We start from the raw sequence: 53,048 nt of genomic DNA on the forward strand, positions 1-53,048 counted from the left end.
AAGCAAGCTTGCAGGCCACCCGTCGGATTACCTGACAGCCCTCTACACTGCGCTTATGGCGCTGGATCAAGACACTACACTCAAGGCTGCACAGCAAACCACACAACCTGACAGCCGCTGGTTATGTGTGGCTACCGGCCCTGTAACTGAAACGTTTTATCCAGGAAGAAGCTGATAATTACCAACCCTGCAAAGGGCTTTCTTCGACATTGGGCGTTCAAAAAGCGTCAAATTTAGTAACATAGCCACCTAAGCTTTTGAACATCTCCTTCGGGAGCTGGACTAATCAAGAGACACTACTCACCCACCCGCTGAAGGAGTCATGTTATGGCTTGGACTAAACCTGCTTACACCGACCTGCGTATTGGCTTTGAAGTCACCATGTACTTCGCTAGCCGTTGATCTGCTTCTTCACTGAGCAGAGCAACCCAACGCCTCGGTTCGCCGGGGCGTTTTTATTTCCAGATTTGCAAGAGAACACGCCATGTTTGTCCAGATTCTAGGTTCCGCCGCTGGCGGTGGTTTCCCGCAGTGGAACTGCAACTGCGTCAACTGCGCGGGTTTTCGTGATGGTTCGTTAAACGCCAAGGCACGTACCCAATCGTCGATTGCGATCTCCGACGACGGCGTGAACTGGGTGCTGTGCAATACCTCGCCCGACATTCGCGCGCAACTCCAGGACTTCGCCCCGATGCAACCGGGCCGTGCCCTGCGTGATACCGGGATCAGCGCCATCATTCTGATGGACAGCCAGATCGACCACACCACCGGCCTGCTGAGCCTGCGCGAAGGCTGCCCCCACGAAGTCTGGTGCACTGACATGGTCCACGAAGACCTGAGCACCGGTTTCCCGCTGTTCACCATGCTCAAGCACTGGAATGGTGGCCTGAACTGGAACCGCATCGAGCTGGAAGGTTCGTTCACCATCCCGGCCTGCCCCAACCTGCGTTTCAGCCCGCTGCCCCTGCGCAGTGCCGCGCCGCCGTATTCGCCGCATCGCTTCGACCCGCACCCGGGCGACAATATCGGCCTGATCGTTGAAGACCTGCGCACGGGCGGTAAATTGTTCTATGCCCCAGGCCTGGGCAAGGTTGACGCGCCGTTGCTGGAAATCATGGCGGGCAGTGACTGCCTGCTGGTGGATGGCACCATGTGGGACGACGACGAAATGCAGCGCCGCGGCGTAGGCACCCGTACCGGCCGCGAAATGGGCCATCTGGCGCAAAACGGCCCCGGTGGCATGCTCGAAGTGCTTGAGCAACTGCCCGAGCAGCGCAAAGTGCTTATCCACATCAACAACACCAACCCGATTCTCGACGAAGACTCCGCCGAGCGTGCCGAACTGGTACGCCGGGGGGTTGAAGTGGCCTTTGATGGCATGAGCATCGAATTGTAAAAGCTGAATCTGTAGCAGCTGCCGAACGCAGCCTTCGGCAGCTGCTACAAAGGCATCACATTTTTTTGGAGGCACCAGATGACCCAAGCCCCACTCTCTACCGCCGAATTCGAGGCCGCCCTGCGGGCCAAAGGCGCGTATTACCACATCTACCACCCCTATCAGGTGGCAATGTACGAAGGCCGCGCGACTCGCGAGCAGATCCAGGGCTGGGTCGCCAACCGTTACTACTACCAGGTTAATATCCCGCTTAAGGATGCCGCGATCCTGGCCAACTGCCCTGACCGTGAAGTGCGCCGCGAGTGGATTCAACGCATGATCGACCACGACGGCGCGCCCGGTGAAGACGGCGGCATCGAAGCCTGGCTGCGCCTCGGTCAAGCGGTTGGCCTGGACCCGGATCAACTGCGCTCTCAAGAGCTGGTCCTGCCCGGCGTTCGTTTTGCCGTGGATGCCTACGTCAACTTCGCCCGCCGCGCTACATGGGAAGAAGCCGCCAGCAGCTCGCTGACCGAAATGTTTGCGCCGCAAATCCACCAGTCGCGCCTCGACAGCTGGCCCCAGCATTACCCGTGGATCGACCCCGCCGGCTACGAATACTTCCGCACCCGGTTGGGCCAGGCCCGACGCGACGTGGAGCACGGGCTGGCAATCACCCTGCAGCACTACACTACTTATGAAGGCCAGCAGCGCATGCTGGAAATCCTGCAGTTCAAACTCGATATCCTGTGGAGCATGCTCGATGCCATGACCATGGCCTACGAGCTGGACCGCCCGCCCTATCACAGCGTGACCAGCCAACGTGTCTGGCACAAAGGAATCACCCTATGAGCTTTGATCGCAGCAAAATTCCGACCTGGCGCACCGGCTATCGTTACCAGTACGAGCCCGCGCAAAAAGGCCATGTGTTGCTGTACCCCGAAGGCATGATCAAGCTCAATGACAGCGCGGCCCTGATCGGCGGCCTGATCGACGGCCAGCGCGACGTCGCGGCCATTATTGGCGAACTGGACAAACAGTTCCCCGGCGTACCCGAGCTCGGCGCAGATATCGAGCAATTTATGGAGGTCGCTCGTGCAGAGCACTGGATCGAACTTGCCTGACAGCCGTATCCCGCCCAAGCCTGAAGTCGGCCTGCCGCTGTGGCTGCTGGCTGAATTGACCTACCGCTGCCCGTTACAATGTCCGTATTGCTCCAACCCGCTGGACTTCGCCCAGCAGGGCAAAGAACTGAGCACCGAACAGTGGATCAAGGTGTTTCGCGAGGCGCGGGAGATGGGTGCAGCGCAACTGGGGTTCTCCGGTGGCGAGCCACTGGTGCGCCAGGATCTGGCCGAGTTGATTGGCGAAGCGCGCAAGCTGGGTTTCTATACCAACTTGATCACCTCGGGCATCGGCCTGACCGAGCAAAAGATCAGCGACTTCAAAAAAGCCGGGCTGGACCATATCCAGATCAGCTTCCAGGCCAGCGACGAGCAGGTCAACAACCTGCTGGCCGGCTCGAAAAAAGCCTTCGCGCAAAAGCTCGAAATGGCTAGGGCCGTCAAGGCCCACGGCTATCCGATGGTGCTGAACTTCGTCACCCATCGGCACAACATCGACAAAATCGACCGCATCATCGAGCTGTGCATCGCCCTTGAAGCCGACTTTGTTGAGCTGGCCACCTGTCAGTTCTACGGCTGGGCCCAGCTCAACCGTGTCGGCCTGCTGCCGACCAAGGAGCAACTGGTACGGGCTGAGCGCATCACCAACGAATACCGGGCCAAACTGGAAGCAGAGGGTCACCCCTGCAAGCTGATCTTCGTTACCCCGGACTATTACGAAGAACGCCCAAAAGCCTGCATGAACGGCTGGGGCAGCATCTTTTTGACCGTCACACCTGACGGCACGGCCCTGCCGTGTCATGGTGCCCGACAAATGCCGGTCGAGTTCCCCAATGTGCGTGACCACAGCATGCAGCACATCTGGTACGACTCGTTTGGCTTCAACCGTTTTCGCGGTTATGACTGGATGCCCGAGCCCTGCCGCTCGTGCGACGAGAAAGAAAAGGACTTCGGCGGCTGCCGTTGCCAGGCCTTTATGCTCACCGGGGACGCCAGCAATGCGGACCCGGTGTGCAGCAAATCGCCCCAACACAACCTGATTCTCAAGGCGCGCGAAGAAGCCGAGCACGCCACCCAGACCATCGAACAATTGGCCTTCCGAAATGAACGAAACTCACGTCTTATCGCCAAAAGCTGAGCCCTTCAGCGCCGCACTCGCCGTAGCCGCCGGGGTTGATTTCGCAGAATTGCGAGTCGGCCCGCAAGGCCTGTTCTGGAACGAATATCGTCCACAGGATGCGGCCTCGCGCATCTGGCACTGGCGCGATGGCCAGGCCCACTGCCTGACGCCCGCCGGTTTCAGCGCACGCAGCCGGGTCTATGAGTACGGCGGTGGCGGGTTTTGCCTGAGCGATAACGCCGTGGTGTTCGTCAACGAAACCGATCAGCAGCTGTATCTGCAACCACTGGAAGGTAGCGCCCCGCAGGCACTGACCCAAGGTGAATGCCGCTACGGCGGCGTGCAGTTTGCCGGCGGGCAGGTGCTGGCAATCGAAGAAACCGGCGACCAACACCGACTGGTCAGCATCGACCTGGACACCCTTGAACGTCAGATCCTGGCTGAAGGTGCCGACTTCTACGGCGCACCGGCGCTGAGCCCTGACGGCCAGCGCCTGGCCTGGGTTGAATGGAGCCGTCCACACCAGCCGTGGACCTCTACCCGTCTGATGCTGGCCGAAGGCCAAACCGCCGGGCGCTGGAACACCGCGCAATGCCTGGCCGGTGATCTTGATGAGGAATCGCTGCAACAGCCGCGTTTCGACGAACATAACCGGCTCCATTGCCTGACCGACCGCGCAGGTTTCTGGCAGCCCTGGGCCGAATCTGGCGAAGGCCTGGTACCCGCGCCCAGCGCGCGCGCCGATCACGCCCCGGCCCCTTGGCAACTGGGCACCAGCACCTTTGTGCCACTGGGAGAGCAGGCCTATCTGGCCAGTTGGACCGAGGACGGCTTCGGGCGACTGGGCATCCGCACAGCTTACGGCAACCTCGAAGACTTCACCGGTGACTACAGCCATTTTCGCAGCCTGGCATTGGATGAGGCATTTATCTACTGCATCGCAGCATCGCCGATACGCCCTTCAGCCGTGATCCGTATCTGCCGTGCCGAGCATAAGGTCGAGGTACTGGCAGGTGGCATTGCACCGCTGCCCCCCGAACGTATCAGCCGCCCGAGAACTCTGCGTTATCCCTCTGGAACGGGCCATGCCCACGGTTTTTTCTACCCGGCTATGAACGGCGAAAAAAAACCGCCGCTGCTGGTATTTATCCACGGCGGTCCGACTTCGGCCTGTTACCCGATGCTCGACCCGCGCATTCAATACTGGACCCAGCGCGGCTTTGCCGTGGCTGACCTCAACTATCGCGGCAGCACCGGCTATGGCCGTGAGTATCGTCAAGCCTTGCATTTGAATTGGGGCGTGGTGGATGTCGAAGATGCCTGCGCGGTGGTCAGTTATCTCACCGAACAAGATCTGATTGCTCCCCGCCGTGCGTTTATTCGTGGCGGCAGCGCGGGGGGTTACACCACCTTGTGCGCGCTGGCATTCCATAAAGTGTTCCGGGCGGGTGCCAGCCTGTACGGGGTCAGCGACCCGATTGCGCTGACGCGGTCCACCCACAAGTTTGAAGGTGACTACCTTGACTGGCTGATTGGCGATCCGGAGCGCGACGCTGAACGCTATGCAGCGCGCACTCCGTTGCTGTACGCCAACCAGATCAGCGTGCCGGTTATTTTCTTCCAGGGTGAGCTGGACGCTGTAGTGGTGCCGCAACAAACCCGCGACATGCTCCAGGCCCTGCAATACAACGGCATCCCGGCCCAGGCTCATTACTACCCGGACGAACGCCACGGCTTTCGCAAGGCCAGTAACCAGGCCCATGCACTGGAACAGGAATGGTTGTTTTATAGCCAGGTGATGCAGGCCGATACATAACTGTAGTCGCTGCCTGTTTACCGCTTGGCGATAATCCACACCGCATGCACGATGCCCGGGATATAGCCGCACAGGGTCAGCAGAATATTCAGCCAGAACGCACCGGCAAAACCCACCTGCATAAACACACCCAGCGGTGGAAGCAGAATGGCAAAGATGATTTTAATAAGATCCATATGCGCAGCTCCCTGATAGTGGCGGGCCAGAAATGGCCCTGCTTCTAATCGACTCCAGGCGCAAGCCAAAGGTTCAGACTGAACTTATCCACAGACAAAAAAAAACGCCCCGTACCGAAGAAATCAGGCACGGGGCGATGCGTTATACCGCGAGACGGTTCTTTAAATTCTGTGTAACGGCTGCAATCAGACGGCAACCCCGCGACGGCACTGCAATTGCGCCGTTCGAACCCGGGAAAACGCCCGGGCCAGACGCAGCAGCATTTCATCGATATTGCCCTTGCTCACACACAGGGCCGGGGTAAAACGCAGGCAGTCGGGCTGCGGGGCGCTGATCAGCAAGCCCTCATACAACGCCGCCTTGACCACAGCGTCTGCCGAGTTATCCGACAAGGTCAGACCCCAAAGCAGACCCTGGCCGCGCAATTCGCCCTGTGCATAACTATTTGCCAACCTGCCCAGCCCCTCGCGCAGATGTTGCCCCGCGTCGCGAACCTGCTGCAGAAAGCCCTTGTCCAGCACCGTGTCCAGCACCGCCAACCCCGCTGCGCTCATCAAGGCATTGCCATGATGGGTACCGCCCAGCTCGCCGGGCTCCAGGCAACAGGCCTTACCCCGAGCCAGCAATGCAGCCACTGGTACACCGCCACCCAGGCCCTTGCCTAACGTGATGATGTCGGCGCGAATACCGTAATTCTGTTCTGCCAGCAAGGTGCCGCAACGCCCCACGCCGGTCTGCACTTCATCCAGGATCAGCAAAATGCCCAGCTCGCGACACAAGCGTTCAACACCCTTGAGGTAGTGCTCAGTCGCCGGAATCACCCCGGCTTCGCTTTGTACCGGCTCCAGCATGATGGCCACGGTCTGCGCATCGACTGCCGCATGCAGCGCCGGCAAATCGTTGAACGGTACATTGATAAAGCCCGGCAACTGTGGCTCGAAGCGGTTATCCACAGAAGCGCCGCCCGAAGCCGACATCGCGCCAAAGCTGCGACCGTGGCAGCTGCGGCTGGCCGTGATGATCCGATGGGCGCCACCGCGATGCAGCTGGCCCCATTTGCGTGCCAGCTTGATCGCACCTTCATTGGCCTCAGCGCCGGTGTTGAGCAAATGCACCTGATCACTACCGGTGCTTTCACACAAGCGCTGCGCCAGGTTCAACATCCCGCGGTTTAAAAAACCTGCACCCGGGTTTAGCAATGATTGCGCCTGCTCGGTCATTGCCTTGACCAGCACCGCCGGGCTGTGGCCCAGGCTGTTGGCCGCACTGCCCTGGGTAAAATCCAGATACGCACGGCTGTCGCTGTCCCACATCCATGAGCCCTGGCCGCGCACAAACACTTGGGCTTCACGCTCAACGCAGGGCATCAGGCAGTCTCGGGACGGGTGGTTGCCAGCTTTGGATGGCGCAGAGTGGGCGGCCATTTCTTCGAGGCTGGGGGAATGGCGACGCAGGTTAAACAGGTTCATGCACGCGGACCTTGTGACCATAAACAGATTCGATTTGCAACCGCCGACGCTTCATGGGAAAGGTAAACCTCTGCTCGGGTTTATTGTCCTGCCTATGTAAAACGCCGTTGCCTATCAGCATCTCTGGCTCGATGAGCCTTGTGGAATGGGCGTAGACTAGGCGCCGGCAGGCCGTTGAGCCATTTCGTTTTTTAAGCATTTTCGATAAGTATTACTTATGGATTTCAAGCAACTGCGTTATTTCGTCGCGGTCTATGAAGAAGGCCATGTGGGCCGTGCCGCCGAGCGGCTTTGCATCTCGCAGCCAGCCCTCTCCCAGCAGATCCGTCAGCTCGAACACAACCTTGATGTGAGCCTGTTCGAGCGCAGCAGCAAGCGCCTGCTGCCTACTTTGGCAGCACACACGCTGTACAACCACGCGCTGCCCTTGCTCGACGGATTGCAGCGGGCCAAAGAGGCTCTGCACAACTTTCAGGGCCAGGCCCTGCGCACCATTGCCATCGGTGTATTGCAAACTGTGCATACCAGCCTGGTGCCGCAGATGCTGGAGCGTGTACGTCAGGCCCAACCCCATTTGGTGGTACAGATCTACGAGCTCACGGGCATAGAGATCGAACGGCGCCTGCTGAATGGTTCACTCGACATTGGCATCAGTTACCTGCCGCCACGCCAGCCTGGGCTGCACGCCATGATGCTTTACGAAGACGAACTGCAACTGGTGATCCCGGCCGATCATCCGTTGCGCGAATTCAAGAAAGTGTCCTTGAGCCAGGCGGCAGAGCTGCCGATGTTGCTGCTGGGGGAGGAGTTTCAGGTGCGCCAGATCTGGCAAGCCCAGCTGGCCAATCTGGGCCGTCGCCCGCAGGTGCAGGCCGAGCTCAACACCATGGCGGGGATCCTCGACAGCCTGCCCCATAGCAAGCTGGCCACTGTCTTGCCAGGGCGCTCGCGTCATCAACACGACGACAAGGCGCTGCTGTGGAAGCCGCTGAGCGAGCCACGGGTACCGCTGCAAGTGGGGCTGGTGTGTCGCGATGTGCAACGCCAGCAAGCCACTTTGGGACTGCTGCGCACGTTGCTTGAAGATGTGATGCAGGGCGATGAAGGGGCGCTGTAGCTGACCACCTTGTGGGAGCGGGCTTGCTCGCGACTCAGGCGACTCGGTGCTCCAGGAAGACCGTGGTGATGCGGTCGCGAGCGAGCCCGCTCCCACAGGAACTGGGAAATCGAGAAAATTCTGACGCACAAAAAAGAAAACCCCGCCGAGGCGGGGTTTTGCAGACTGTTTCCCTGACATCCTTTTCACTCCGCCATCCTGGCAGAATCCTACGTGTCCGTGTTGTTGCTTTGAGCTTCCTGCTCTACGTCCATGGAAAGTAGATTACCCCTGGATCCAATCTGCCGATATGGGAGATTGTCAGCATGTAATGTAAGCAAATGCTTACAAAACACTAAACAGGTTAAAAGTGTGCTTCGTCCAGCAGGTAAAGCGACTCGCTACCCGCCTTGACCGACGCGCTCAGCGAGTGGATACGCGGCAGCAAACGGGCGAAATAGAAGCGTGCCGTGCCCAGCTTGCTGGCATAGAAGGCTTCATCGGCCTCTTTACCCAACGCGGCCCTGGCCATCAACGCCCACATGTACGCATACGTTGTGTAACCAAAAACCTGCAGATACTCAACGGAGGCTGCGCCGATCTCGTTCGGGTTGTTTTGCGAACGGTCCAGTACCCAGGCTGTCAACTGGTCAAGTGTGTCCAAAGCCGCCGCCAGTGGCTGGGTAAACTCGTTCAGGTCGCTGTTGGCGGTGGCGATGAACTGACGGATTTCATCAGCAAACTGGCGGTAGTAAGCCCCGTGGTTGCCAACGATCTTGCGCCCCACCAGATCCAGCGCCTGGATACCGTTGGTGCCTTCGTAGATTTGCGTGATGCGCACATCACGCACCAACTGCTCCTGGCCCCACTCGCGAATATAGCCGTGGCCGCCGAACACCTGTTGGCCATGCACGGTGGTTTCCAGGCCCAGATCAGTCAGGAAGGCCTTGGCCACCGGGGTCAGCAAAGCCACCAGGCCATCGGCGCGCTCACGGGCTGCCGGGTCTTCACTGAACTTGGCGATATCCAGCTGGTTGGCAACATAAGTAGAGAAGGCCCGACCGCCTTCGTTCGAGGCCTTCATGGTCAGCAGCATGCGTCGGACGTCGGCGTGAACGATGATCGGGTCCGCCACTTTATCCTTGGCCACTGCGCCTGTTGCAGCGCGTCCCTGCAAGCGATCGCGGGCATATTCCACGGCGTTCTGATACGAACGCTCACCCGAAGCCAGGCCCTGGATGCCAACGCCCAGACGCTCATAGTTCATCATGGTGAACATGGCGGCCAAGCCACGGTTGGGCTCTCCCACCAGGTAGCCGACAGCTTCATCGAAGTTCATCACACAGGTGGCCGAAGCCTGAATACCCATCTTGTGCTCGATAGAGCCGCAGGTCACCGGGTTGCGCTCACCCAGGCTGCCATCGGCATTGACCATGAACTTGGGCACCAGAAACAGCGAGATGCCTTTAGGCCCCGCAGGCGCGTCCGGCAATTTGGCCAGTACCAGATGGATAATGTTTTCGGTCAGGTCGTGCTCACCACCGGTGATGAAAATCTTGGTGCCGCTGACTTTGTAGGAACCATCCACCTGAGGCTCGGCTTTTGTCCGAATAATCCCCAGATCAGTACCCGCATGGGGCTCGGTCAAACACATGGAACCCGCCCACACACCCGAGTACATATTCGGCAAATAGGTCGTTTTCAATGCTTCGCTGGCGTGCGCGTTGATCGACACACAGGCGCCGGCGGTCAACATCGGGTACAGGCCGAACGACAGGCTGGAGGAGTTGATCATCTCTTCGACCTGGGCCGACACAGCCTTGGGCATGCCCATGCCGCCGAACTGCGGGTCGCCGCCCACTCCCACCCAACCGCCTTCGGCGTAGGTGCGATAGGCATCGACAAAACCGGCCGGGGTGGTCACTGCACCATTGTCCCAGTGGCAGCCTTCCTCATCACCACTGCGGCTCAGCGGCGCGATGCTTTTCGCGGTGACCTTACCCGCTTCTTCGAGAATGGCTTCAACCGTTTCAGCATCTACGGTCTCTGCCAACGCAGGCAATTGCGCCCAGAGCTTGGCGACCTCAAAGACTTCATTGAGGACGAAGCGCATATCGCGCAGGGGCGCTTTGTAGTCAGCCATGGCAAACCTCGTAATCTGTAAACGGCGATTATTAATGTAGGACCCAGTCTAGCTTAACGACGATAGCGATACATAGGGTCATGCTGTGACTAATGTATATGTTTTGGTCGAGAGCATATCTGATGTGGGAGCGAGCCTGCTCGCGAGGGCTTTCGCGAGCAGGCTCGCTCCCACAGAAAGTTAAGGCGCACCAAAACTAAAAAAGCCGCCTCCCCAAAAGGAGAAGCGGCTTTGCAAGATGACCCGCCGAGGCTTAGTAGCCCAGGTCGAAGTCTTCTTCTTTCATGTCCATCAGGTTGGCAGCGCCCGACAGCATGGTGGCAACGTGCGCGCGGGTACGCGGCAGGATGCGCTGGAAGTAGAAGCGGGCCGTTTGCAGCTTGGCTTTATAGAACGCTTCTTCGGACGTGCCGGCCGCCAGCTTTTCAGCTGCCAGGCGCGCCATGTCAGCCCAGAAGTAAGCCAGGCAGGCATAACCGGAGTACATCAGGTAGTCGACCGAGGCCGCACCCACTTCTTCACGGTCTTTCATCGCGGCCATACCGACCTTCATGGTCAGCTCGCCCCATTCCTTGTTCAGCGCAGCCAGTGGCGTGACGAACTCGTTGAGTACGTCGTTGCCTTCGTTGCTCTGGCAGAACTTGTGCACGATCTTGGTGAAGCCCTTGAGCGCCTCGCCCTGGGTCATCAGCACTTTACGGCCCAGCAGGTCGAGTGCCTGGATGCCGGTGGTGCCTTCGTACAGCATCGAAATGCGGCTGTCGCGAACGTTCTGCTCCATGCCCCACTCGGCGATAAAGCCGTGGCCGCCGTAGATTTGCACGCCGTGGTTGGCGGACTCAAAACCGACTTCAGTCATAAAGGCTTTGGCGATCGGTGTCATGAAGGCCAGCAGTGCGTCAGCTTTCTTCTTCTCTTCTTCATCAACGCCGTATTTGACGATGTCGACTTGCTTGGCGGTGAAGTACACCATCGCACGGTTGCCTTCGGCGAATGCCTTGGTGGTCAACAGCATGCGACGTACGTCCGGGTGAACGATGATCGGGTCAGCCGCCTTTTCAGGCGCCTTCGGGCCGGTCAACGAACGCATCTGCAGACGGTCACGAGCGTATTTCAGGCCGCCCTGGAAGGCGATTTCAGCGTGGGACAGGCCTTGCAGCGCGGTGCCCAGACGTGCGGTGTTCATAAAGGTGAACATGCAGTTCAGGCCTTTGTTCGGCGGGCCGATCAGGTAGCCGGTGGCGCCGTCGAAGTTCATCACGCAGGTGGCGTTACCGTGGATGCCCATTTTGTGCTCAAGCGAGCCACAGGACACGGCGTTGCGCTCACCGATGCTGCCATCGGCGTTGGCGTTGAACTTGGGCACGATAAACAGCGAAATGCCTTTGGTGCCAGCCGGTGCATCCGGCAGGCGAGCCAGCACGATGTGCACGATGTTATCGGCCATATCGTGTTCACCGGCCGAGATAAAGATCTTGGTGCCGGAAATCTTGTAGGAACCGTCAGCCTGAGGTTCAGCCTTGGTGCGCAGCAGGCCCAGGTCAGTACCGCAGTGCGATTCGGTCAGGCACATGGTGCCGGTCCATTCGCCGGTCACCAGCTTGGTCAGGTAGGTCTCTTGCTGCTCGGGGGTGCCGTGCTCGGAGATGGTGTTCATCGCACCATGGGACAGGCCAGGGTACATGCCCCACGACCAGTTGGCTGCACCGACCATTTCGCTCACGGCCAGACCCAGCGATTCCGGCAGGCCTTGACCACCGTGCTCTACGTCGTGAGCCAGGCTCGGCCAGCCGCCTTCAACGAATTGTTTGTAGGCTTCTTTGAAGCCTGTAGGGGTTTTAACCCCGGTTTCGCTCCAGGTGCAGCCTTCGATGTCACCCACGCGGTTCAGAGGTGCCAGCACCTGCTCACAAAACTTGGCGCCTTCTTCAAGAATGGCGTCAACCATATCTGGAGTGGCGTCCTGGCAAGCCGGCAGGCTCTGATAGTGCGCTTCGTAACCGAGCAGTTCGTCACGAACGAAGCGAATATCACGCAAGGGGGCCTTGTAGTCAGGCATAGCGATAAACCTCTGCTGATGAAACCGGGGATGAACAACCGCGTGGATTTGTTATGGCGGTCAAACAGGTGTTTGAAACATACGTTTACGCCTATTTATTGTCAAGCAGCGCGAAGCCGCCGTTCGTCTTGGGTCGGATTTGTCTGATCAAGGGAGGGGATATTTTTGGGGTGGGCTTGCTCGCGATACAGCCGGTTCGGACAGTCAGGCAGACCGAGGCGAGGCCATCGCGAGCAAGCCCGCTCCCACAGCTTCAAGCGGTGTATCAGTCCAGCAAATCCAGTTGCAGGTATTCAGCCACGGACTGCGCCGACGCTGATTTGAGTTTAGGCACACGCCCAAGGCAAGGCGCGGGCAATCGCTCCGCCAGGGTGGCGAGGTTTTCTTCCAGGCGTGAGGTTTTCGGGCCAATGATATTGGCGACCCAGCCAGCCAGCTGCAGGCCATCACGAGCAATCGCCTCGGCGGTCAACAGTGCATGGCTGATACAGCCCAGACGCACGCCCACCACCAGGATTACCGGCAGGTCCAGCGCCTGTGCCAATTCCGACAAACTGTCCTGACCGGACAACGGCACGCGCCAGCCGCCGGCGCCTTCAATCAGGGTGAAGTCGGCCTTTTGACCCAGAATGTGCTGCATCGGCTCCAGCAGCGAGCGCACCGTCAGTACCACCCCGGCTTCACGCGCCGCGATATGCGGGGCGATGGCCGGCTCGAACGCCACCGGGTTGACCTCGTCATAACTCAACTTGATCGAGCTCTCGGCCATCAATGCCAGTGCGTCAGCATTGCGCAATCCCTGGGGAGTGACTTCACAACCCGAGGCAACCGGCTTGCCCGCGGCCGTACTCAGCCCGGCCGTGCGCGCGGCATACAGAAAACCTGCCGCCACCGTGGTTTTGCCTACATCTGTGTCCGTACCGGTGATGAAGTACGCTGGGCTCATCGCGCTTTCTCCAGAATGCCGTAGACCACCTGATAAGTCGCCGGTAACCCCAGCGGCTGACGAAACTGCTCGTAGGCGCCAACCAGCCCCTGAACCCGCGCCCTGCCGGTCAGCCCCTCAGGACGTCCCGGGTTGAGATTATGTGCACCGAGCGCTTTAAGCTCATGGGTCAGCTGGCGTACTTGCGGGTAGTGCAGCACATGCGGCTGATTCTGCAAGCCGAGCACCTGCAGACCGCTGTCGGCGCAAAGCTGCTGATAGGCCGTGAACTCACGAAAACGATTGACGTGAGCCTGGCCGTCGACTGCCCGCCAGCTATCACGCAGCTCATTCAAGGTGCCCACGCACAAACTGGTGAAGGCCAGGACCCCACCAGGTTTGAGCACACGCTGCGCCTCATTCAGCACCGCGCGAAAATCAGCACACCATTGCAGCGCCAGGCTGGAGAAAATCAGATCACAACTGCTTGCTTGCAGCGGCAGGCTTTCGGCATCGCCAGCGATAAAATGCTGTGCCCCGCCCAAAGGCCGGGCATACGCCAGCATGCCTTGGGCGATATCCAGTGCCACCCCCTGACTATGGGTAAAGCGCTGACCCAGCACGCGGCTGAAATAACCTGTGCCACTGCCCAGATCCAGCCAGCGCTGCGGGCTCAAATCCTGCGGTAAACGGGCCATCAGCTCATGGCCAACGTCACGCTGCAATTGGGCGACGCTGTCGTAACTGGCGGCCGCACGGGAAAACGAGACAGCCACTTGACGCTTGTTCGGCAAGCTGGCCGCAAGCATCGCAATACTCAAATCATTCATCGCCCGACTCGTGTAAAAAAGCCTGAATCGCCGCCGCCAGTTCGTGCGGGGCTTCCAGTAAAAATGCATGACAGGCCTGTTCAATCAGACCCACTTCGACATCGGGTAACAGCGCCAGCACATCACTTGCCGCCTGCTCCGGAACCAGGGCATCAAGCCCCGCGAACAGGTGCAATTGCGGCCCGTTGAAACGCTGCAAGGCTGCCCGCGTATCCAGCCTGCCGAGCAATTCAAGGCCGGCCGACAAGGCATCTGGCTGAGCATTGGGTGCGCCGGCCAGCAGCAGGCTGGCAAGCGCCCGCGGCTCATCCGAGCCCTGGCTACACAGCAGGCAAAAACGTTTGAGCGTGGTATTCGGCGCATCACCAAAACCGCTCAGGAACGGCTCGAACGTGGAGACAGGCATGGCGCCTGGCCAATCCGCGCGACTGACAAAGCTCGGGTTGCTGGCCAAGGTAACCAGCCCGCAGCAGCGATCGCCGCGACGCGCAGCCAGCTCGCTGGCAAGCATCCCGCCCAGCGACCATCCACCCAGCCAGACGTTGTCGGGCAGGGTCGCGTCGAGTTCATCGAGCCAGTCGTCAAGAGCGGTGGACAGCAGCACCGGTAGCGGTTCGATTTCGACTCGCAAGTGCTCGTCCAGCCCGCGCAAGGCCTCGGCCAGAGGCTCCAGAGGTGAAACCCCCAGGCCCCAGCCCGGCAGCAAAATCAAACGATCACGCATGAGCAGGCTCCAACGTACGCCAACAGTCGTCGAGTGCCGTTAACAATAGCTGTACCTGTGCTTCTGTGTGGGCGGCCGACAGTGTCACGCGCAAACGGGCGCTGCCTGCGGGGACAGTGGGCGGGCGGATTGCAGTCACCAGCAAGCCGCGCTCGCGCAGCCTCTGCGACAGGCGAAGGGCTTGGCCACTGTCACCGATCATGATCGGCTGGATCGGCGTAAAGCTGTCCATCAACTGCAGGCCAATTTGCTCGGCACCAAGGCGAAACTGAGCTATCAACTTGTTCAGATGCTCACGGCGCCAATGCTCGGTGCGCAGTAGCTCAAGGCTTTTGAGCGTCGCACAGGCCAGCGCCGGAGGCTGGCTGGTGGTGTAGATGTAAGGTCGGGCGAACTGGATCAGGCTTTCGATCAGTTCTTCGCTACCTGCGACAAATGCACCGCTGGTGCCAAATGCCTTGCCCAGCGTTCCTACCAGTACCGGCACATCGTCAGCACTCAGGCCAAAATGTTCGGCAATCCCGCCGCCATTGGCGCCCAACGGACCAAAACCGTGGGCATCGTCTACCATCAACCAGGCACCCTTGGCCCTGGTTTCACGGGCAAGAGCGGGGAGGTCGGCCAGATCGCCGTCCATGCTGAATACGCCATCGGTGACCACCAGCGTACTGCCGCTGGCTTTTTCCAGACGCTTGGCAAGGCTACTTGCATCGTTATGCAGGTAGCGGTTGAAGCGCGCCCCGCTCAACAAACCGGCATCCAGCAGGGAGGCATGGTTGAGGCGGTCTTCCAGCACCGTATCGCCTTGCCCGACCAACGCGGTGACGGCTCCCATGTTGGCCATGTATCCGTTACTGAACAGCAGCGCACGCGGGCGACCGGTGAACTCGGCCAGGGCCTCCTCCAGTGCGTGGTGCGGGATGCTGTGACCGATGACCAGATGCGACGCACCGCCGCCTACGCCCCAGCGCGATGCTCCCGCTTGCCAGGCTTCAATCACTTGCGGGTGACTGGCCAGGCCCAGGTAGTCGTTATTGCAGAAGGCGAGCAGAGGCTTGCCATCGACCACCACCTGCGGCCCTTGCGGGCTTTCTAGCAGCGGGCGCTGGCGATACAGGTTATCGGCGCGGCGTGCGGCCAGCCGGGAGCGTAGATCGAATGACATGCTGACTATAATCCCTTGTAGCCGCTGGCGCAGGCTGCGATGGGCAGCGAAGCGGCCCCGGCTTCGGTATTGAAAGCGAAGGTCCTGCGGACCTTATCGCAGCCTGCGGCAACGACTACAGGCCAGCACGGTGGTTAAACCACAGCGTTATAGAACTGCTCGCTGGACTTCTGATCCCTAAGCGCGTGCTCTATCGCCGCCTGATGCACCTCGTCGGCGTGATCTTTACCCTCCTCCGGCAGAATGCCCAAACGGCTGAACAGCCGCATGTCCTTGTCTGCCTGCGGGTTGGCCGTGGTCAGCAGTTTGTCGCCGTAAAAGATAGAGTTGGCCCCGGCAAAGAACGCCAGCGCCTGCATTTGCTCGTTCATTGCCTCACGACCTGCGGACAGGCGTACATGGCTCAGAGGCATCATGATTCGCGCTACTGCCAGCATGCGGATGAAATCAAAGGGGTCGATGTCTTCGGCGTTCTCCATCGGCGTGCCGGCCACTTTCACCAGCATGTTGATGGGCACCGATTCCGGGTGCTCAGGCAGATTGGCCAGCTGGATCAGCAGGTTGGCGCGGTCGTCCAGCGACTCGCCCATGCCCAGGATGCCACCGGAGCAGATTTTCATCCCGCTGTCGCGCACGTAACTCAGGGTTTGCAGGCGTTCGCTGTAGGTCCGCGTGGTGATGATGCTGGTGTAGAACTCGGGCGAGGTGTCGAGGTTGTGGTTGTAGTAGTCGAGACCGGCATGGGCCAGTGCAGCGGTCTGCTCCTGATCAAGCTTGCCCAGGGTCATGCAGGTTTCCAGGCCCATGGCCTTCACCCCTTTGACCATTTCCAGCACGTAGGGCATGTCTTTGGCCGAAGGGTGCTTCCAGGCTGCGCCCATGCAAAAACGGGTGGCACCGATGTCCTTGGCCCGCTGTGCTTCTTCAAGCACCTTCTGCACCTGCATCAGCTTCTCTTTGGCCAGGCCGGTGTTGTAGTGGCCCGACTGCGGACAATATTTGCAATCTTCCGGGCAGGCCCCGGTCTTGATCGATAACAGCGTCGAAACTTGAACCCGGTTGGCATTGAAATGCTTGCGGTGAACGGTCTGCGCCTCGAAAAGCAGGTCGTTGAAAGGCTGGGTGAACATCGCCCGGACTTCGGCTAATGACCAATCATGTCGCAAGTTGGCAAGGCTGCTGGCGCTCATCGGCGTTTCTCTTGTTTATGCTTTGACTAGAACCCGAGGCAAAAAACCCAGGCACGGCACGGATATCGGCATGTTTAAGGATGTGACATGAACTGTCAACCACTATGGATTCGATTGGTTTACAATTGGTTAATAAACAACCAGTCATGTTTGTTGTGTGACGAGCGCGCCCGTACAGAGCAGGCCCTGTGCGTCGCCTGCGAACTGGAACTGCCCTGGCTGGGTGACCGCTGCCAGCGCTGCGCTTTGCCGCTGCCCATGGCGGGACTGGTTTGCGGCCATTGCATCAGACAGCCACCCGCCTTCGAACGTGTTCATGCACCTTGGGTGTATGGCTTTCCGATCGACAGCCTGATCGTGCGCTTCAAGCACCACAGCAAATGGCCCTACGGCCGCCTTTTGGCCGAAATTCTTGGGCAATCACTGCTTGATAGCTTCAACATGGGTGAACCTCGACCTAACGCCCTGCTGCCGGTACCCCTGTCCACCAAACGCTTGCGTGAGCGTGGCTATAACCAGGCCGGGATGCTGGGGGATTGGCTCGGCAAGCAGTTGCGCATCCCCTGCCAGCAGCACTGGCTGCTGCGTTCGCGGAACACCGCTGCGCAACAGGATCTGGACGCCAAAACCCGCAAACGCAACCTGCGCCACGCATTCAGCCTCGCGCCAGGGGTGCAGGTGAATGGCTTGCATCTGGCCCTGATCGATGACGTGCTGACCACCGGCGCCACGGCAGAAAGCCTGGCGCGCCTGTTGCTCAAGGGTGGGGCGCGGCGGGTCGATGTGTATTGCCTGGCGCGCACGCCAAAACCTGATGGGCTTGCTTGACGTCTCCCCGTGGAGCAGGCACTTTTCGGGCACTCCCCGTCTTGCGAACCTGCCTTCATGCACCTGCCTGCCCTGCTTGCCCAGCACATTGTCCACCGCCCGCAACGTATTGCCCTGTTGCAACACATCGCCGAGCAGGGCTCGATCACAGCTGCCGCCAAAAGTGCGGGCATCAGCTACAAGGCTGCGTGGGATGCCATCGATGAGCTGAACAACCTGGCGCAAACCCCCTTGGTGCAGCGCAGCATTGGCGGCAAGGGCGGAGGCGGCGCCCGGTTGTCCGTGGCCGGTGAGCGGGTGCTGCGCCTTTATCAGCGCTTGCAGGCGTTACAGGCTCAGGTGCTGGACGCCGCCGAAGACGCCCGGGATCTCGACCTGCTCGGCCGCCTGATGTTGCGTACCAGCGCCCGTAACCAGTTGCACGGTACCGTGATTGCCATCCACAGGCATGGTCACAACGATCTGATTGACCTTGAGTTGCCCGGTGGCCTGACCTTGCAGGCGCAAATCACCCACGACAGCACCCAGCACCTGGAACTGGCGATCAATAGCCCGGCGGTGGCACTGATTAAAGCGGGCTGGCTGCAGTTGATCGACGTCGCACAAGTGCCCAGCCCCGAACACAATCACCTGCATGGGCAGATCCAACAGATCCTGCACATCGCCGACGGCCCCAGTGAAGTGCGCATCAGCCTGCCTGGCAGCCAGACGCTGTGTGCGCTGACCGAACCGCAACACCTTGAAACACTTGGGCTGGCCGTGGGCAGTACGGCACAGGTGCAGTTTGCGCCGACGCTGGTGTTGCTGGGCACAGCGCTCTAAACCGCTGCCCTCACCCCACCCTTCTCCAGGAGGGAGAGGGAGCTGACCGCATGCGCCTTCACCCCCCCTAAACCAGCCCCCTCTCCCTATGGGAGAGGGTTAGGGTGAGGGGCTTTTCAAACAAAAACTGAAACATCCCTGTCATACCCGCTGCTTATGGTGTCTGCCAAAACCGTTGCCAGACGAGCCAGCCATGAGCCTATTAGAAGAAAACCAATCCACCGACCTTGAGCAGATCATCGGCCTGAGCCGTCGGGGCTTTATCAGTGCGGGCGCCTTGTGTGGTGCGGCGATGTTCCTCGGCGGCGGCCTGCTTGGTCGCAGCGCCCTGGCGGCCGGGGTCAGCGCCGCCAACAGCAACCTGCTGGGGTTCGACAGCATCAACGCAGCCACCACCGACACCATCAGCCTGCCGCCCGGCTACCGTTCCTCGGTGCTCATCAGCTGGGGTCAGCCGTTGCAGGCCAAAGGCCCGGCGTTTGACCCTTCCGGTAAAGGCACCGCCAGCGAGCAGGAAGTGCAATTTGGCGACAACAATGACGGCATGAGCCTGTTCGCCTTCCCCGATGACCCGAACCGGGCCCTCATGGCGATCAACAACGAATACACCAACTACCGCTACCTCTACCCTCACGGTGGCTCGCCCACTTCCCTTGAAGAAGTGCGCAAGGCCCTGGCCAGTGAAGGCGTGTCGGTGATCGAAATCCAGCGCAAGGGCGACAGCTGGCAGTTTGTTCAGGGCTCACCCTTTAACCGGCGCATCCACGGCAACACGCCGATCCGCCTCAGCGGTCCCGCGGCGGGCCACGAACTGCTGCGCACCCGGGCCGATGCCACCGGCAGCCGTGCCCTGGGCACGTTCCAGAACTGCGCCAACGGCAAAACCCCGTGGGGCACTTATCTGACGTGCGAAGAAAACTTCACTGATTGTTTCGGCAGCTCTGATGCCAAGCAAACCTTCGACACCGCGCAAAAGCGCTATGGTGCCGTGGCGGCCAGCAAGGATATCAACTGGCACCAACACGACCCGCGCTTCGACCTGGCACTCAACCCCAACGAACTCAACCGTCACGGCTGGGTAGTGGAAATCGACCCGTTCGACCCGCTTTCAACACCGGTCAAACGCACCGCCCTGGGCCGTTTCAAACACGAAAACGCCGCCCTGACCGAAACCGGCGACGGTCGTGCCGTGGTCTATATGGGCGACGATGAACGCGGCGAGTTCATCTACAAATTTATCAGCCGCGACAAGATCGACCACCAGAACCCCAAGGCCAATCGCGACCTGCTCGACCACGGCACGCTTTATGTGGCGCGCTTTGACAATGGCGACAGCAACCCTGATCGCCCCAAGGGCCAGGGCCAGTGGCTTGAACTGAGTCACGGCAAAAACGGCATTGATGCCGACCATGGTTTCGCCAGCCAGGCCGATACCCTGATCCATGCCCGCCTGGCAGGCAGCACAGTCGGCGCCACGCGCATGGACCGCCCGGAATGGATAGTGGTCAGCCCCAAAGACGGTCAGGTTTATTGCACCCTGACCAACAACGTCAAACGTGGCGAGGATGGACAACCGGCTGGCGGACCCAACCCGCGTGAGAAAAACGTCTACGGACAAATCCTGCGCTGGAACGCCCATAAGGGTGATCACGGCTCGGACACCTTTGACTGGGACCTGTTCGTGGTGGCCGGCAACCCGGCAGTGCACGGCAAAACGGCCAAAGGTGGCTCGGCCAACATCACCCCGCAAAACATGTTCAACAGCCCCGACGGCCTGGGTTTCGACGACGCAGGGCGCTTGTGGATCCTCACCGACGGCGACGCCAGCAACAGCGGCGACTTTGCCGGCATGGGCAATAACCAGATGCTCTGCGCCGACCCGGCCAGCGGTGAAATCCGCCGCTTCATGGTCGGGCCGATTGGCTGTGAAGTCACCGGCATCAGCTTCTCGCCCGACCACAAAACCCTGTTCGTTGGTATTCAGCACCCCGGCGAAAACGGCGGCTCCACCTTCCCCGAGCATCTGCCCAACGGCAAACCGCGTTCTTCGGTCATGGCCATCAGCCGTGAAGACGGCGGTATCGTCGGCGCCTGACCCTTTCGGTGTGGGAGCGGGCTTGCTCGCGATCGGGTTGGTGCGATTTAACTGACAGACCGCAGCGCCTGCATCGTGAGCAAGCCCGCTCCCACAGCGGATTAAGTCGCCTTCCGGGCCCCGGTCTGCGCTAACATGCATGGCCGGACGCGGCAGCCTGCTGCGCGCAGGAGTCAGCATGTCTCATCCGTTTGCAACACTTACCCCTGATCTGGTCCTCGACGCTGTCGAGAGCATCGGTTTCCTGAGCGATGCCCGCGTGTTGGCGCTCAACAGCTACGAAAACCGCGTGTACCAGGTCGGTATCGAAGACTCGCAGCCGCTGATCGCCAAGTTCTATCGCCCTCAGCGCTGGACCAACGAAGCGATCCTCGAAGAGCACCGCTTCACCTTCGAACTGGCCGACTGCGAAGTCCCGGTCGTGGCCCCGATGATTCACAACGGCCAAAGCCTGTTCGAGCACCAGGGCTTTCGCTTTACCTTGTTCCCACGCCGTGGTGGCCGTGCGCCAGAGCCGGGAAACCTCGACCAGCTGTATCGTCTCGGGCAACTGCTCGGCCGCCTGCATGCCGTAGGTGCAACCAAGCCGTTCGAACACCGCGAAGCACTGGGCGTGAAAAACTTCGGTCACGACTCGCTGACCACCCTGCTCGAAGGCAACTTCATACCGCGCAGCTTGCTCCCGGCCTACGAGTCCGTCGCCCGCGACCTGCTCAAGCGCGTTGAAGACGTCTACGCCGCCACCCCGCACACCAACATCCGCATGCATGGCGATTGCCACCCCGGCAACATGATGTGCCGCGACGAAGTGTTCCATATCGTCGACCTCGATGACTGCCGCATGGGCCCTGCGGTGCAGGATTTGTGGATGATGCTCGCCGGTGATCGCCAGGAATGCCTGGGCCAGCTGTCAGAGTTAATGGACGGCTACAGCGAATTCCATGACTTCAACCCCCGCGAACTAGCGTTGATCGAGCCGCTGCGCGCTTTGCGCCTGATGCACTACAGTGCCTGGCTGGCGCGACGCTGGGACGACCCGGCCTTCCCCCACAGCTTCCCGTGGTTTGGTACCGAACGCTACTGGGGCGACCAGATCCTGGCATTGCGTGAACAGCTTTCAGCACTCAATGAGGAGCCGCTGAAATTGTTCTGACGCCATGTATGTGGCTCTTGCAGGAGCGGGCTTGCTCGCGATTGGCTCGATGCGGTTTAACTGTCAGACCGCAGCGCCCGCATCGCGAGCAAGCCCGCTCCCACAGAAAATCCGGGACCGCTGCTGGTGCAAAAACAACTGTCTGCCTTGCAAATCTCCTGCACGACACGCCTGCAAAACCTGCTTACAATCCTGACTTCTTCCGTGTCTGTTAGTTGCCTAAGCAAGGATTCTGCATGCAAGCCGCCAACCCGCGCCGCGGGTATATTTTAGGCCTCACGGCCTATGTCATCTGGGGCATCTTCCCGCTCTACTTCAAACTGCTGGCCAGCGTTCCGGCGGCCGAAATCATCGTCAACCGGGTGCTCTGGTCGGCCTTGTTCGGCTCGTTGCTGCTGCTGGTGTGGAAGCACCCCGGCTGGTGGCAGGAACTGCGCGACAACCCCAAACGCCTGGGCGTGCTGACCATCAGCGGCCTGCTGATTGCCGCCAACTGGCTGACCTATGTATGGGCCGTAAATAACGACCGCATGGTCGAAGCCAGCCTGGGCTATTACATCAACCCGCTGGTAAACGTATTGCTCGGCATGTTGCTGCTGGGCGAACGCCTGCGCCGCTTGCAGTGGATTGCCGTAGGCCTGGCAGCAGCGGGCGTGGCACAACAAGTGTGGCAAGTGGGTAGCCTGCCGTGGGTATCGCTGGTGCTGGCGCTGACGTTTGGCTTTTACGGGCTGATTCGCAAGCAAGCACCGGTCAAGGCGCTGCCGGGGCTGGTGGTAGAAACCTGGATCCTGGTCCCGGTTGCCATCGGCTGGCTGTTGCTGCATCCGGAAGCCAACAGCGCCCACGTTGACTTCTGGAGTACCTCAGAGGCCTGGCTGCTGGTATTTGCCGGCCCGGCCACACTGATACCCCTGGTCAGTTTCAACGCCGCCGCACGACATCTGCCCTACACGACCCTGGGCTTTATGCAGTACATCGCGCCGACGCTGGTGCTGATCCTGGCGGTCTGGGTGTATGGCGAACACCTGTCCGAAAGCACCTTGATCGCCTTTGCGTTTATCTGGGCCGGGCTGGTGGTGTACAGCCTCGATGCCTGGTTCAGCCTGCGCCAGCGCAGCTGAACCAGCGCAGTTACTCTTCCGTGCTGAACTTGAGGTCTACCAGCAGTTCATCGGCCAGGGTTTCCAGACGCTTTTGCAGCACGTCGAGCGATAAGGTCAGGGGCACAGCCAGAATGGCCTCGGCATGAAACAGCGGCTCGTTGCTCATGGGCGCGGGCCGCACATCGGTCACCAGCCGCTCCAGGCTCACCCCCTGCTCGGTCAGCACCCGGGTGATATCGCGCACAATGCCGGGGCGGTCGTTGCCCACCAGCTCCATGGCGATGGGCTTCCAGGTGCAGGACTGCTCGATCCCGCTTTCGGCGATCAATACCCGAATCCCTTCCTTGCCCAACCGCTGCAGCGCATCGACCAGCTCATCGTGGGCTTCGGCAGGCACGCCGACACGCAGGATCCCGGCAAATTGCCCGGCCATACGCGACATGCGACTCTCCAGCCAGTTACCTCCATGCTCGGCGATGCACTGGGCAATACGCTCGACCTGCCCGGCCTTGTCCTGGGCAAAGACGGTGATAACAAGATGATTCATGGCGGGACTCTCTTATTAGGGGGTCGATTGAGTATAGGCAACACCCTTCCCTGTGGGAGCGGGCTTGCTCGCGATGGTCTCGCCACGGTTTGCCTGACAGACCGCGTCGCCCGAATCACGAGCAAGCCTGCTCCACAGATGCCTTCAAAATCACAAATTGTGTACTGTTTTTAGAATTATCTGGAACAACCTGCCTGTTTCTTGAGAACATCCCGTTCTTCTGAGTGACCGTTCGCGTAAAAATGGTCGCAGAACGACGTGATCAGTCTGATTTTCACATCTGCAATTGATCATGTAGTATGCCTCGGCGACCACTACATAACTTGCAACATGGTCTGCCAAAGCGTCTGCAATCCCCGTACAAACCCGCTCTGGCGGTGTTTTGAGAAGCGCTCCAGGCTTTAAATAAAAATGAGTGAGGCAAGCAATGACTGAACACGTTCACGTCGGTGGCCTGCAGGTCGCCAAAGTCCTGTTCGACTTCGTCAACAACGAAGCTATCCCCGGTACCGGCCTCACCGCCGATCAGTTCTGGGCCGGTGCCGACAAGGTCATCAACGACCTGGCACCCAAGAACAAAGCACTGCTCGCCAAACGCGATGATTTGCAGGCGCGCATCGACGCCTGGCACCAGGCGCAGGCCGGCAAGGCCCATGACGCCGTGGCTTATAAGGCCTTCCTCCAGGATATCGGGTATCTGCAGCCAGAAGCTGCGGATTTCCAGGCAACGACGCAAAACGTCGATGACGAAATCGCCCGCATGGCCGGCCCGCAATTGGTGGTGCCGGTGATGAATGCGCGCTTTGCCCTCAACGCCTCTAACGCCCGTTGGGGCTCGCTGTACGACGCGCTTTACGGCACCGACGCCATCAGCGAAGCCGACGGCGCCGAAAAGGGCAAAGGCTACAACAAGGTTCGCGGCGACAAGGTCATCGCCTTCGCCCGCGCCTTCCTCGACGAAGCTGCACCTCTGGCCAGCGGCTCCCACGTTGATTCCAGCGGCTACGCCATTGTTGACGGCGCCTTGCAGGTCACCCTCAAGGGCGGCGCCAGCACCGGCCTGCGCGACACCGCGCAGTTGATCGGTTACCACGGCACGGCCGCAGCGCCGACGGCCGTGCTGCTCAAGCACAACGGCCTGCATTTCGAAATCCAGGTCGACGCGGCCAGCCCCGTCGGCCAGACCGATGCTGCAGGCGTCAAAGACGTGCTGATGGAAGCCGCCCTGACCACCATCATGGACTGCGAAGACTCGGTCGCTGCGGTCGATGCCGATGACAAGGTGGTGATCTACCGCAACTGGCTCGGCCTGATGAAGGGTGACCTCAGCGAGCAAGTATCCAAGGGCGGCCAGACCTTTACCCGCACCATGAACCCGGATCGCGAGTACACCGCGCCAAACGGCGGCACCGTCAGCCTCCACGGCCGCTCGCTGTTGTTCGTGCGCAACGTCGGCCACCTGATGACCATCGATGCGATCCTCGACAAAGACGGCAACGAAGTGCCCGAAGGCATCCTCGACGGCCTGCTCACCAGCCTGGCGGCTATCCACAGCCTCAATGGCCAGACCACGCGCAGCAACAGCCGCACCGGCTCGGTGTATATCGTCAAGCCGAAGATGCACGGGGCTGAAGAAGCCGCGTTCACCAACGAGCTGTTCGGCCGCATCGAAGACGTGCTCAAGCTGCCACGCAACACGCTCAAGGTCGGAATCATGGACGAAGAGCGCCGTACCACGATCAACCTCAAGGCCTGCATCAAGGCCGCCAGCGAGCGAGTGGTGTTTATCAACACCGGCTTCCTGGACCGTACCGGCGACGAGATTCACACGTCGATGGAAGCCGGCCCGGTCGTACGCAAGGCCGACATGAAAGCTCAGAAGTGGATTTCGGCCTACGAAAACAACAACGTCGATGTCGGCTTGAGCACTGGCCTGCAAGGTCGTGCACAAATCGGTAAAGGCATGTGGGCCATGCCCGATCTGATGGCCGCCATGCTGGAGCAGAAAATCGCTCACCCGCTGGCCGGTGCCAACACTGCCTGGGTGCCGTCACCGACCGCCGCCGCCCTGCACGCGCTGCATTACCACAAGGTTGACGTGTTCGCCCGTCAGGCCGAACTGGCCAAGCGCGCTCCGGCTTCGGTGGACGACATCCTGACCATCCCGCTGGCGGTGAACCCGCAGTGGACCCCGGAACAGATCCAGAACGAACTGGACAACAACTCCCAGGGCATCCTGGGCTACGTTGTGCGCTGGATCGACCAGGGCGTGGGGTGCTCCAAGGTGCCGGACATCAACGACATCGGCCTGATGGAAGACCGTGCCACGCTGCGTATCTCCAGCCAGCACATCGCCAACTGGCTGCGTCACGGCATCGTCAACGAAGAGCAGGTCATGGCAAGCCTCAAGCGCATGGCACCGGTGGTTGACCGCCAGAACGCCAACGACGCGCTGTACCGTCCGCTGGCGCCGGACTTCGACAGCAATATCGCCTTCCAGGCGGCGGTCGAACTGGTCATCGAAGGCACCAAACAGCCTAACGGCTACACCGAGCCGGTACTGCACCGTCGTCGGCGCGAGTTCAAGGCCAGAAACGGCCTGTAACCCGCAGCAATAAAAAAAGCCCCGATCATTCGGGGCTTTTTTTTGACACGGTGGGAGACCAACCTTACATCCCCAACTCCTGACGGATCAGCTTGAGCAACCTGTCGGTATCAATCGGCTTGAGCAAAAAGTCCACCACGCTCAAATGCATGGCATCGATGGCATCCCGTACATTCGCATCCCCCGACATGATGATAACCGGCAAGGCCGCCCGCTCGGATTCACGCACTTTGCGGATCAGATGCAAGCCATCGTGGGGCAGCATGCGCAAATCGGTGAGCATCAGGTTGATCGGCTGGCCCGATGCCAATAGCGCCAGCGCTTCTTCTTCATTGCTGGCCTGGAGGCACTCAATGGCATTGAGTTCAAGAAACTCCGCCAACAACTCCCGAGCCAAAACATCATCTTCGACAATCAACACACATGACGAGACCGAAGCAGGTGTCTGCATGACCTCTTGTAAGGCCTCTCTTTCGGCGTCAGTCAAAATATCGTGTTCGGTCATAGGCTTCTCGGAAGCTGACTTGCAGGCGAAATATCCTAATAGCGTAGTCGGTTATCCATTACTGGGTGTAAATGTGCGCTCACATTCCGGTATTTCCAAGCCTGCCAGCACAAGAAATATCTGAAACCAATGTGCGATGTTTTTAAAACAGCAGCACAACGCTGCCCCATAGACTTACGTCCAATGGGCACCCGCGCGCAGACCACCGAGCATGAGGGATAGAAATACACCTTGGGGCGATGCCCTGTCCGGTCATAACAACAACGGCTCACAACCAACGACGCGGTATCAGTAATGAGTAAATCGGATGCGTTTCTCCAGGCAGGGAAAACCGCGGTGTTGCAGAACATTCACGGCACCATGCAATTCTTGCAGCGATTCCCGCCCTTCAACCAAATGGAAAACACTCACCTGGCGTACCTGGTCGAGCAGTGCCAACTGCGCTTCTATGCCCCGGGCGAAAGCATCATCCGACCCACCGACGGGCCGGTGGAGCACTTCTATATCGTCAAGCAGGGCCGAGTGGTGGGCGAGCGCACCCACGCCGGTCGCGAAGAAGCCCAGACCACCTTCGAGATCACCGCCGGCGAATGCTTCCCCCTGGCCGCGCTGCTGGGCGAGCGCGCCACCCGCACCGAACACCGGGCCGCCGAAGATACGTTCTGCCTGCAACTGAACAAAACCGCGTTTATCAAACTGTTTGGCCTGTCCGACGAATTTCGCGACTTTGCCTTGCGCGGCGTCAGCAGCCTGCTGGACAAGGTCAATCAGCAGGTGCAGCAAAAAGCCGCTGAAACTCTCGGCACCCAGTACTCGCTCAACACCCGTCTGGGTGAACTGGCCATGCGTCATCCCGTGACCTGCGCGCCTCAGGTTGCACTGCGTGAAGCCGTGCGTCTGATGCACGAACAGCAGGTGGGCAGCATTGTGGTGGTCGACGAGTTCAAGGCCCCGCTGGGGATTTTCACCCTGCGCGACCTGCGTCAGGTCGTTGCCAATGGCATTGAGGATTTCGACCAGGCCATCGACCTGCACATGACCCCCGGGCCGTTCTACCTGAGCCCCGATCACAGCGCTTTCGACGCTGCAATCGCCATGACCCAGCGGCATATTGCCCACGTGTGCCTGGTTAAAGATCAACGCCTGTGTGGGGTTGTTTCCGAGCGTGACCTGTTTTCGCTGCAACGGGTCGACCTGGTGCATCTGGCACGTACCATCCGCCATGCTCCACGGCTGGAAACCCTGATCAGCCTGCGCGGCGAAATCGGCCAGCTGGTTGAGCGCATGCTGGCCCACGGCGCATCTTCCACGCAAATCACCCATATCATCACCCAACTGAACGATCACACCGTCTGCCGGGTGATTGAACTGGTGCTGGCTGACAAGGGTGACCCCGGCGTGCCGTTTACCTGGCTGTGTTTTGGCAGCGAAGGACGGAGCGAACAAACCCTGCACACCGACCAGGACAACGGCATCCTGTTCGAGGCCAGGGACGCTGCCGAGGCCGCCGACATTCGCCAGCGCCTGCTGCCCATCGCCCAGCAGATCAACCAGCACCTGGCGGCCTGCGGCTTTACCCTGTGCAAGGGCAATATCATGGCCGGCAACCCCGACCTGTGCTTGTCCCGTACCGAATGGGCGCGGCGCTTTGCGGCGTTTATTCGTGAAGCGACCCCGGAAAATCTGCTGGCCTCCACCATCTACTTCGACCTGCGCGTGGTCTGGGGCGATGAACAGGGCTGCGCGCAACTACGTCGCGGCATCCTTGAGCAAGTGGCCGACAACCGCCTGTTCCAGCGCATGATGGCCGACAACGCCCTGCGTCACCGGCCGCCGGTGGGGCGCTTTCGCGAGTTTGTGCTGGAGCGCAAAGGCAGTGACAAGGCCACCCTCGACCTCAAGGTGCAGGGCCTTACGCCCTTTGTCGACGGGGCTCGCTTGCTGGCACTGGCCAACGGTGTAGAAGCCAACAATACCCTTGAGCGCTTGCGCCAACTGGTTGCTCTCGACGTGATCGAACCGTTGGACGGCGGTGCCTACGAAGAGGCTTACCACTTTATCCAGCAAACCCGCATGCAGCAGCACCAGTTGCAAACCCGGGAAAATCGCCCGTACTCCAATCGCGTCGACCCGGACAACCTCAACCAGCTGGATCGCCGTATCCTGCGTGAAGCCCTGCGCCAGGCCCAGCGCCTGCAAAGCAGCCTGGCCCTGCGGTATCAGCTATGAGCCTGTTGTCCTGGCTGTTACCCCGCAAAAAACCGCTGCTAAGCCTTGAGCAACAGCAACGCCTGCTGCAATTGCCGTCCGCCACCGCCTTGAGCAATGTGCCATTGCGCAGTCAGCGTTGGGTGGTGGTAGACCTGGAAACCAGCGGTCTTAATCTCAACCGCGATCAAGTGTTGTCGATTGGCGCAGTAGTGATTGAAGACGGCGCCATTGACTTGAGCCAGGCCTTTGAGCGCACCCTGCTGCGCCCCGACCACCCCCTGAGCCCCAGCATGCTGCTGCATGAACTGGGACCTGCCGCCATTGCCGCCGGCAGCGACCCGGTGGATGCGCTGCTGGATTTCATGGACTTTGTCGGCGATAGCCCGGTACTGGCCTTCCATGCACCATTTGACCAGCACATGCTCACCCGAGCCCTCAAGGACAGCCTGGGCTATCGGTTGCAGCATCCGTTTATGGATGTGGCCGCACTGGCACCGATGCTCTGCCCGCAGTTCAACCCGCGCCAGGCAGGGCTTGATCACTGGATCAACCACTTCAACCTGCAGGTTGAAGACCGTCACAACGCCAGTGCAGACGCGCTGGCCACGGCCGAGCTGGCACTGATCCTGTTCAGCCGTGCCAGCGTCCAGGGCATCGACAGCCCCCTGGCCTTGCAACAGCGGCTTAACCAGTGGCAGCGACGCAAGCAGATTCACGGCTTTTAATCTGTGGGAGGGGTCTTGCTCGTGATTCATGCGACGCGGCTCATCAGGCGAAACGCGGCGATCCCATCGCGAGCAAGCCCGCTCCCACAATAACGACCCTCCCCCGCTTATATGTCATCCGATGAGCGTCAATTGCGTAGGATCACTCCCTCTGCCACAATCGCGAATAATTATCGTTAGTTAAAACTTGCAGTCGGTGATGCTCTTGTCGTCAGTCCAAACCCCCCACAGTGAGCTGGTTGGAGCGCTTTATCGCGACCATCGCGGCTGGCTGCTGGCGTGGTTACGGCGCAACGTAGCCTGCCCGCAGCGGGCAGAGGACCTCAGCCAGGACACTTTTGTACGCCTGCTTGGCCGTACCGAACTGCAAGCCCCGCGCGAACCCCGGGCCTTTCTGGCGGCCATCGCCAAAGGCCTGCTGTTCGACTATTTTCGCCGCGCCGCCCTGGAGCAGGCCTGGCTCAACGAGTTGATGCTGATCCCCGAAGCCGAGCACCCCTCGCCCGAGGCCCAGCAGTTGATCCTCGAAGACCTGCGAGCCATCGACCGCATGTTGGCCAAACTGTCGAGCAAGTCGCGTGCGGCCTTCCTGCACAGTCGGCTCGACGGCATGACCCACGGCGAAATCGCCGAACGCCTGGGCGTATCGGTGCCCCGTGTACGTCAATACCTGGCCCAGGGCATCCGCCAGTGCTACATCGCCCTGTATGGTGAGCCGACATGAGCCAGGCCAACGGCAAACCTGTCTCGGCCCAGGTGCTGGACGCCGCCATCGCCTGGCAACTGTGCCTGGATTGCGGCAACGGCAGCGCCGTGGAACAGGCCGAGTTCGCCAAGTGGTACAGCGCCAGCGAAGAACACGCCCGGGCCTGGTTACAACTGGGCATGCTCGACCAGCGCTTCAGCAATACCGGCATCCCGGCACGCAACGCCCTGCTCAATGCGCGCAATGGCGTGCAGCAGCAGGCGCGCAAGATCGGCAGCGGCCTGGCGAGTATCGCCCTGGTGTGCGGGCTGGCCCTGTTTGCCGGCAAGAACTACTTGCCCATCGATTACTGGATGGCCGACCAGCGCACTGCCACCGGTGAACAGCGCCAGATGCGCCTGGCCGACGGCACGTTGCTCAACCTCAATACCCACAGTGCAGTCGATGTACGTTTTGACAACAGCACCCGGCGCATCATCCTGCAAGAAGGCGAGATCATGGTCGAAACCGGCCACGGCGACCCTCGCCCGTTTATCGTACAAACCCGCGATGGCAGCTTGCTGGCCCTTGGCACCCGGTTCATGGTCAAACGCGAAGACGACGGCACGCGCCTGAGCGTGCTGCAATCGCGTGTCCAGGCCCATCCAGAAGATAGCGTCGAACAGACCATCTACAGCGAAGGGCAGCAAGTGCTGATGCACCGTGACCGTCTGGGCCAGATGTATGCAGTGAGTCCCGGGGCCGACGCCTGGACACGGGGCATGCTGGTACTGGACAACGTGCGCCTGGGCGACATGGTTGGCGAACTCAACCGCTATCACCGTGGCCACCTGGGTGTAGCCCCCGAAGTGGCCGACCTGCGCATCACTGGCAGCTTCCCGCTGAACAACGTCGAACTGGCGCTCAACGCCCTGTTGCCGACCTTGCCGGTGCAAATCGAACAGCGCACCCCGTGGTGGGTCACTGTCAGCGCCAGGCCTGCGGCGAACTGAATCTAAATTATTTTCAATAAGCCCTATCACTTTTCAAATCTCGTGCGGCAGATAGGCATTGAGAAACATTTCCATTCAGGAACCCGCCGAATGTCCCGCACCCTCGACACGTTTTTGCGCCCCAGCCTGTTGGCTGTTGCCATTGCCCTTGGCGCTCCGCTGGCCAGCACCACGCTGATTGCCGCCGAACAGGCATCCTCTGCGCGCAGCTACAACCTGCCCGCCGGCCCATTGGCGGCCACCCTGAACCAGATCGCCAGCCAGGCTGGCATCACCCTGGCCATCGACTCGTCCTTGCTGGCAGGCAAAACCTCGGCGCCGGTCAACGGCACATTTGAAGCCACGACTGCGTTGCGTGAGGCGTTGCAGGGGAGCGGTTTGCAGCTGCAAAGCAGTGGTAACGGTGCTTTCACCCTGATGCCTGTCGTTGAAGGCGCCCTGACTCTGGGCGACGTCAATATCAACGGCGCTGCTGTTGCCGAGGGCTCGGAAGCGGCGGGTTACGTCAGCGAAAATTTGAATAATGTCGGTGCACTGGGCGGGATGAAACTGCAAGACACGCCCTACTCCATGAGCGTTACCTCTCAGGCATTGCTCAAAAACATCCAGGCCACCTCACTGGATGACGTGTTCAAGCGCAACCCGTTCACCCAGATGTTCTCGCCGACCGGCGCGGGATATGCCAGCGCAGTCAACATTCGCGGTTTCAGCGGCGCGGGCAACCTGAATATCGCGAATGACGGGTTGCGTTTCAGCACCCTGGCCGATGCGGGCAACTTTCTGGAAGAAACCGAGCAACTGGAAGTCATCACCGGTCTCACCGGCTTTCTGTATGGCCCCGCTACGCCCGGAGGCCTGGCCAACTATGTTCTGAAGCGGCCAACTTACGAGAACTATCGCAGCGTTACTTTGGGCAATGCGGGTGGCGAAAACTATTACCTGCATGGCGACTTTGGCGGCAAGATCGACGACGAAGGCAAATTTGCCTATCGCCTGAACCTGCTCACCCAGGATGGCGAAACTGCCATCGACATGCAGAAACGCCGTCGCGAGCTGATCAGCCTGGCCGTGGACTGGAATGTCAGCGACGACCTGCAAATCCAGTTCGATGCATCGCACAAGAAAACCGAAATCCGCGGGTTGACCAGCTACTGGTACTTCGGAGATCAGGCCCTGCGGCCACGCGCCTCGCAGCTCGACAACGACAAGCTGTACAGCCAGAAGTGGTCATTTTCGGATAACGAAACCGACAAGGGTGGCGTGCGGGCCAAGTGGCGCCTGAACGACACCTTCACCCTGCGCGGTGCCTTTGCTACCCAGAAGTTCACCGAAGAAAACACCTACACCGGTCCAACCGTGTATAGCCCGGGGGTCTACACCCAACCGCTGTACGCCTTTGCTCCCATTGAGCACGTAGAAAACTCGGCCTACCTGTTTCTAGATGCCGCGTTCGCGACCGGTTCAATTGGCCACAAGATGACCATGGGTTATCAGGGTAATGACTCGCGCATCCGTCAGTACGAAGACCATGTACCCAGCTCTCCGCCGCAATACGTCGACGTAGGCGGCGGCGCATTGCCGTTTGGCAGCAGCGAACAGGTCGGCAAACCCAGCTACTCGATTGGCAATGGCAACCAGCGCTTGGCAAGTACCTCCCAGTCCAATAATTTCCTGATCGGCGATGTCATCACCTTCAACGATCAATGGTCGAGCATCCTCGGTGTGACCCGCACCCAGATCAAGTCTTACGCCAATGACTTCATCTACTCCAACCCGGCTAAGAAAACCCGCTACGACGAGAGTAAAACCTCGCCCAGCGTTTCGCTTATCTACAAGCCCGTACCTTGGCTGACCACCTATGCCACTTACATCGAAGGCCTGCAAGCAGGCGGAACAGCGCCGTACAACGCAGTCAACGCCGGGCAAATCTTCGCGCCGCAAGTCAGCAAGCAATATGAAATCGGCGCCAAAGCCACTGTAGGCGACGCGCTGCTGACCCTGGCCCTGTTCAACATTGAAAAACCTAACGGCTTTCTCAGCGAAGGATTGATTTACACCGAGAGTGGCAAACAGGTTAACAACGGCCTGGAATTCAGCGTGACCGGAAAAGTCACACCGGAGCTGACCGTAGTGGGCGGTTTCACCCTGCTTGATCCAAAGGTCAAAGACGCCGACAACAAGGCCAACGACGGCAATGCCCCGGTCGACGTTGCCAAGCAACTGGCCAAGGTTTACGCCGAGTACGACATAAATGCCTTGCCTGGTTTGGCCCTGACCGGCGGGGCGTTCTACACCGGCAGACAGTACACCGACGTGAGCAACGACTACGAATTGCCATCGTTCACCACCTTTGATGCCGGTGCGCGCTACCGCATGAAAGTGTCGGAAAACGACCTGACCCTGCGCATGAACGTCAGCAACCTGGCCAACAAGGATTACTGGCTCAACAGCCACTATCTGGGCGATCCGCGCACCGTGCAGTTCTCGGCGCAGCTGGAGTTCTAACCCGCTTGTATTGAAAAATACTCCCCCTGTGGGAGCGGGCTTGCCCGCGATGCAGACAACTCGGTGCAACTGCAAAAACGAGTTGATGCCATCGCGAGCAAGCCCGCTCCCACAGGGGGTTTACGCATTCAGGATTTTCATGAAAAGCAAAACCATCCGCCGCTGGTCCTTTATCCACACCTGGACCAGCCTGATTTGCACTGCGTTCTTGCTGATGCTGGCACTGACCGGCCTGCCGTTGATTTTTCATCATGAAATCGACCATCTGCTAGGCGATGCGCCGCAGGTCAAAACCCTGCCTGCCGATACCCCAACCCTCGACCTGCAACAACTGGTGCGCGCCGCCGAAGCTCATCGCCCGGGCGAGGTCATGCAGTATTTCGGCTGGGACGAAGACGAACCCAATGCCGTCCTGACCATCATGGCACCCACCGCCGGCACCGAACCCAATTCCTCCCACACCTTTATGCTCGATGCGCGCACGGGCGAAGCCATAGAGGTGCCGTCAGCCAATGGCGGACTCATGATGGTCATGCTGCGCCTGCATGTGGACATGTTCGCCGGGCTGCCCGGCAAGCTGCTACTGGCCTTTATGGGCCTGCTGTTTGTATTGGCCATCATCTCCGGCACAGTGCTGTACCTGCCTTTTATGCGCCGCCATGAATTCGCTACCGTGCGCACCGACAAATCCAAACGCCTGCGCTGGCTCGACCTGCACAACCTGATTGGCGCCGTGACCCTGACCTGGGCCCTGGTGGTAGGGGTGACCGGCGTTATCAGTGCCTGTGCTGACCTGATCATTGCCGCATGGCGCAATGACAGCCTCAGCGCCATGATCGAACCCTACCGCGATGCTCCGCCACTGACCCGTCTTGCCCCGGCCAGCCAGTTGCTGGAGATCGCAGCCAAAGCCGCGCCCGGCATGCGCCCGGACTTTATCGCCTTCCCCGGTACACGGTTCTCCAGCGAGCACCATTACGCGGTCTTTATGAAAGGCAGCACGCACCTGACTTCTCACCTGCTGACCCCGGTATTGATCGATGCCAGTACCCTGGAGGTCACCGCAGTGGCCGGGCGCCCGTGGTACATGGACGCTATGGGCATGTCGCAACCGCTGCACTTCGGCGATTACGGCGGCATGCCGATGAAAATTCTCTGGGCGGCTCTCGACGTGCTGACCATTGTGGTGCTCGGCAGCGGACTCTACCTGTGGTGGGTGCGCCGCCGAGCGGCCAGGGAGAGCGCACGATGAGGCCCCGTCAGTCGAACTTCTGGAAAGTGTTTTCCATCCCGCTGGCGATTGGCCTGGTCAGCGTGATGGGCTTGTTCAGTGCGCTATTGGGTGACGAGGCGTGGGATGTATTGAGCTGGATTGGCTTGGGTATTCCTGTGTGGATCAGTGTGCGCGGGTTGCTCAAGTGACCCTCACCCTAGCCCTCTCCCGGAGGGAGAGGGCTGCAACTGACACCCACAAAAAAGCCCGCATCGCTGCGGGCTTTTTAGTACGCGCCGGTCTTAGTTGACCTTGGCGTTCAGCTCACCTTTGAGGTAACGCTGGTACATGGCTTCGAGGGAGATCGGCTTGATCTTCGAAGCATTACCGGCAGTACCGAAGGCTTCGTAACGGGCAATACACACGTCACGCATGGCCGTTACAGTGGCGCCGAAGAACTTGCGCGGGTCAAACTCGCTCGGGTTGGTTGCCATCAGGCGACGCATCGCGCCAGTCGATGCCAGACGCAGGTCGGTGTCGATGTTGACCTTGCGCACGCCGTGCTTGATGCCTTCAACGATTTCTTCTACCGGCACACCGTAGGTTTCTTTGATGTCGCCGCCGAACTCGTTGATGATCGCCAGCCACTCTTGTGGAACAGAGGACGAACCGTGCATCACCAGGTGAGTGTTCGGAATGCGCTTGTGGATCTCTTTGATACGGTCGATTGCCAGTACGTCGCCAGTCGGTGGCTTGGTGAACTTGTAAGCGCCGTGGGAAGTACCGATGGCAATTGCCAGGGCATCTACCTGGGTGCGCTTGACGAAGTCAGCCGCTTCTTCCGGGTCGGTCAGCATCTGGCTGTGATCCAGAACGCCTTCTGCACCGATGCCGTCTTCTTCGCCAGCCATACCGGTTTCCAGCGAACCCAGGCAGCCCAGCTCGCCTTCAACCGATACGCCGCAAGCGTGCGCCAGGGCAACGGTTTGCTGAGTCACGCGAACGTTGTAGTCGTAGTCGGTCGGGGTCTTGCCGTCTTCACCCAGCGAGCCGTCCATCATCACCGAGCTGAAGCCCAGCTGGATCGAGCGCTGGCACACGTCAGGGCTGGTGCCGTGGTCCTGGTGCATGCACACCGGGATATGCGGAAATTCTTCGATTGCAGCCAGGATCAGGTGACGCAGGAAAGGAGCACCCGCGTACTTGCGCGCACCGGCCGAGGCCTGAACGATCACCGGGGAGTCGGTCTTGTCAGCGGCTTCCATAATGGCGCGCATCTGCTCAAGGTTGTTTACGTTGAAGGCTGGAACGCCGTAGCCGAATTCGGCGGCGTGGTCCAACATCTGGCGCATGCTGATAAGTGCCATTGTGTGTGTCTCTCCCGGACAAGGGTCGTTAATCGTGCAAGCCTGCCGTAGCGGCGGCTGCTATTCAAGTTATTGCAGATCGGGGGTTTGCCCCGATATGGCCAATGCGATTTAGCTGAAACGTTACAGCTTCAGCTATAGCTATGCGGCCCATTGGGTGGGCCGCATTTCAAATCATGGGCACCCGCGCTCTTGTGAAGGCTTGGGCGACTCGTATTTTTCCAGCGCCTCGGGCCCTGAGCGTTTATTGACCAGCGGCACGCTTTGCGCCTGCCAGTCAGCCTGGTAACAACCACTCTCTTCAGGGGTTGCAGCCTCGGGCACCGACTCGCTCGAGCCGGCGCAACCGGCCAAAAAGCCCGCGATCATCAACAGCGGTAACAACTTGACCATGTCCATGCTTCCTTTCAGGGCCTGAAACACCTTCAGGCTTTGGCGCGGCTTTCCAGGATTTCAACGGCAGGCAGTACCTTGCCTTCGACGAACTCCAGGAATGCACCACCGCCGGTGGAGATGTAGGAGATTTGATCAGCAATGCCGTATTTGTCGATCGCCGCCAGAGTGTCGCCGCCACCCGCAATCGAGAACGCTGCGCTGTCGGCAATGGCCCGGGCCAGAACCTTGGTGCCGTTGCCGAACTGGTCGAACTCGAACACGCCAACCGGACCGTTCCACAGGATAGTCTTCGAAGACTTGAGCAGCTCGGCGAAATGCGCAGCAGTTTGCGGGCCGATATCCAGGATCATGTCGTCAGCAGCCACGTCGGCAATCAGCTTGACGGTGGCAGCGGCACTTTCAGCGAACTCTTTGGCCACGACTACGTCGGTAGGCAGGGGCACGTTGACCTTGGCAGCGATGGCGCGAGCGGTTTCCAGCAGATCGGGCTCGTACAGCGACTTGCCCACCGGGTGACCGGCAGCGGCCAGGAAAGTGTTGGCGATACCGCCACCCACGATCAGCAGATCGCAGATCTGGCTCAGGCTGTTGAGCACTTCAAGCTTGGTCGACACCTTGGAGCCGGCAACAATGGCCGCCATTGGCTTGGCCGGGGCGCCCAGGGCCTTGCCCAGTGCTTCCAGTTCAGCAGCCAGCAAAGGGCCTGCGGCTGCAACCTTGGCAAACTTGGCCACGCCGTGGGTCGAGCCTTCGGCGCGGTGAGCGGTGCCGAAAGCGTCCATCACAAACACGTCGCACAGGGCGGCGTATTGCTTGGCCAGTTCGTCGGCGTTTTTCTTTTCGTCCTTGTTGAAGCGCACGTTCTCGAACAGCACGATGTCGCCGGCTTTGACGTCGACACCATTGAGGTAATCGCTGACCAGTGGCACTTCACGGCCCAGGGCCTTGCTCAGGTATTCGGCTACAGGCTTGAGGCTGTTTTCAGCCGAAAACTCACCTTCAGTCGGACGTCCCAGGTGCGAGCAGACCATAACCGCCGCGCCTTTTTCCAACGCCAGCTTGATGGTCGGCAGCGAAGCGAGGATACGCGCATCGCTGGTGACTACACCGTCCTTGACTGGGACGTTGAGGTCTTCGCGGATCAGTACGCGTTTACCTTGCAGATCGAGGTCGGTCATCTTCAACACGGTCATGGGTCGCAATTCCTGAGTTTCTAATGTTAGAGAACGGATTTTGGGTGGGTAACGTGCAAGTAATGCTCTGCCACATCGATCATTCGATTGGCAAAACCCCATTCGTTATCGAACCAGGCCAGCAGGTTCACCAGCCGGGGGCCGGAAACGCGGGTTTGGCTGGCATCGACAATGGCCGAATGAGGGTCATGATTGAAATCACAGCTGGCGTGCGGCAGCTCGGTGTAGGCCAGCAAGCCTTTGAGCGGGCCGCTGGTGGCAGCCTCGCGCAGCAGGCGGTTCACTTCTGCGGCATCGGTATCCCGGGCCGTGGTCAGGGTGATGTCCAGGCACGACACGTTCAAGGTCGGCACCCGTACTGCTTTGGCCTGAATTCGGCCGGCAAGTTCCGGCAACAGGCGCTCAATGCCTTTGGCCAGGCCGGTCGATACCGGAATCACCGACTGAAAGGCCGAGCGAGTACGTCGCAGGTCTTCATGATGGTAGGCATCGATGACCGGCTGATCGTTCATCGCCGAGTGAATCGTGGTGATCGACACGTACTCCAGGCCAAGCGCCTGATCCAGCAGACGCAACAGCGGTACGCCGCAATTGGTGGTGCAGGAAGCGTTGGACACCAGGCGCTCTTCGCCCGTCAGGCTGTGCTGATTGACGCCGTAGACAATGGTGGCGTCGACATCGGCGTCGCTGGCCATCGGTTGCGAAAAAAGTACGGCGGGAGCCCCGGCATCCAGAAAGCGCTGGCCGTCGGCACGGGTGTTGTAGACACCGGAACATTCCAGCACCAGGTCAATGCCCAGCGCGGCCCAGTCGATCCCTTCGGGGGTGGCACTGCGGAACACTTTCACGCAGTCGCCATTGATATGCAGGCAGTCGCCTTCGATCCGTATCTCGCCGGGAAACCGGCCATGGGTGGAGTCGAAGCGCGTCAAATATTCGAGACTGGCCATATCGGCCAAATCATTGAGTGCAACAATTTCAAACCCGGCAGAAGCCCCTCGCTCGAACAACGCACGCAAGACACAACGACCAATCCGGCCGTAGCCGTTGAGTGCAACTTTGTAGGGACGCGGTTGAGGCATGGGGTTCTCGATTACCAAGGTGAATCCTTCACCACTACTATTTCGCGAGCAGGCTCGCTCCCACAGGGATCTACATAGCCCATGTGGGAGCGAGCCTGCTCGCGAATAAGGCAGCCACTTTGTTACTTAGTCTTCCAGCAGCTCGTCAGCCTGACCCAGGATGTTTTCCAGGGTGAAGCCGAACTCCTCGAACAAGGCAGGCGCAGGCGCCGACTCGCCGTAGGTGGTCATGCCGATCACGCGGCCTTCCAGGCCCACGTACTTGTACCAGTAGTCAGCGTGGGAGGCTTCGATCGCGATACGGGCGCTCACCTGCAGCGGCAGAACCGACTGCTTGTAGCCCGCATCTTGAGCTTCGTACACGCTGGTGCATGGCATCGACACCACACGAACCTTGCGGCCCTGCTCGGTCAGTTTTTCCCAGGCCTGAACAGCCAGGCCCACTTCGGAACCGGCCGAGATCAGGATCAGCTCAGGCTCGCCTGCGCAGTCCTTGAGCACGTAGCCACCACGGTTGATATCGGCAATCTGGCCGGCATCACGGTTCTGGTGGTTGAGGTTCTGACGCGAGAAGATCAACGCGGACGGGCCGTCGTTGCGCTCCAGGGCGTATTTCCAGGCAGCTGCGGATTCCACCGCATCGGCCGGGCGCCAGGTGTCCAGGTTCGGCGTAGTACGCAGGCTGGTCAGCTGTTCGATCGGCTGGTGAGTCGGGCCGTCTTCGCCCAGACCGATGGAGTCGTGGGTGAACACATAGATCACGCGCTGTTTCATCAGGGCCGACATGCGGATGGCGTTGCGGGCGTATTCCATGAACATCAGGAAGGTTGCACCGTAAGGCACCAGGCCGCCGTGCAGGGCAACGCCGTTCATGATGGCGCTCATGCCGAACTCACGTACACCGTAGTACACGTAGTTGCCGCTGGCGTCTTCAGCCGAAACACCTTTGCAACCTTTCCACAGGGTCAGGTTGGAGCCGGCCAGGTCAGCGGAGCCGCCCAGTAGCTCAGGCAGCAACGGGCCGAAGGCATTCAGCGCGTTCTGGCTGGCTTTACGGCTGGCGATGGTTTCGCCTTTGGCCGCGACTTCAGCGATGTAGGCGTTGGCCTTGGCATCGAAGTCAGCTGGCAGCTTGCCGCTCAGGCGACGGGACAGCTCGGCGGCCAGCTCAGGGAACTCGGCAGCGTAGGCAGCGAAGCGCTTGTCCCACTCGGACTCAACCGCAGCACCGACTTCCTTGGCATCCCATTCGGCGTAGATATCAGCCGGGATTTCAAATGGACCGTGGTTCCAGTTCAGGGCCTTGCGGGTCAGGGCGATTTCATCGTTGCCCAGTGGAGCACCGTGGCAGTCTTCTTTGCCCTGCTTGTTCGGCGAACCGAAACCGATGGTGGTCTTGCAGCAGATCAGCGTTGGCTGGTCGCTTTTGCGTGCGGTTTCGATCGCGGTCTTGATTTCTTCCGGGTCGTGACCGTCAACGTTACGGATCACTTGCCAGTTGTAGGCTTCGAAACGCTTTGGCGTATCGTCGGTAAACCAGCCTTCAACTTCGCCATCGATGGAGATGCCGTTGTCATCGTAGAAAGCGATCAGTTTGCTCAGGCCCAGGGTGCCGGCCAGCGAGCCAACTTCGTGGGAAATGCCTTCCATCATGCAGCCATCACCCAGGAACACGTAGGTGTGGTGATCGACAACGTTATGGCCAGGACGGTTGAACTGCGCGCCCATGACTTTTTCGGCCAGGGCAAAGCCCACAGCGTTGGCCAGGCCCTGACCCAACGGGCCAGTGGTGGTTTCAACGCCCGGCGTGTAGCCCAGCTCCGGGTGGCCCGGGGTGCGGCTGTGCAGCTGGCGGAAGTTTTTCAGGTCGTCGATCGACAGGTCATAGCCGGTCAGGTGCAACAACGAGTAGATCAGCATCGAACCGTGGCCGTTGGACAGCACGAAGCGGTCACGGTCAGCGAACGAAGGATTGCTCGGGTTGTGCTTCAGATAATCGCGCCACAGTACTTCGGCGATATCCGCCATACCCATAGGGGCACCTGGATGACCGCTGTTGGCTTTTTGCACGGCATCCATGCTGAGTGCACGAATGGCGTTGGCACGCTCACGACGGCTGGGCATCGCTGTTCTCCTGGGTATTGGAAGTTAAATCGAAACGGAAAAAAGGCGAGCATTTTCCCTCACCCACCCCCTCGGGGCAATGACAGATAGTCAGCTGAAACGTTTTTCCTTTGTTCAGGCAGGCAATCTGTTAAGGATCGGACATTTCATTTCGTTAATAAGCACATTCAACCCGACAAACGTGCCATTTATCGACCAATATCAAAAAGTTTTGATATTGAACTTGCGGGGGCTTGAGCGGGTAACTAGACTGCGGCCCCATGAACTTACGCGTGCCTTCAATCCGCCATGACGATTGCGACGAGCTCTCCGCCCTGTGCAAGGCTGGAGGCGACCCGCTGCGACTCAATGTGCTGCGCGCGTTGGCCAATGATTCGTTTGGTGTGCTGGAACTGACACAGATTTTCGCCACCGGGCAGTCCGGCATGAGCCACCACCTCAAGGTGCTGTCCCAGGCACGGCTGGTTGCAACCCGGCGCGAAGGCAACGCGATTTTTTATCGCCGCGCCCTGCCCCATACCGAACAACTGGGCGGCAAATTGCATGCAGCACTGCTGGAAGAGGTCGATAACCTGGCCTTGCCCGCCGATGTACAGGCGCGCATCAGCGCCGTACACGGCCAACGTGCAGCCGCCAGTCAGGACTTTTTCTCACGCATAGCCGAGAAATTTCGCGCTCAACAGGATTTGATCGCCGGCTTGCCGCAATACCGTGACAGTGTTTTAACCCTGCTCGACAAACTGAGCTTCGGCCCGGGGGCCACAGCCCTGGAAGTCGGCCCCGGCGATGGCAGCTTCTTGCCCGACCTGGCTCGTCGTTTCCATCAGGTCACGGCGCTGGACAACAGCCCGGTGATGCTGGAGCTGGCCCGCCAGTTGTGTGAACGCGAGTCACTGAACAACGTCAGCCTGATCCTGGCCGACGCGCTGCATGAAGCACCGATCCAGGTCGATTGCGTGGTCGTGAACATGGTCTTGCACCATTTCGCTGCACCGGCCGAAGCACTCAGGCAACTGGCGACCTTGCTGCAACCGGGCGGTAGCCTGCTGGTAACAGAGTTGTGCAGCCATAATCAGGCGTGGGCCCGCGAGGCTTGCGGTGATTTATGGCTGGGTTTTGAACAAGATGATCTGGCCCGTTGGGCCACCGCTGCGGGACTCGTTCCCGGGGAAAGCCTCTATGTAGGCTTACGTAATGGTTTCCAGCTTCAGGTCCGCCACTTTCAGCGGCCAGCTGGCGACACTCACCATCGGTAAATATTAGGAAACCGTCGAGATGAGCGAATACTCCCTTTTCACCTCCGAGTCCGTGTCTGAAGGGCATCCGGACAAAATCGCCGACCAGATTTCTGACGCGGTGCTGGACGCCATCATTGCTGAAGACAAGTTCGCCCGTGTGGCGTGCGAGACTCTGGTGAAAACCGGCGTAGCAATCATCGCCGGCGAAGTCACCACTTCGGCCTGGGTTGACCTGGAGCAGATCGTTCGTGACGTGATCACCGACATCGGTTACACCAGCTCCGACGTCGGCTTCGACGGTGCTACCTGCGGCGTGATGAACATCATCGGCAAGCAGTCTCCTGACATCAACCAGGGTGTAGACCGCGCCAAGCCTGAAGATCAGGGCGCCGGCGACCAGGGCCTGATGTTCGGCTACGCCAGCAACGAAACCGACGTGCTGATGCCGGCACCGATCACCTTCTCTCACCAGTTGGTACAGCGCCAGGCAGAAGCCCGCAAATCCGGCCTGCTGCCGTGGCTGCGCCCGGACGCCAAGTCCCAGGTCACTTGCCGTTACGAAGGCGGAAAGGTTGTGGCCATCGACGCCATCGTGCTGTCGACCCAGCACAACCCGGAAGTGTCGAACAAAGACCTGCGCGAAGGCGTCATGGAGCTGATCGTCAAGCACGTGCTGCCTGCTGATCTGTTGCACAAAGACACCCAGTTCCACATCAACCCTACTGGCCAGTTCATCATCGGTGGCCCGGTTGGCGACTGCGGCCTGACCGGTCGCAAGATCATCGTTGACACCTACGGCGGCATGGCCCGTCACGGCGGCGGCGCGTTCTCGGGTAAAGATCCATCCAAGGTTGACCGTTCGGCGGCCTACGCCGGTCGTTACGTGGCCAAGAACATCGTGGCTGCCGGCCTGGCTGAGCGTTGCGAGATCCAGGTTTCCTACGCAATCGGCGTCGCTCAACCGACTTCGATTTCGTTGAATACTTTCGGCACTGGCAAAATTTCCGACGACAAGATCATCAAGCTGGTGCGTGAGGTGTTCGACTTGCGTCCATACGCCATCACCAAGATGCTTGATCTGCTGCACCCGATGTACCAGGAAACTGCAGCATACGGTCACTTCGGCCGTATCCCGCAGACCAAAACGGTTGGCGACGATACCTTCACCACGTTCACGTGGGAGCGTACCGACCGCGCTGAAGAACTGCGTACTGCCGCTGGTTTGTAAGTAAGCCTGCTGCACCAAAAGCCCCGGACAGGCGACTGTTCGGGGCTTTTTGCTGCTGGCGGGCATCGCGCAACGGATTGCTTGCGTACGGATGCTGCTAACATCCACGGTTTCGAACCGCCGAACGACGCTTGTGCAGCGTTCTTTCGACCTTATTTAATTGTCATCTTTGGTCATGGAGCTATTTATGAAATTACTTTCACCGCTCGCCCTGTTTACTGTCTGCGGCCTGTTGGCTGCCCCGCTGATGGCCGCCGACACAGCGCCTGAACTGACCGGCTGTGCTGCCAAGAAGCAGGCCATCACCCTGCAACTTGAGCAAGCGCGCGCCCACGGCAACAGCAACCAGGTAGCAGGCCTGGAAAAAGCCCTGAGCGAAGTTGAAGCCCATTGCACCGACGCGGGCCTGCGCAAGGAACGCGAAAACAAGGTGCTGGAAGCCAAACACGAAGTCAGCAAGCGCCAGGCAGATCTGGACAAGGCCATGAAGAAAGGCGACCCGGAAAAAATCGACAAGCGCAAAAACAAGCTGGCCGAATCGCGCAAAGAGTTGCAGGAAGCGCTGGATCAGCTGGACAAGTAATACGCCCTGTAGGAGCGGGCTTGCTCGCGATGGGATCGCTGCGGTCTGCCTGACAGATCGCGTCGCCTGCATCGCGAGCAAGCCCGCTCCCACAGCAGGTGGGTACCGGCTCAACTTTACTCAGTGATTCCTGAATGCCTTGTGGCACGCACTGCAGGTGTCTTCGACCTTCTGCACCGCAGGCATCAGGTTACTGGCCTTGTAGGGTTGCACCTGGCTGGCGATAACCAGCTCACCCGTAGCAGCCTCCAACTGCCGCGCCAACTCCTGAAAACGTGCCTGCTTTTGCCAGACGTCATCAGTAGCGCTGGTTTGATCGCTCTCCTTTACTTGAGGGAAATGCTTCCACGGCTCGTAAGCCAACGCATCCAACTTGATAGCGCCTTCGGTAAAGCGCGGACCATCGAACGGAATTCGACCCCGCAACATGCCGCCCAGATCTTCACTGGTCTTTAGCATTTGCTTGAAAATCGCTTTACGCTGGCCCAGCGGCGAATCGGGATCAACCCCGCCACACGCCGTCAGCGTCAGGCAGGCCAGCACTACAACAGTCAATCGTTTAAGAATCATGGTGGCTTCAGGTCACGGAAATCGGCCGCCAGTATCCTCGTGTCACCCGTAAAGACCAATACCCTTATTAAATATACGGGTTGCCTTGAAGGCCATCAGTCCTCGGCAGCCGTTAAGGAACAGCGTCAATGAACATATTTTTCAAACCACTGGCCTGGGCGCTGCCCGTTGTCTTGCTCCTGGCCGGGTGCAACGGCACCGACAAGGACGCGGACAAAAATGCCGCAAAACCTGAACCTCACACGACCTACAGCAAAGCCGACTGGAGTGCGCTGCCTGAAGTGACAGGCAATGACCTGCAAAGCGGCTTCGCTTCATGGCGCAGCGCCTGCACCCGTCTCAAGGCCGACGCCAACTGGGGGACGGTATGCAGCGACGCTGCGGCCCTGCCTGCCAGCCCCAGCGTGGCTGAAATCAGCAATTTCCTGCAAACCCACCTCGACGTTTACAGCTTGCGTTCGGCCGAAGGCAGCAGCGACGGCCTGATCACCGGTTACTACGAACCCGTTTACCCGGGCAGCCTCAAGCCCACCCAGGCGGCCAATGTGCCGATCTACGGCGTACCGTCTGATCTGATCGTGGTCAACCTGGACAGCATTTACCCCGAGCTCAAAGGCAAACGCCTGCGCGGTCGCCTCGAAGGCCGTGTACTGAAGCCTTATGACACAGCCGAAACCATCAACAGCAACGGCCTGAATGCTCCGGTACTGGCGTGGCTGACCGATCCGATGGATCTGCAATTCCTGCAGATCCAGGGCTCTGGCCGGGTCCAGCTGGACAATGGCCGTCAGCTGCGCATTGGCTATGCCGACCAGAACGGCCACCCGTACAAACCGATTGGCCGCTGGCTGGTCGAGCAAGGCGAGCTGAAAAAAGAAGACGTGACCATGGGCACCATTCACGCCTGGGCCATGGCCAACCCGCAGCGTGTCCACGAGATGCTTGCCAGCAACCCGAGCTATGTATTTTTCACCCAGAACGCCGACAGCAACGAAGGCCCGCGCGGCTCGCTGAACGTGCCGCTGACGGCGGGTTACAGCGTGGCCGTGGACCGCAAGGTAATCCCGCTGGGCAGCCTGTTGTGGTTATCGACCACCCAGGCCGACGGCCAGCCCATCGTGCGCCCGGTTGCCGCCCAGGACACCGGCGGCGCCATTGCCGGCGAAGTGCGGGCCGACTTCTTTGTCGGTACGGGCCCCGAGGCAGGGCAAATTGCAGGCGACATGAAACAGAAGGGTAATATCTGGCTGCTGTGGCCTAAAGGGGCGGCGTTGCCGTTGTAACTGCCCTTGTGGGAGCGAGCCTGCTCGCGATGGCATCACTGCGGCGCATCAGGTAAACCGCATCGCCGACATCGCGAGCAAGCCCGCTCCCACAGGCAGTGTGGTGATTGCGTTACATCGACACAAAAAAGAAGCTGACCACCAGCCCCATGCCGATAAACCACACGATGGAACGCAGCATCGCCCAGTCAGCCAGGTAGCAGATGATGTAGAGCATGCGACTGGTAATAAACAGCACCGCCAGCACGTCAATGGTCACCGGCTGGGCGTTGCCGACGATATCGGCAATGATCACCGCCGCGGCAAAAGCCGGGGTCACTTCAAAGCTGTTGAGCTGGGCACTGTGGGCACGCTTGGCAAACCCTTGCAGGCCGTCAAGAAACGTACGCGGATCATGGTTTTGCCTGGGCCCGAACTTGCCGTCACTGAACTTGGCAAAGGCGGTACACACATAGGTCAAACAGAAGGCAATCAGCACACACCAGAAAGCAACCGTCATTGGAATTTCCTTTTTAGAGTTTCATCACGAGCATGCCGATCAGCACCAGCCCACAGGCTAAGAGCCTCGGTCCGCCGAAAGGTTCTTTGAGGTAACGCATACCGAACAGCACCACCAGAATCACACTGACTTCACGCAGCGCCGCCGCCTCGGCAATCGAGCCCAGTTGCATGGCCCACAGCACCAGCGCATAGCTGGCCAGCACGCAAACCCCCACCGCCACGCCCAATCGCCATTGTGTACGCCAGAACAGCGCAAACGCGGCACGCTTGCGGGTAACCGCCAGCAACGGAAACGGCCAGGCGCTGAGCAGCGTGACCCACACCAGGTAATCCAGCGGGTGCGACCAGCGGCGGATAGCCTGGCCATCCAGGAAGGTATAGCAACCAATGCACAGGCCGATCAGCGCCACGACCGGCAGCATCGACCAGGGCAGGCGATCACCGCCACCGCCCTGCCACAACAGGCAGGCCATGCCGCACGGGATCAGCAAAATACCGATAATCTGCTGCCCGGTCAGCACTTCTCCGGCAAAGGTCAGGGTCAGCGCCAGCACCACCAATGGCGACAGCCCGCGCATCAGCGGGTACACCAGACCCAGATCCCCCACCCGATACGCGCGGATCAGCAGCACCCGGTACACCAGCTCGAAAAATACCGACGCCAGGATCCACGGCCAGATATCCGCCGGTGGCCATTGCGCAAACCCCACCAGCACCGCCACCACCACCAGCGCCACCGTGTCCATGCAGGCGATCACCAGCAAGCGCTCACCGCTGAACTTGATCAGGGTGTTCCAGATCGCGTGCAATACCGCCGCGACCAACACCAACACCGTTGCCAGCACCGCAGACTCCTTATTGTTATCAACCTGCGACTGCCGCAAGCGCCACCATGCAACCTCAGTGCAGCATTGTGGTCAATGACCTCGCACTTCGCGTCCGTTTGCCACACCCCCGGGATGTGCCCCTGACGCCCGTTTTTGCATCCAAACATGACCCGAACCCATCGGATTTCCATTCACTCTCGCCACCACAGGATCCCGGATGCTTGAGCTTGTTGCTGCGTTTATCTGCCTGACCTCACTACTGACTTATGTGAACTTCCGCTTTATCGGCCTGCCGCCGACGATTGGCGTGATGGTCACCGCCCTGATGTTTTCCCTGCTGTTGCAAGGCTTGAGCTTTCTCGGTTACCCCGGGCTGGAAGAGCGCGTGCAAGAGCTGATCGGCCAGATCGACTTCGGCGACCTGCTGATGAACTGGATGCTGTCGTTCCTGCTGTTTGCCGGCGCCCTGCATGTGAATTTCAACGACGTGCGCAGCTATCGCTGGCCCATTGGTTTGCTGGCCACGGTCGGCGTATTGATCGCCACTACGGTGATCGGCAGCCTCGCGTACTGGATTTTCGGCCTCTTCGGCTGGCATATCAGCTTCCTGTACTGCCTGCTGTTTGGTGCACTGATCTCCCCCACCGATCCGATTGCCGTGCTCGGCGTGCTGCGTACGGCCAATGCCTCCAAGCCACTGAAAACCACCATCGTCGGTGAGTCGCTGTTCAATGACGGCACCGCCGTTGTGGTGTTCACCGTGCTGTTGGGCATCGTGCAACTGGGCGAAACACCTAGCCTGAGCGCCACGGCCATGCTGTTCGCCCACGAAGCCATTGGCGGCGTGGTGTTCGGCGGCCTGATCGGTTACCTGGTGTACCGCATGATCAAGAGCATCGAGCAATACCAGATCGAAGTGATGCTGACCCTGGCCCTGGTGATTGGCGGCTCGGCCATGGCCAGTGAGCTGCATGTATCGGCGCCGATTGCGATGGTGGTCGCCGGTTTGATCATCGGCAACCTGGGCCGCAACAAGGCCATGAACGAGATGACCCGTCGCTACATGGACGGTTTTTGGGAGCTGCTGGATGACATGCTCAATGCGCTGCTGTTTGCGCTGATCGGCATGGAACTCTTGCTGCTGCCGTTCTCGTGGCTGCATCTGCTGGCTGCCAGTGGTTTGGCCGTGGCCATTTTGCTGTCGCGCCTGCTGACTGTGGCCCCGGCCATTGTCTTGCTGCGCCGCTGGCGCACCGTGCCGCGCGGCACTATCCGTATCCTCACCTGGGGCGGCTTGCGCGGTGGTGTTTCGGTGGCGCTGGCCCTGGCCTTGCCGCTGGGCCCGGAGCGCGACCTGATCCTGAGTATCACTTATATCGTGGTGCTGTCCTCGATCCTGTTCCAGGGCCTGACCATCGGCAAACTGGTCAAGCATGTGACCAAGGATGCGCCGGTGGAGGCTGAGCAGGCGCACTGACACTCACATTTCCTGTGGGAGCGGGCTTGCCCGCGATGGCATCTACTCGGTCTGTCAAAGAGACCGAGCCGCCTGTATCGCGAGCAAGCCCGCTCCCACAAAGATTGCTGCCGCTTGCATCCTCCCGGCGATTTCCTCCGCCTTGGCTACACTCACTTTCCGTGATGCCCTCGGGCATGAATCGCTAAGGAGAAAGGGATGAGTACTTCTGCAGCCTACGCACCGCCCAGGCGCCAACTGGGTGCCCATATCATGATCATCGCGGCTCTGGCTGCCCTGGCCATTACGGCAGGGCGGTTCTTTATGCCATTGTCCGGTGTGACGGGTTCCGGCGGGGCAATGACCACTATGTTTGCCGAACTGGTGCTGTTTGTCCTGGGCGTACTGCTGCTCAAGACCGGGGCAGGAGGCTTGCGCAACTTCGTCCTGTTTCTGGGCTGGGCCGGTGCGATAGGCACCATTTTTGCCGCCAGCCTGCTGCATGGTTGGTGGACAGTGATTGCCCTGCTGGTCTACGCCGTGGGTGTTGTCATTGTAACCTTTGGCCCCAAGCCAGCAAGGAGCGCGATATGAACGGGATCAAGAAGCACATTTTGACAGCACCGGCGCTGTGCCTGCTCGCCGGGGTATCCAACGCTTACGCCCAGGACACCTACACCGTACCGCCACCGTTGCTGGCACCGTCGAGCATCTCTGCCGAAAACGCCAGAATCCCGATCCCCAGCGGCAAGGAATGGGACAGCTTCCACGGCCAGCTCAGCTCGCAGAAGTACTCGCCCTCACCCAGATCAACAAGGACAACGTCGGTAAACTGACCAAAGTCTGGCAGTACTTCACCGGCGACATGTCCACCGGCACCGGCAAAATTCCGCCGTCGGTGTGGTCCGCAACGCCCATTTTCGCCAATGACACACTCTACGTCGGCACGCCGTTCTACCGGATCATTGCCCTTGAGCCCGAGACCGGCAAAGAGAAGTGGACCTACGACACCAAATCGCCCCTGGTGGCCGAAACCCAGCCCGCGCTTAAATCACGCGGTGTGGCCTACTGGCAGGAAAAAAACCCGCAAGCGGGCGTGGCCTGCCAGAAGGTCGTGTACCTGGGCAATATGACCGCACAGCTGTACGCGGTGGATGCCGATACCGGCAAACCCTGCGAAGGCTTCGGCAAAAATGGTGTGGTGGACGTCAACCAGTGGAACAAGGTCAACGCCAAGTGGCCACTTTCCCAGCTGCAACCCCCCACCGTTATTGGCGACAAGCTGATCGTGGGCTGGGCCGGCAAAGACTGGGAATACGAAGTTGAATCACCGGGCTCGCTGTTTGCCCTCAATGCCCGCACCGGTGAGCTGGAATGGGAATTCAAGCCGATCCCGGATGAAGAAGCTGGCAAAACCGGTACCGCCAACATCTGGACCGCGATGTCTTATGACCCGGCTCTGGGCTTGCTGTACATCCCCGTGTCCTCACCGTCACCCAACTACTGGGGCGGCAACCGGACCAAACCGATTCCTCTGGGAACCTCCACCACTGCGCTGGATATCAATACCGGCAAGGTCGTCTGGTCTCGTCAGTGGGTTCACCATGACTTGTGGGACTACGACATCAACTCGGCGCCAACGCTGATGGATATCACCGTCGATGGCAAGCCTGTAGCGGCATTGGTACAAGCGACCAAAATGGGCTTCCTGTTTACCGTCGACCGCCGTACCGGTGAAGACGTGTGGCCGATCGAAGAGCGCCCGGTGCCCAAAGGCGACGCCGACGGCGAAGTCTACTCACCGACCCAACCGTTCCCGACCAAACCTGCGCCGCTGCTGGATCAGTCGAAAAAACCAGCCATCTGGAAAATCGCCGATATCGTCGGTTTCGGCCAGTGCAGCAAAATGTGGGACGGCCTGGAATACAACGACATGTACTCACCGCCTTCGACCAAAGGCAACGGCGTCCTGGCTTACCCGGACAGTGCCGGTGGCGTGCAATGGGGCGGTGTCGCGTTTGACCCGGTGAGTCAGGTGGCGATCGTCAACACCTCGCACATCGTGCAGATGATCAAGCTGTGGGATCGCGCTTCCTACGACAAGCAGCCTAAAGACTCCGGCAACGAAAACGGCTTCTACCCACAGATCGGCGCGCCTTACGGCATGAGTTTGCTGAACGCGCAAAACTGGGCAGGCATGCCGTGCTGGGCACCACCTTTCGGTGAAATCGTGGCAATCAACATGAACACCGGTGACGTGAAATGGCGTCGGCCGATGGGTGCCGTGCAGCAGTGGGGCTGGTACATGCCTGAAAGCATGGGCTCACCGACCATTGGTGGCCCGGCAGTAACGGCCGGTGGCGTGGTGTTTATCGGTGCCTCGATGGATGCCAAGGTGCGCGCCTACTCCCTGGATGACGGCAAGGAATTGTGGTCGGATATCGTCATGGCCCCTGCCGTGGCCAACCCCGCGATCTATGAATACAAGGGCCGTCAGTATGTGGCGTTTGTAGCGGGGGGCAACTCGATCTTGAAAGATCAGGTAGGTGATCAGGTGGTGGTGTACGCCTTGCCGAAGTAACCCCCCACCCTGTGGGAGCGGGCTTGCTCGCGATGGTAGCGCCGTGGTCACTCAGACAAATCGCGCGGCCATTATCGCGAGCAATCCCGCTCCCACACTGTTAAATCGCGTTATCAACCCGCCAACCGCTGCAACTGTTCGCTGGCACGCTCTGCGAACAGTTGCAGCAACCCTTCCAGCGTATGTACCGGGGCCTCATCGGCCCGGGTCAGCGCATACAGCGTAATCGGTAGTGCGGGGCTCAGAGGCCGGATCACGGTACTCGCCCGTGACGCCCCCAGCGCCGTAAATGGATCGATCACCGCCAACCCGGCCCCCGCCTCCACCATCGCCCGCGCCAGTGAATAGGTTTGTACCGCAATGCTGATACGTGGCGGCGGCTCAACCGATTGCAGGTAGCTGTCCAGCCGTGCAAACAACGGATCGGCACTGCTCAGGCCGATCAAAGGCGCATCCGCCAGATCATCCAGCGCCAGTGGCACACCTTCACTTGCATCAGGCCAGAACCCCCGCGGAGCCAGTGCCACCAATACGCCGTGGGCCAACGCCTGGGCCTTGAGGCCCGGGTGATCGGGCAGTTTGAAGGTCAGGGCTACGTCCAGTTCGCGCATCAACAGGTTCTGGATCAATTCACGTGTATGAGCACTGACCAGCTCACAGTTGATGTCCGGATATCGGTGCTTCCACTCGCTGATCACGGGCGGCAGTAGTGCCAATGCCAAGGCTGGCGTACTGCCAATGCGCAAACGATGCCCCGGCGTACGCCGCAGGCTTTGCGCCAGACGCTGCACCCCTTGCAGGCTCTCGGTCACCTTGTCGACTTCGCGCTCCAGCAATAGCGCTTCCGGGGTGGGCTGCAATTTGCCGCGTACCCGCAGAAACAACGGGAACCCCAGCCGCTGCTCAGCGTGTTGCAGCACCTTGCTCACCGCAGGCTGCGACACATGCAGCAACTGCGCCGCCGCACTGACAGAACCGGTTTGGCGAATCGCCTGAAACACTTCGATATGACGTAAGCGCATGGCAGTAGTCCATAACCTTTGTTTATGGGATGACCATCTTTATTCATTGTTCGCCGCCTGTCACCTGCCCCTAATCTGAAGCCCGAACAACAAGGGTGAGGACTGACATGGCACAGCGAGTTTGCATCATCGGCGGGGGCGTAATCGGGCTGGCTACAGCGTATGCCCTGGTGCGCGACGGCTTTGAAGTGACGGTGATCGAGGCCCGCCCGACCTTGGGCAGCCAGACCAGCTTTGCCAATGGTGGCCAGCTCTCCTACCGCTATGTAGCACCGCTGGCCGATGCCGGCGTGCCGTGGCAAGCGATGGGCTGGATGTTGCGCGGCGACTCGCCCCTCAAGCTGCGCCCGCGCATGGACCCGGCCCAATGG

The 53,048-nt window shown here is 59.9% G+C and carries 50 protein-coding genes (1 of these 50 only partly in view); 30 read left to right on the forward strand and 20 right to left on the reverse strand.

The genetic code is table 11. The features are described from left to right. The 7 genes from pqqF to GHO03_RS03390 all read left to right on the forward strand — a co-directional run. Window positions 1-175: the final stretch of a pyrroloquinoline quinone biosynthesis protein PqqF gene (gene pqqF / locus GHO03_RS03360; protein ID WP_153327689.1), read on the forward strand. Its footprint begins 2,264 nt before the window's first position; only the last 175 of its 2,439 coding nucleotides appear in the window; its start codon lies beyond the left edge, outside the window; its stop codon occupies window positions 173-175. 152 nt (window positions 176-327) lie between these two features. After that, window positions 328-402, forward strand: coding sequence for a pyrroloquinoline quinone precursor peptide PqqA (gene pqqA, locus GHO03_RS03365; protein WP_003444522.1), 75 nt, complete (start codon window positions 328-330; stop codon window positions 400-402). A gap of 82 nt (window positions 403-484) precedes the next feature. Continuing rightward, entirely contained in the window at window positions 485-1,396 is a 912-nt protein-coding gene (gene pqqB, locus GHO03_RS03370; RefSeq protein WP_048361138.1) for a pyrroloquinoline quinone biosynthesis protein PqqB, read from the forward strand. A gap of 78 nt (window positions 1,397-1,474) precedes the next feature. After that, window positions 1,475-2,227, forward strand: a complete 753-nt coding sequence (gene pqqC / locus GHO03_RS03375) for a pyrroloquinoline-quinone synthase PqqC (protein ID WP_016782463.1) — start codon at window positions 1,475-1,477, stop codon at window positions 2,225-2,227. Beyond that, window positions 2,224-2,499, forward strand: coding sequence for a pyrroloquinoline quinone biosynthesis peptide chaperone PqqD (pqqD, locus tag GHO03_RS03380; protein WP_094999919.1), 276 nt, complete (start codon window positions 2,224-2,226; stop codon window positions 2,497-2,499). Before pqqC ends, pqqD begins: the two co-directional genes overlap by 4 nt. Continuing rightward, complete coding sequence (gene pqqE / locus GHO03_RS03385; RefSeq protein ID WP_153327691.1) at window positions 2,492-3,637, forward strand: pyrroloquinoline quinone biosynthesis protein PqqE; 1,146 nt, start codon at window positions 2,492-2,494, stop codon at window positions 3,635-3,637. The genes pqqD and pqqE overlap by 8 nt, the downstream gene beginning before the upstream one ends. Next, window positions 3,603-5,435 (forward strand): S9 family peptidase, encoded by a 1,833-nt coding sequence (locus tag GHO03_RS03390; RefSeq protein ID WP_153399149.1) that lies wholly within the window; start codon window positions 3,603-3,605, stop codon window positions 5,433-5,435. The genes pqqE and GHO03_RS03390 overlap by 35 nt, the downstream gene beginning before the upstream one ends. A gap of 17 nt (window positions 5,436-5,452) precedes the next feature. On the opposite strand, the gene GHO03_RS03395 is transcribed toward GHO03_RS03390, so the two are convergent. Beyond that, on the reverse strand, window positions 5,453-5,611 hold the full coding sequence (locus GHO03_RS03395) for a YqaE/Pmp3 family membrane protein (protein ID WP_004419451.1): 159 nt from the start codon (window positions 5,609-5,611) through the stop codon (window positions 5,453-5,455). A 186-nt stretch (window positions 5,612-5,797) separates the two neighbouring features. After that, window positions 5,798-7,081 (reverse strand): aspartate aminotransferase family protein, encoded by a 1,284-nt coding sequence (locus tag GHO03_RS03400; protein ID WP_095020444.1) that lies wholly within the window; start codon window positions 7,079-7,081, stop codon window positions 5,798-5,800. Window positions 7,082-7,298: 217 nt separating this feature from the next. On the opposite strand from GHO03_RS03400, the gene GHO03_RS03405 reads away from it, so the two are divergent. Continuing rightward, the gene (locus GHO03_RS03405; protein ID WP_094999915.1) at window positions 7,299-8,198 is read left to right on the forward strand and encodes a LysR family transcriptional regulator; all 900 of its coding nucleotides are present in this window, start codon (window positions 7,299-7,301) and stop codon (window positions 8,196-8,198) included. 343 nt (window positions 8,199-8,541) lie between these two features. Here the strand turns inward: GHO03_RS03405 and GHO03_RS03410 are convergent, their stop codons facing one another. The 7 genes from GHO03_RS03410 to bioB all read right to left on the reverse strand — a co-directional run bounded on the left by GHO03_RS03410 (window position 8,542) and on the right by bioB (window position 17,213). Next, window positions 8,542-10,320: an acyl-CoA dehydrogenase C-terminal domain-containing protein gene (locus tag GHO03_RS03410; RefSeq protein ID WP_094999914.1), complete on the reverse strand. Its 1,779-nt coding sequence runs from the start codon at window positions 10,318-10,320 to the stop codon at window positions 8,542-8,544. 253 nt (window positions 10,321-10,573) lie between these two features. Further along, window positions 10,574-12,379, reverse strand: a complete 1,806-nt coding sequence (locus GHO03_RS03415) for a phenylacyl-CoA dehydrogenase (RefSeq protein ID WP_094999913.1) — start codon at window positions 12,377-12,379, stop codon at window positions 10,574-10,576. Between the two features lie 265 nt (window positions 12,380-12,644). Next, the gene (bioD, locus tag GHO03_RS03420; protein WP_094999912.1) at window positions 12,645-13,325 is read right to left on the reverse strand and encodes a dethiobiotin synthase; all 681 of its coding nucleotides are present in this window, start codon (window positions 13,323-13,325) and stop codon (window positions 12,645-12,647) included. Next, window positions 13,322-14,134 (reverse strand): malonyl-ACP O-methyltransferase BioC, encoded by an 813-nt coding sequence (gene bioC / locus GHO03_RS03425; protein WP_153399151.1) that lies wholly within the window; start codon window positions 14,132-14,134, stop codon window positions 13,322-13,324. The genes bioD and bioC overlap by 4 nt, the downstream gene beginning before the upstream one ends. Next, a complete protein-coding gene (locus GHO03_RS03430) occupies window positions 14,127-14,858 on the reverse strand; it encodes an alpha/beta fold hydrolase (protein ID WP_094999910.1) in 732 nt (243 codons plus the stop codon). The genes bioC and GHO03_RS03430 overlap by 8 nt, the downstream gene beginning before the upstream one ends. Then, on the reverse strand, window positions 14,851-16,023 hold the full coding sequence (bioF, locus tag GHO03_RS03435; RefSeq protein WP_153399153.1) for an 8-amino-7-oxononanoate synthase: 1,173 nt from the start codon (window positions 16,021-16,023) through the stop codon (window positions 14,851-14,853). Before bioF ends, GHO03_RS03430 begins: the two co-directional genes overlap by 8 nt. Window positions 16,024-16,157: 134 nt before the next feature. Beyond that, window positions 16,158-17,213, reverse strand: a complete 1,056-nt coding sequence (gene bioB, locus GHO03_RS03440; RefSeq protein ID WP_094999908.1) for a biotin synthase BioB — start codon at window positions 17,211-17,213, stop codon at window positions 16,158-16,160. A gap of 87 nt (window positions 17,214-17,300) precedes the next feature. On the opposite strand from bioB, the gene GHO03_RS03445 reads away from it, so the two are divergent. From GHO03_RS03445 to rarD, 5 genes are all read left to right on the forward strand, one after another. Next, a complete protein-coding gene (locus GHO03_RS03445; protein ID WP_153399155.1) occupies window positions 17,301-18,041 on the forward strand; it encodes a ComF family protein in 741 nt (246 codons plus the stop codon). 57 nt (window positions 18,042-18,098) lie between these two features. Beyond that, window positions 18,099-18,863, forward strand: a complete 765-nt coding sequence (locus tag GHO03_RS03450; RefSeq protein ID WP_095020447.1) for a TOBE domain-containing protein — start codon at window positions 18,099-18,101, stop codon at window positions 18,861-18,863. A 193-nt stretch (window positions 18,864-19,056) separates the two neighbouring features. Beyond that, window positions 19,057-20,958 carry a PhoX family phosphatase gene (locus tag GHO03_RS03455; protein WP_153399157.1) on the forward strand — a complete coding sequence of 634 codons (1,902 nt, stop codon included), beginning with the start codon at window positions 19,057-19,059 and terminating at the stop codon, window positions 20,956-20,958. A 178-nt stretch (window positions 20,959-21,136) separates the two neighbouring features. Continuing rightward, the gene (locus tag GHO03_RS03460; RefSeq protein WP_094999904.1) at window positions 21,137-22,111 is read left to right on the forward strand and encodes a serine/threonine protein kinase; all 975 of its coding nucleotides are present in this window, start codon (window positions 21,137-21,139) and stop codon (window positions 22,109-22,111) included. A gap of 236 nt (window positions 22,112-22,347) precedes the next feature. After that, complete coding sequence (rarD, locus tag GHO03_RS03465) at window positions 22,348-23,235, forward strand: EamA family transporter RarD (RefSeq protein WP_094999903.1); 888 nt, start codon at window positions 22,348-22,350, stop codon at window positions 23,233-23,235. Window positions 23,236-23,245: 10 nt separating this feature from the next. Here the strand turns inward: rarD and GHO03_RS03470 are convergent, their stop codons facing one another. Continuing rightward, entirely contained in the window at window positions 23,246-23,764 is a 519-nt protein-coding gene (locus GHO03_RS03470) for a glycine cleavage system protein R (RefSeq protein ID WP_016782481.1), read from the reverse strand. 427 nt (window positions 23,765-24,191) lie between these two features. Between GHO03_RS03470 and GHO03_RS03475 the strand changes: the two genes are divergently transcribed. Beyond that, window positions 24,192-26,369 (forward strand): malate synthase G, encoded by a 2,178-nt coding sequence (locus GHO03_RS03475; RefSeq protein ID WP_094999902.1) that lies wholly within the window; start codon window positions 24,192-24,194, stop codon window positions 26,367-26,369. 64 nt (window positions 26,370-26,433) lie between these two features. Here GHO03_RS03475 and GHO03_RS03480 read toward each other — a convergent pair whose 3' ends face one another. Next, on the reverse strand, window positions 26,434-26,874 hold the full coding sequence (locus GHO03_RS03480) for a response regulator (RefSeq protein WP_095019483.1): 441 nt from the start codon (window positions 26,872-26,874) through the stop codon (window positions 26,434-26,436). A 294-nt stretch (window positions 26,875-27,168) separates the two neighbouring features. On the opposite strand from GHO03_RS03480, the gene GHO03_RS03485 reads away from it, so the two are divergent. From GHO03_RS03485 to GHO03_RS25065, 7 genes are all read left to right on the forward strand, one after another. Further along, window positions 27,169-29,103 (forward strand): putative nucleotidyltransferase substrate binding domain-containing protein, encoded by a 1,935-nt coding sequence (locus tag GHO03_RS03485; protein ID WP_094999900.1) that lies wholly within the window; start codon window positions 27,169-27,171, stop codon window positions 29,101-29,103. Continuing rightward, window positions 29,100-29,810, forward strand: a complete 711-nt coding sequence (locus GHO03_RS03490) for a PolC-type DNA polymerase III (protein ID WP_094999899.1) — start codon at window positions 29,100-29,102, stop codon at window positions 29,808-29,810. Before GHO03_RS03485 ends, GHO03_RS03490 begins: the two co-directional genes overlap by 4 nt. A 199-nt stretch (window positions 29,811-30,009) precedes the next feature. Next, complete coding sequence (locus GHO03_RS03495; RefSeq protein ID WP_165446525.1) at window positions 30,010-30,534, forward strand: RNA polymerase sigma factor; 525 nt, start codon at window positions 30,010-30,012, stop codon at window positions 30,532-30,534. Then, entirely contained in the window at window positions 30,531-31,508 is a 978-nt protein-coding gene (locus GHO03_RS03500; RefSeq protein WP_094999898.1) for a FecR domain-containing protein, read from the forward strand. Before GHO03_RS03495 ends, GHO03_RS03500 begins: the two co-directional genes overlap by 4 nt. A 90-nt stretch (window positions 31,509-31,598) precedes the next feature. Next, window positions 31,599-34,013 (forward strand): TonB-dependent receptor, encoded by a 2,415-nt coding sequence (locus GHO03_RS03505; protein ID WP_095023261.1) that lies wholly within the window; start codon window positions 31,599-31,601, stop codon window positions 34,011-34,013. A gap of 139 nt (window positions 34,014-34,152) precedes the next feature. Beyond that, on the forward strand, window positions 34,153-35,265 hold the full coding sequence (locus tag GHO03_RS03510) for a PepSY domain-containing protein (protein ID WP_095020452.1): 1,113 nt from the start codon (window positions 34,153-34,155) through the stop codon (window positions 35,263-35,265). Then, complete coding sequence (locus GHO03_RS25065) at window positions 35,262-35,435, forward strand: hypothetical protein (protein WP_094999895.1); 174 nt, start codon at window positions 35,262-35,264, stop codon at window positions 35,433-35,435. Before GHO03_RS03510 ends, GHO03_RS25065 begins: the two co-directional genes overlap by 4 nt. Before the next feature lie 93 nt (window positions 35,436-35,528). Here GHO03_RS25065 and fba read toward each other — a convergent pair whose 3' ends face one another. The 5 genes from fba to tkt all read right to left on the reverse strand — a co-directional run bounded on the left by fba (window position 35,529) and on the right by tkt (window position 41,388). Beyond that, complete coding sequence (fba, locus tag GHO03_RS03515; RefSeq protein ID WP_004419605.1) at window positions 35,529-36,593, reverse strand: class II fructose-bisphosphate aldolase; 1,065 nt, start codon at window positions 36,591-36,593, stop codon at window positions 35,529-35,531. A 174-nt stretch (window positions 36,594-36,767) separates the two neighbouring features. Further along, on the reverse strand, window positions 36,768-36,986 hold the full coding sequence (locus GHO03_RS03520; RefSeq protein ID WP_094999894.1) for a hypothetical protein: 219 nt from the start codon (window positions 36,984-36,986) through the stop codon (window positions 36,768-36,770). 32 nt (window positions 36,987-37,018) lie between these two features. Continuing rightward, the gene (locus GHO03_RS03525) at window positions 37,019-38,182 is read right to left on the reverse strand and encodes a phosphoglycerate kinase (protein WP_153399159.1); all 1,164 of its coding nucleotides are present in this window, start codon (window positions 38,180-38,182) and stop codon (window positions 37,019-37,021) included. Window positions 38,183-38,208: 26 nt separating this feature from the next. Beyond that, on the reverse strand, window positions 38,209-39,264 hold the full coding sequence (gene epd, locus GHO03_RS03530; RefSeq protein ID WP_153399161.1) for an erythrose-4-phosphate dehydrogenase: 1,056 nt from the start codon (window positions 39,262-39,264) through the stop codon (window positions 38,209-38,211). Window positions 39,265-39,390: 126 nt separating this feature from the next. After that, the gene (gene tkt, locus GHO03_RS03535) at window positions 39,391-41,388 is read right to left on the reverse strand and encodes a transketolase (RefSeq protein ID WP_095025301.1); all 1,998 of its coding nucleotides are present in this window, start codon (window positions 41,386-41,388) and stop codon (window positions 39,391-39,393) included. Between the two features lie 260 nt (window positions 41,389-41,648). On the opposite strand from tkt, the gene GHO03_RS03540 reads away from it, so the two are divergent. From GHO03_RS03540 to GHO03_RS03550, 3 genes are all read left to right on the forward strand, one after another. Next, window positions 41,649-42,644, forward strand: coding sequence for a metalloregulator ArsR/SmtB family transcription factor (locus tag GHO03_RS03540; RefSeq protein ID WP_094999890.1), 996 nt, complete (start codon window positions 41,649-41,651; stop codon window positions 42,642-42,644). Window positions 42,645-42,663: 19 nt separating this feature from the next. Then, on the forward strand, window positions 42,664-43,854 hold the full coding sequence (metK, locus tag GHO03_RS03545) for a methionine adenosyltransferase (protein ID WP_094999889.1): 1,191 nt from the start codon (window positions 42,664-42,666) through the stop codon (window positions 43,852-43,854). Between the two features lie 187 nt (window positions 43,855-44,041). Next, window positions 44,042-44,437 (forward strand): DUF1090 domain-containing protein, encoded by a 396-nt coding sequence (locus GHO03_RS03550; RefSeq protein WP_094999888.1) that lies wholly within the window; start codon window positions 44,042-44,044, stop codon window positions 44,435-44,437. Window positions 44,438-44,557: 120 nt separating this feature from the next. On the opposite strand, the gene GHO03_RS03555 is transcribed toward GHO03_RS03550, so the two are convergent. After that, window positions 44,558-45,007, reverse strand: a complete 450-nt coding sequence (locus tag GHO03_RS03555) for a cytochrome c (protein WP_095020453.1) — start codon at window positions 45,005-45,007, stop codon at window positions 44,558-44,560. A 128-nt stretch (window positions 45,008-45,135) separates the two neighbouring features. Here GHO03_RS03555 and GHO03_RS03560 point away from each other — a divergent pair, with 128 nt between their 5' ends. Further along, window positions 45,136-46,290 carry a murein transglycosylase A gene (locus GHO03_RS03560; protein ID WP_095025299.1) on the forward strand — a complete coding sequence of 385 codons (1,155 nt, stop codon included), beginning with the start codon at window positions 45,136-45,138 and terminating at the stop codon, window positions 46,288-46,290. A gap of 112 nt (window positions 46,291-46,402) precedes the next feature. Here the strand turns inward: GHO03_RS03560 and GHO03_RS03565 are convergent, their stop codons facing one another. Together GHO03_RS03565 and GHO03_RS03570 are read right to left on the reverse strand one after the other, a co-directional pair. Then, on the reverse strand, window positions 46,403-46,789 hold the full coding sequence (locus GHO03_RS03565; RefSeq protein ID WP_095019477.1) for an MAPEG family protein: 387 nt from the start codon (window positions 46,787-46,789) through the stop codon (window positions 46,403-46,405). 13 nt (window positions 46,790-46,802) lie between these two features. Further along, the gene (locus GHO03_RS03570; protein ID WP_130872146.1) at window positions 46,803-47,636 is read right to left on the reverse strand and encodes a DMT family transporter; all 834 of its coding nucleotides are present in this window, start codon (window positions 47,634-47,636) and stop codon (window positions 46,803-46,805) included. A gap of 199 nt (window positions 47,637-47,835) precedes the next feature. On the opposite strand from GHO03_RS03570, the gene GHO03_RS03575 reads away from it, so the two are divergent. The 4 genes from GHO03_RS03575 to GHO03_RS03585 all read left to right on the forward strand — a co-directional run bounded on the left by GHO03_RS03575 (window position 47,836) and on the right by GHO03_RS03585 (window position 51,655). Further along, window positions 47,836-49,095, forward strand: a complete 1,260-nt coding sequence (locus GHO03_RS03575; RefSeq protein WP_083369739.1) for a sodium:proton antiporter — start codon at window positions 47,836-47,838, stop codon at window positions 49,093-49,095. A gap of 198 nt (window positions 49,096-49,293) precedes the next feature. Further along, the gene (locus tag GHO03_RS03580) at window positions 49,294-49,668 is read left to right on the forward strand and encodes a hypothetical protein (RefSeq protein ID WP_153399165.1); all 375 of its coding nucleotides are present in this window, start codon (window positions 49,294-49,296) and stop codon (window positions 49,666-49,668) included. After that, window positions 49,665-49,910: a hypothetical protein gene (locus tag GHO03_RS25480; RefSeq protein WP_256668384.1), complete on the forward strand. Its 246-nt coding sequence runs from the start codon at window positions 49,665-49,667 to the stop codon at window positions 49,908-49,910. The genes GHO03_RS03580 and GHO03_RS25480 overlap by 4 nt, the downstream gene beginning before the upstream one ends. Beyond that, on the forward strand, window positions 49,829-51,655 hold the full coding sequence (locus tag GHO03_RS03585; RefSeq protein ID WP_256668385.1) for a pyrroloquinoline quinone-dependent dehydrogenase: 1,827 nt from the start codon (window positions 49,829-49,831) through the stop codon (window positions 51,653-51,655). The genes GHO03_RS25480 and GHO03_RS03585 overlap by 82 nt, the downstream gene beginning before the upstream one ends. Window positions 51,656-51,768: 113 nt before the next feature. Here the strand turns inward: GHO03_RS03585 and GHO03_RS03590 are convergent, their stop codons facing one another. Beyond that, on the reverse strand, window positions 51,769-52,677 hold the full coding sequence (locus GHO03_RS03590; protein ID WP_150628469.1) for a LysR family transcriptional regulator: 909 nt from the start codon (window positions 52,675-52,677) through the stop codon (window positions 51,769-51,771). Between the two features lie 107 nt (window positions 52,678-52,784). Between GHO03_RS03590 and GHO03_RS03595 the strand changes: the two genes are divergently transcribed. Then, a partial coding sequence (locus GHO03_RS03595; RefSeq protein ID WP_153399167.1) for an FAD-dependent oxidoreductase occupies window positions 52,785-53,048 on the forward strand: 264 nt, incomplete at its 3' end.

Origin of the sequence: Pseudomonas sp. FSL R10-1339 (assembly GCF_009600545.1) — a bacterium.
In the GTDB taxonomy this organism is placed as follows: Bacteria; Pseudomonadota; Gammaproteobacteria; order Pseudomonadales; family Pseudomonadaceae; genus Aquipseudomonas; species Aquipseudomonas bubulae.

What these genes read in the sequence shown, in the direction of transcription:
- pqqB (WP_048361138.1), top strand. Translation starts at nt 485, where the DNA reads ATGTTTGTCCAGATTCTAGGTTCCGCCGCTGGCGGTGGTTTCCCGCAG.
- pqqC (WP_016782463.1), top strand. Translation starts at nt 1,475, where the DNA reads ATGACCCAAGCCCCACTCTCTACCGCCGAATTCGAGGCCGCCCTGCGG.
- pqqD (WP_094999919.1), top strand. Translation starts at nt 2,224, where the DNA reads ATGAGCTTTGATCGCAGCAAAATTCCGACCTGGCGCACCGGCTATCGT.
- GHO03_RS03390 (WP_153399149.1), top strand. Translation starts at nt 3,603, where the DNA reads ATGAACGAAACTCACGTCTTATCGCCAAAAGCTGAGCCCTTCAGCGCC.
- GHO03_RS03395 (WP_004419451.1), bottom strand. Translation starts at nt 5,611, where the DNA reads ATGGATCTTATTAAAATCATCTTTGCCATTCTGCTTCCACCGCTGGGT.
- GHO03_RS03400 (WP_095020444.1), bottom strand. Translation starts at nt 7,081, where the DNA reads ATGAACCTGTTTAACCTGCGTCGCCATTCCCCCAGCCTCGAAGAAATG.
- GHO03_RS03405 (WP_094999915.1), top strand. Translation starts at nt 7,299, where the DNA reads ATGGATTTCAAGCAACTGCGTTATTTCGTCGCGGTCTATGAAGAAGGC.
- GHO03_RS03410 (WP_094999914.1), bottom strand. Translation starts at nt 10,320, where the DNA reads ATGGCTGACTACAAAGCGCCCCTGCGCGATATGCGCTTCGTCCTCAAT.
- GHO03_RS03415 (WP_094999913.1), bottom strand. Translation starts at nt 12,379, where the DNA reads ATGCCTGACTACAAGGCCCCCTTGCGTGATATTCGCTTCGTTCGTGAC.
- bioD (WP_094999912.1), bottom strand. Translation starts at nt 13,325, where the DNA reads ATGAGCCCAGCGTACTTCATCACCGGTACGGACACAGATGTAGGCAAA.
- bioC (WP_153399151.1), bottom strand. Translation starts at nt 14,134, where the DNA reads ATGAATGATTTGAGTATTGCGATGCTTGCGGCCAGCTTGCCGAACAAG.
- GHO03_RS03430 (WP_094999910.1), bottom strand. Translation starts at nt 14,858, where the DNA reads ATGCGTGATCGTTTGATTTTGCTGCCGGGCTGGGGCCTGGGGGTTTCA.
- bioF (WP_153399153.1), bottom strand. Translation starts at nt 16,023, where the DNA reads ATGTCATTCGATCTACGCTCCCGGCTGGCCGCACGCCGCGCCGATAAC.
- bioB (WP_094999908.1), bottom strand. Translation starts at nt 17,213, where the DNA reads ATGAGCGCCAGCAGCCTTGCCAACTTGCGACATGATTGGTCATTAGCC.
- GHO03_RS03445 (WP_153399155.1), top strand. Translation starts at nt 17,301, where the DNA reads ATGAACTGTCAACCACTATGGATTCGATTGGTTTACAATTGGTTAATA.
- GHO03_RS03450 (WP_095020447.1), top strand. Translation starts at nt 18,099, where the DNA reads ATGCACCTGCCTGCCCTGCTTGCCCAGCACATTGTCCACCGCCCGCAA.
- GHO03_RS03455 (WP_153399157.1), top strand. Translation starts at nt 19,057, where the DNA reads ATGAGCCTATTAGAAGAAAACCAATCCACCGACCTTGAGCAGATCATC.
- GHO03_RS03460 (WP_094999904.1), top strand. Translation starts at nt 21,137, where the DNA reads ATGTCTCATCCGTTTGCAACACTTACCCCTGATCTGGTCCTCGACGCT.
- rarD (WP_094999903.1), top strand. Translation starts at nt 22,348, where the DNA reads ATGCAAGCCGCCAACCCGCGCCGCGGGTATATTTTAGGCCTCACGGCC.
- GHO03_RS03470 (WP_016782481.1), bottom strand. Translation starts at nt 23,764, where the DNA reads ATGAATCATCTTGTTATCACCGTCTTTGCCCAGGACAAGGCCGGGCAG.
- GHO03_RS03475 (WP_094999902.1), top strand. Translation starts at nt 24,192, where the DNA reads ATGACTGAACACGTTCACGTCGGTGGCCTGCAGGTCGCCAAAGTCCTG.
- GHO03_RS03480 (WP_095019483.1), bottom strand. Translation starts at nt 26,874, where the DNA reads ATGACCGAACACGATATTTTGACTGACGCCGAAAGAGAGGCCTTACAA.
- GHO03_RS03485 (WP_094999900.1), top strand. Translation starts at nt 27,169, where the DNA reads ATGAGTAAATCGGATGCGTTTCTCCAGGCAGGGAAAACCGCGGTGTTG.
- GHO03_RS03490 (WP_094999899.1), top strand. Translation starts at nt 29,100, where the DNA reads ATGAGCCTGTTGTCCTGGCTGTTACCCCGCAAAAAACCGCTGCTAAGC.
- GHO03_RS03495 (WP_165446525.1), top strand. Translation starts at nt 30,010, where the DNA reads ATGCTCTTGTCGTCAGTCCAAACCCCCCACAGTGAGCTGGTTGGAGCG.
- GHO03_RS03500 (WP_094999898.1), top strand. Translation starts at nt 30,531, where the DNA reads ATGAGCCAGGCCAACGGCAAACCTGTCTCGGCCCAGGTGCTGGACGCC.
- GHO03_RS03505 (WP_095023261.1), top strand. Translation starts at nt 31,599, where the DNA reads ATGTCCCGCACCCTCGACACGTTTTTGCGCCCCAGCCTGTTGGCTGTT.
- GHO03_RS03510 (WP_095020452.1), top strand. Translation starts at nt 34,153, where the DNA reads ATGAAAAGCAAAACCATCCGCCGCTGGTCCTTTATCCACACCTGGACC.
- GHO03_RS25065 (WP_094999895.1), top strand. Translation starts at nt 35,262, where the DNA reads ATGAGGCCCCGTCAGTCGAACTTCTGGAAAGTGTTTTCCATCCCGCTG.
- fba (WP_004419605.1), bottom strand. Translation starts at nt 36,593, where the DNA reads ATGGCACTTATCAGCATGCGCCAGATGTTGGACCACGCCGCCGAATTC.
- GHO03_RS03520 (WP_094999894.1), bottom strand. Translation starts at nt 36,986, where the DNA reads ATGGTCAAGTTGTTACCGCTGTTGATGATCGCGGGCTTTTTGGCCGGT.
- GHO03_RS03525 (WP_153399159.1), bottom strand. Translation starts at nt 38,182, where the DNA reads ATGACCGTGTTGAAGATGACCGACCTCGATCTGCAAGGTAAACGCGTA.
- epd (WP_153399161.1), bottom strand. Translation starts at nt 39,264, where the DNA reads ATGCCTCAACCGCGTCCCTACAAAGTTGCACTCAACGGCTACGGCCGG.
- tkt (WP_095025301.1), bottom strand. Translation starts at nt 41,388, where the DNA reads ATGCCCAGCCGTCGTGAGCGTGCCAACGCCATTCGTGCACTCAGCATG.
- GHO03_RS03540 (WP_094999890.1), top strand. Translation starts at nt 41,649, where the DNA reads ATGAACTTACGCGTGCCTTCAATCCGCCATGACGATTGCGACGAGCTC.
- metK (WP_094999889.1), top strand. Translation starts at nt 42,664, where the DNA reads ATGAGCGAATACTCCCTTTTCACCTCCGAGTCCGTGTCTGAAGGGCAT.
- GHO03_RS03550 (WP_094999888.1), top strand. Translation starts at nt 44,042, where the DNA reads ATGAAATTACTTTCACCGCTCGCCCTGTTTACTGTCTGCGGCCTGTTG.
- GHO03_RS03555 (WP_095020453.1), bottom strand. Translation starts at nt 45,007, where the DNA reads ATGATTCTTAAACGATTGACTGTTGTAGTGCTGGCCTGCCTGACGCTG.
- GHO03_RS03560 (WP_095025299.1), top strand. Translation starts at nt 45,136, where the DNA reads ATGAACATATTTTTCAAACCACTGGCCTGGGCGCTGCCCGTTGTCTTG.
- GHO03_RS03565 (WP_095019477.1), bottom strand. Translation starts at nt 46,789, where the DNA reads ATGACGGTTGCTTTCTGGTGTGTGCTGATTGCCTTCTGTTTGACCTAT.
- GHO03_RS03575 (WP_083369739.1), top strand. Translation starts at nt 47,836, where the DNA reads ATGCTTGAGCTTGTTGCTGCGTTTATCTGCCTGACCTCACTACTGACT.
- GHO03_RS03580 (WP_153399165.1), top strand. Translation starts at nt 49,294, where the DNA reads ATGAGTACTTCTGCAGCCTACGCACCGCCCAGGCGCCAACTGGGTGCC.
- GHO03_RS25480 (WP_256668384.1), top strand. Translation starts at nt 49,665, where the DNA reads ATGAACGGGATCAAGAAGCACATTTTGACAGCACCGGCGCTGTGCCTG.
- GHO03_RS03585 (WP_256668385.1), top strand. Translation starts at nt 49,829, where the DNA reads ATGGGACAGCTTCCACGGCCAGCTCAGCTCGCAGAAGTACTCGCCCTC.
- GHO03_RS03590 (WP_150628469.1), bottom strand. Translation starts at nt 52,677, where the DNA reads ATGCGCTTACGTCATATCGAAGTGTTTCAGGCGATTCGCCAAACCGGT.